This is a genomic window from Streptomyces sp. NPDC024017 (assembly GCF_040638895.1).
GTDB lineage: Bacteria > Actinomycetota > Actinomycetes > Streptomycetales > Streptomycetaceae > Streptomyces.
In genome coordinates, this window is record NZ_JBEZYZ010000010.1 from 172,552 (window position 1) to 228,028 (window position 55,477).

Annotated in this window: 52 protein-coding genes and 6 tRNA genes (1 of these 58 cut by a window edge); 20 read left to right on the forward strand and 38 right to left on the reverse strand. The window is 71.5% G+C overall.

Annotation, left to right across the window (positions count from 1 at the left end):
• The first annotated feature begins 106 nt into the window (after positions 1-106).
• Together AB0G20_RS26855 and AB0G20_RS26860 are read left to right on the forward strand one after the other, a co-directional pair.
• Positions 107-1,462, forward strand: a complete 1,356-nt coding sequence (locus AB0G20_RS26855; protein ID WP_361306705.1) for a diaminopimelate decarboxylase — start codon at positions 107-109, stop codon at positions 1,460-1,462.
• An 11-nt stretch (positions 1,463-1,473) separates the two neighbouring features.
• On the forward strand, positions 1,474-1,680 hold the full coding sequence (locus AB0G20_RS26860) for a hypothetical protein (RefSeq protein WP_031139070.1): 207 nt from the start codon (positions 1,474-1,476) through the stop codon (positions 1,678-1,680).
• A 75-nt stretch (positions 1,681-1,755) separates the two neighbouring features.
• Here AB0G20_RS26860 and AB0G20_RS26865 read toward each other — a convergent pair whose 3' ends face one another.
• From AB0G20_RS26865 to AB0G20_RS26895, 7 genes are all read right to left on the reverse strand, one after another.
• A complete protein-coding gene (locus AB0G20_RS26865) occupies positions 1,756-4,491 on the reverse strand; it encodes a Tat pathway signal sequence domain protein (RefSeq protein WP_361306706.1) in 2,736 nt (911 codons plus the stop codon).
• Between the two features lie 111 nt (positions 4,492-4,602).
• Positions 4,603-5,193, reverse strand: coding sequence for a hypothetical protein (locus AB0G20_RS26870; protein WP_361306707.1), 591 nt, complete (start codon positions 5,191-5,193; stop codon positions 4,603-4,605).
• 7 nt (positions 5,194-5,200) lie between these two features.
• The gene (locus AB0G20_RS26875) at positions 5,201-6,088 is read right to left on the reverse strand and encodes a carbohydrate ABC transporter permease (RefSeq protein WP_361306708.1); all 888 of its coding nucleotides are present in this window, start codon (positions 6,086-6,088) and stop codon (positions 5,201-5,203) included.
• Complete coding sequence (locus AB0G20_RS26880; RefSeq protein ID WP_361306709.1) at positions 6,085-7,086, reverse strand: sugar ABC transporter permease; 1,002 nt, start codon at positions 7,084-7,086, stop codon at positions 6,085-6,087. Before AB0G20_RS26880 ends, AB0G20_RS26875 begins: the two co-directional genes overlap by 4 nt.
• The gene (locus AB0G20_RS26885; RefSeq protein ID WP_361306710.1) at positions 7,086-8,375 is read right to left on the reverse strand and encodes an extracellular solute-binding protein; all 1,290 of its coding nucleotides are present in this window, start codon (positions 8,373-8,375) and stop codon (positions 7,086-7,088) included. The genes AB0G20_RS26880 and AB0G20_RS26885 overlap by 1 nt, the downstream gene beginning before the upstream one ends.
• Positions 8,376-10,193: 1,818 nt before the next feature.
• Positions 10,194-10,265 (reverse strand) — tRNA-Val (locus AB0G20_RS26890).
• Between the two features lie 76 nt (positions 10,266-10,341).
• The gene (locus AB0G20_RS26895) at positions 10,342-10,800 is read right to left on the reverse strand and encodes a TIGR02611 family protein (protein WP_361306711.1); all 459 of its coding nucleotides are present in this window, start codon (positions 10,798-10,800) and stop codon (positions 10,342-10,344) included.
• Between the two features lie 191 nt (positions 10,801-10,991).
• On the opposite strand from AB0G20_RS26895, the gene AB0G20_RS26900 reads away from it, so the two are divergent.
• Complete coding sequence (locus tag AB0G20_RS26900; protein ID WP_004002642.1) at positions 10,992-11,405, forward strand: SsgA family sporulation/cell division regulator; 414 nt, start codon at positions 10,992-10,994, stop codon at positions 11,403-11,405.
• Between the two features lie 290 nt (positions 11,406-11,695).
• Positions 11,696-12,256 (forward strand): CGNR zinc finger domain-containing protein, encoded by a 561-nt coding sequence (locus tag AB0G20_RS26905; RefSeq protein ID WP_361306712.1) that lies wholly within the window; start codon positions 11,696-11,698, stop codon positions 12,254-12,256.
• Positions 12,257-12,340: 84 nt separating this feature from the next.
• Here the strand turns inward: AB0G20_RS26905 and AB0G20_RS26910 are convergent, their stop codons facing one another.
• Positions 12,341-12,517 (reverse strand): hypothetical protein, encoded by a 177-nt coding sequence (locus tag AB0G20_RS26910; RefSeq protein ID WP_248508179.1) that lies wholly within the window; start codon positions 12,515-12,517, stop codon positions 12,341-12,343.
• Positions 12,518-12,674: 157 nt separating this feature from the next.
• Positions 12,675-13,115, reverse strand: coding sequence for a hypothetical protein (locus AB0G20_RS26915; protein WP_361306713.1), 441 nt, complete (start codon positions 13,113-13,115; stop codon positions 12,675-12,677).
• A 176-nt stretch (positions 13,116-13,291) separates the two neighbouring features.
• Here AB0G20_RS26915 and AB0G20_RS26920 point away from each other — a divergent pair, with 176 nt between their 5' ends.
• Positions 13,292-13,816: a DsbA family protein gene (locus tag AB0G20_RS26920; protein ID WP_361306714.1), complete on the forward strand. Its 525-nt coding sequence runs from the start codon at positions 13,292-13,294 to the stop codon at positions 13,814-13,816.
• A gap of 25 nt (positions 13,817-13,841) precedes the next feature.
• Here the strand turns inward: AB0G20_RS26920 and AB0G20_RS26925 are convergent, their stop codons facing one another.
• The 3 genes from AB0G20_RS26925 to AB0G20_RS26935 are packed head-to-tail and all read right to left on the reverse strand — an operon-like array spanning position 13,842 to position 16,582.
• Positions 13,842-14,666: a GNAT family N-acetyltransferase gene (locus AB0G20_RS26925; RefSeq protein WP_361306715.1), complete on the reverse strand. Its 825-nt coding sequence runs from the start codon at positions 14,664-14,666 to the stop codon at positions 13,842-13,844.
• A gap of 54 nt (positions 14,667-14,720) precedes the next feature.
• A complete protein-coding gene (locus AB0G20_RS26930; RefSeq protein ID WP_361306716.1) occupies positions 14,721-15,542 on the reverse strand; it encodes an aminodeoxychorismate lyase in 822 nt (273 codons plus the stop codon).
• Positions 15,539-16,582, reverse strand: a complete 1,044-nt coding sequence (locus AB0G20_RS26935; RefSeq protein ID WP_361306717.1) for a chorismate-binding protein — start codon at positions 16,580-16,582, stop codon at positions 15,539-15,541. The genes AB0G20_RS26930 and AB0G20_RS26935 overlap by 4 nt, the downstream gene beginning before the upstream one ends.
• 176 nt (positions 16,583-16,758) lie before the next feature.
• Here AB0G20_RS26935 and AB0G20_RS26940 point away from each other — a divergent pair.
• The 5 genes from AB0G20_RS26940 to AB0G20_RS26960 all read left to right on the forward strand — a co-directional run bounded on the left by AB0G20_RS26940 (position 16,759) and on the right by AB0G20_RS26960 (position 17,225).
• A tRNA-Gly gene (locus AB0G20_RS26940) sits at positions 16,759-16,831 on the forward strand.
• A 36-nt stretch (positions 16,832-16,867) separates the two neighbouring features.
• Positions 16,868-16,941: transfer RNA gene (locus AB0G20_RS26945), tRNA-Cys, on the forward strand.
• Position 16,942: 1 nt separating this feature from the next.
• Positions 16,943-17,014: transfer RNA gene (locus AB0G20_RS26950), tRNA-Val, on the forward strand.
• 24 nt (positions 17,015-17,038) lie between these two features.
• A tRNA-Val gene (locus tag AB0G20_RS26955) sits at positions 17,039-17,110 on the forward strand.
• 43 nt (positions 17,111-17,153) lie between these two features.
• A tRNA-Val gene (locus tag AB0G20_RS26960) sits at positions 17,154-17,225 on the forward strand.
• Between the two features lie 50 nt (positions 17,226-17,275).
• Here the strand turns inward: AB0G20_RS26960 and AB0G20_RS26965 are convergent.
• From AB0G20_RS26965 to AB0G20_RS26980, 4 genes are all read right to left on the reverse strand, one after another.
• On the reverse strand, positions 17,276-17,566 hold the full coding sequence (locus tag AB0G20_RS26965; protein ID WP_361306718.1) for a zf-TFIIB domain-containing protein: 291 nt from the start codon (positions 17,564-17,566) through the stop codon (positions 17,276-17,278).
• A 79-nt stretch (positions 17,567-17,645) separates the two neighbouring features.
• Positions 17,646-18,581: an aminoglycoside phosphotransferase family protein gene (locus AB0G20_RS26970; protein ID WP_361306719.1), complete on the reverse strand. Its 936-nt coding sequence runs from the start codon at positions 18,579-18,581 to the stop codon at positions 17,646-17,648.
• A gap of 248 nt (positions 18,582-18,829) precedes the next feature.
• The gene (locus AB0G20_RS26975; RefSeq protein ID WP_361306720.1) at positions 18,830-19,039 is read right to left on the reverse strand and encodes a hypothetical protein; all 210 of its coding nucleotides are present in this window, start codon (positions 19,037-19,039) and stop codon (positions 18,830-18,832) included.
• Between the two features lie 235 nt (positions 19,040-19,274).
• A complete protein-coding gene (locus tag AB0G20_RS26980) occupies positions 19,275-19,514 on the reverse strand; it encodes a hypothetical protein (protein ID WP_031112035.1) in 240 nt (79 codons plus the stop codon).
• 195 nt (positions 19,515-19,709) lie between these two features.
• Between AB0G20_RS26980 and AB0G20_RS26985 the strand changes: the two genes are divergently transcribed.
• On the forward strand, positions 19,710-21,173 hold the full coding sequence (locus tag AB0G20_RS26985) for a serine/threonine-protein kinase (protein WP_361306721.1): 1,464 nt from the start codon (positions 19,710-19,712) through the stop codon (positions 21,171-21,173).
• 135 nt (positions 21,174-21,308) lie between these two features.
• Here AB0G20_RS26985 and AB0G20_RS26990 read toward each other — a convergent pair whose 3' ends face one another.
• From AB0G20_RS26990 to AB0G20_RS27035, 10 genes are all read right to left on the reverse strand, one after another.
• A complete protein-coding gene (locus AB0G20_RS26990) occupies positions 21,309-22,676 on the reverse strand; it encodes a cytochrome P450 (RefSeq protein ID WP_361306722.1) in 1,368 nt (455 codons plus the stop codon).
• Between the two features lie 127 nt (positions 22,677-22,803).
• A complete protein-coding gene (locus tag AB0G20_RS26995) occupies positions 22,804-23,622 on the reverse strand; it encodes an RNA methyltransferase (RefSeq protein ID WP_361306723.1) in 819 nt (272 codons plus the stop codon).
• 64 nt (positions 23,623-23,686) lie between these two features.
• The gene (gene cobA, locus AB0G20_RS27000) at positions 23,687-24,928 is read right to left on the reverse strand and encodes a uroporphyrinogen-III C-methyltransferase (protein ID WP_361306724.1); all 1,242 of its coding nucleotides are present in this window, start codon (positions 24,926-24,928) and stop codon (positions 23,687-23,689) included.
• Positions 24,929-25,109: 181 nt separating this feature from the next.
• Positions 25,110-29,246, reverse strand: a complete 4,137-nt coding sequence (cobT, locus tag AB0G20_RS27005) for a nicotinate-nucleotide--dimethylbenzimidazole phosphoribosyltransferase (RefSeq protein WP_361306725.1) — start codon at positions 29,244-29,246, stop codon at positions 25,110-25,112.
• A gap of 367 nt (positions 29,247-29,613) precedes the next feature.
• On the reverse strand, positions 29,614-30,834 hold the full coding sequence (gene cbiE / locus AB0G20_RS27010; RefSeq protein ID WP_361306726.1) for a precorrin-6y C5,15-methyltransferase (decarboxylating) subunit CbiE: 1,221 nt from the start codon (positions 30,832-30,834) through the stop codon (positions 29,614-29,616).
• 145 nt (positions 30,835-30,979) lie between these two features.
• Positions 30,980-31,612, reverse strand: coding sequence for a GNAT family N-acetyltransferase (locus AB0G20_RS27015; RefSeq protein WP_361306727.1), 633 nt, complete (start codon positions 31,610-31,612; stop codon positions 30,980-30,982).
• A 142-nt stretch (positions 31,613-31,754) separates the two neighbouring features.
• Positions 31,755-32,573 (reverse strand): MetQ/NlpA family ABC transporter substrate-binding protein, encoded by an 819-nt coding sequence (locus AB0G20_RS27020; protein ID WP_361306728.1) that lies wholly within the window; start codon positions 32,571-32,573, stop codon positions 31,755-31,757.
• A 118-nt stretch (positions 32,574-32,691) separates the two neighbouring features.
• Positions 32,692-33,399, reverse strand: a complete 708-nt coding sequence (locus AB0G20_RS27025) for a methionine ABC transporter permease (RefSeq protein ID WP_184597294.1) — start codon at positions 33,397-33,399, stop codon at positions 32,692-32,694.
• On the reverse strand, positions 33,396-34,430 hold the full coding sequence (locus tag AB0G20_RS27030; protein WP_361306729.1) for an ATP-binding cassette domain-containing protein: 1,035 nt from the start codon (positions 34,428-34,430) through the stop codon (positions 33,396-33,398). The genes AB0G20_RS27025 and AB0G20_RS27030 overlap by 4 nt, the downstream gene beginning before the upstream one ends.
• Before the next feature lie 376 nt (positions 34,431-34,806).
• On the reverse strand, positions 34,807-35,457 hold the full coding sequence (locus AB0G20_RS27035) for an HAD-IA family hydrolase (RefSeq protein WP_361306730.1): 651 nt from the start codon (positions 35,455-35,457) through the stop codon (positions 34,807-34,809).
• 69 nt (positions 35,458-35,526) lie between these two features.
• On the opposite strand from AB0G20_RS27035, the gene AB0G20_RS27040 reads away from it, so the two are divergent.
• A complete protein-coding gene (locus tag AB0G20_RS27040; RefSeq protein ID WP_361306731.1) occupies positions 35,527-35,886 on the forward strand; it encodes a hypothetical protein in 360 nt (119 codons plus the stop codon).
• Positions 35,867-36,295 (forward strand): hypothetical protein, encoded by a 429-nt coding sequence (locus AB0G20_RS27045; protein WP_361306732.1) that lies wholly within the window; start codon positions 35,867-35,869, stop codon positions 36,293-36,295. Before AB0G20_RS27040 ends, AB0G20_RS27045 begins: the two co-directional genes overlap by 20 nt.
• A gap of 71 nt (positions 36,296-36,366) precedes the next feature.
• On the opposite strand, the gene AB0G20_RS27050 is transcribed toward AB0G20_RS27045, so the two are convergent.
• From AB0G20_RS27050 to AB0G20_RS27060, 3 genes are all read right to left on the reverse strand, one after another.
• Positions 36,367-36,864 (reverse strand): GNAT family N-acetyltransferase, encoded by a 498-nt coding sequence (locus tag AB0G20_RS27050; protein WP_361306876.1) that lies wholly within the window; start codon positions 36,862-36,864, stop codon positions 36,367-36,369.
• 57 nt (positions 36,865-36,921) lie between these two features.
• Positions 36,922-37,416, reverse strand: a complete 495-nt coding sequence (locus AB0G20_RS27055; protein WP_361306733.1) for a sigma-70 family RNA polymerase sigma factor — start codon at positions 37,414-37,416, stop codon at positions 36,922-36,924.
• Positions 37,417-37,506: 90 nt separating this feature from the next.
• Positions 37,507-38,667 carry a glycerophosphodiester phosphodiesterase gene (locus tag AB0G20_RS27060; protein ID WP_361306734.1) on the reverse strand — a complete coding sequence of 387 codons (1,161 nt, stop codon included), beginning with the start codon at positions 38,665-38,667 and terminating at the stop codon, positions 37,507-37,509.
• 385 nt (positions 38,668-39,052) lie between these two features.
• On the opposite strand from AB0G20_RS27060, the gene AB0G20_RS27065 reads away from it, so the two are divergent.
• On the forward strand, positions 39,053-39,727 hold the full coding sequence (locus AB0G20_RS27065) for a lysophospholipid acyltransferase family protein (RefSeq protein WP_361306735.1): 675 nt from the start codon (positions 39,053-39,055) through the stop codon (positions 39,725-39,727).
• A 295-nt stretch (positions 39,728-40,022) separates the two neighbouring features.
• Here AB0G20_RS27065 and AB0G20_RS27070 read toward each other — a convergent pair whose 3' ends face one another.
• The 4 genes from AB0G20_RS27070 to argH all read right to left on the reverse strand — a co-directional run bounded on the left by AB0G20_RS27070 (position 40,023) and on the right by argH (position 44,763).
• Positions 40,023-41,558 carry an MFS transporter gene (locus tag AB0G20_RS27070; protein WP_361306736.1) on the reverse strand — a complete coding sequence of 512 codons (1,536 nt, stop codon included), beginning with the start codon at positions 41,556-41,558 and terminating at the stop codon, positions 40,023-40,025.
• The gene (locus tag AB0G20_RS27075; RefSeq protein ID WP_361306737.1) at positions 41,555-42,121 is read right to left on the reverse strand and encodes a helix-turn-helix domain-containing protein; all 567 of its coding nucleotides are present in this window, start codon (positions 42,119-42,121) and stop codon (positions 41,555-41,557) included. Before AB0G20_RS27075 ends, AB0G20_RS27070 begins: the two co-directional genes overlap by 4 nt.
• Positions 42,122-42,210: 89 nt before the next feature.
• Positions 42,211-43,182, reverse strand: a complete 972-nt coding sequence (locus AB0G20_RS27080) for an aldo/keto reductase (RefSeq protein WP_361306738.1) — start codon at positions 43,180-43,182, stop codon at positions 42,211-42,213.
• A 144-nt stretch (positions 43,183-43,326) separates the two neighbouring features.
• Complete coding sequence (gene argH / locus AB0G20_RS27085) at positions 43,327-44,763, reverse strand: argininosuccinate lyase (protein ID WP_361306739.1); 1,437 nt, start codon at positions 44,761-44,763, stop codon at positions 43,327-43,329.
• A 221-nt stretch (positions 44,764-44,984) separates the two neighbouring features.
• Here argH and AB0G20_RS27090 point away from each other — a divergent pair, with 221 nt between their 5' ends.
• The 6 genes from AB0G20_RS27090 to AB0G20_RS27115 all read left to right on the forward strand — a co-directional run bounded on the left by AB0G20_RS27090 (position 44,985) and on the right by AB0G20_RS27115 (position 50,731).
• The gene (locus tag AB0G20_RS27090) at positions 44,985-45,872 is read left to right on the forward strand and encodes a hypothetical protein (RefSeq protein ID WP_361306740.1); all 888 of its coding nucleotides are present in this window, start codon (positions 44,985-44,987) and stop codon (positions 45,870-45,872) included.
• Between the two features lie 140 nt (positions 45,873-46,012).
• Positions 46,013-46,600, forward strand: coding sequence for a pyridoxamine 5'-phosphate oxidase family protein (locus AB0G20_RS27095; protein ID WP_361306741.1), 588 nt, complete (start codon positions 46,013-46,015; stop codon positions 46,598-46,600).
• A 3-nt stretch (positions 46,601-46,603) separates the two neighbouring features.
• Positions 46,604-47,302, forward strand: coding sequence for a L,D-transpeptidase family protein (locus AB0G20_RS27100; RefSeq protein ID WP_361306742.1), 699 nt, complete (start codon positions 46,604-46,606; stop codon positions 47,300-47,302).
• Positions 47,303-47,429: 127 nt separating this feature from the next.
• Positions 47,430-48,812, forward strand: coding sequence for a ferredoxin reductase family protein (locus tag AB0G20_RS27105; protein ID WP_361306743.1), 1,383 nt, complete (start codon positions 47,430-47,432; stop codon positions 48,810-48,812).
• A gap of 40 nt (positions 48,813-48,852) precedes the next feature.
• Positions 48,853-49,935: an FMN-binding protein gene (locus tag AB0G20_RS27110; protein ID WP_361306744.1), complete on the forward strand. Its 1,083-nt coding sequence runs from the start codon at positions 48,853-48,855 to the stop codon at positions 49,933-49,935.
• Positions 49,928-50,731, forward strand: a complete 804-nt coding sequence (locus AB0G20_RS27115) for an FAD:protein FMN transferase (RefSeq protein WP_361306745.1) — start codon at positions 49,928-49,930, stop codon at positions 50,729-50,731. The genes AB0G20_RS27110 and AB0G20_RS27115 overlap by 8 nt, the downstream gene beginning before the upstream one ends.
• 240 nt (positions 50,732-50,971) lie before the next feature.
• On the opposite strand, the gene AB0G20_RS27120 is transcribed toward AB0G20_RS27115, so the two are convergent.
• From AB0G20_RS27120 to argC, 5 genes are all read right to left on the reverse strand, one after another.
• On the reverse strand, positions 50,972-51,517 hold the full coding sequence (locus AB0G20_RS27120) for an arginine repressor (protein ID WP_104778708.1): 546 nt from the start codon (positions 51,515-51,517) through the stop codon (positions 50,972-50,974).
• Positions 51,518-51,524: 7 nt separating this feature from the next.
• Positions 51,525-52,724, reverse strand: a complete 1,200-nt coding sequence (locus AB0G20_RS27125) for an acetylornithine transaminase (RefSeq protein ID WP_361306746.1) — start codon at positions 52,722-52,724, stop codon at positions 51,525-51,527.
• On the reverse strand, positions 52,721-53,656 hold the full coding sequence (gene argB / locus AB0G20_RS27130) for an acetylglutamate kinase (protein WP_361306747.1): 936 nt from the start codon (positions 53,654-53,656) through the stop codon (positions 52,721-52,723). Before argB ends, AB0G20_RS27125 begins: the two co-directional genes overlap by 4 nt.
• 162 nt (positions 53,657-53,818) lie before the next feature.
• Positions 53,819-54,970, reverse strand: a complete 1,152-nt coding sequence (gene argJ / locus AB0G20_RS27135) for a bifunctional glutamate N-acetyltransferase/amino-acid acetyltransferase ArgJ (RefSeq protein WP_361306748.1) — start codon at positions 54,968-54,970, stop codon at positions 53,819-53,821.
• Positions 54,967-55,477: the end of an N-acetyl-gamma-glutamyl-phosphate reductase gene (gene argC / locus AB0G20_RS27140; protein ID WP_361306749.1), read on the reverse strand. 518 nt of this gene lie beyond the right edge of the window; 511 of the gene's 1,029 nt are visible here — the last part of the coding sequence; its start codon lies beyond the right edge, outside the window — the gene reads right to left on this strand; its stop codon occupies positions 54,967-54,969. Before argC ends, argJ begins: the two co-directional genes overlap by 4 nt.

Here is a 55,477-nt window from a genome sequence, read left to right on the forward strand (position 1 = left end):
GCCTCTTTGACGACTCGACGAAGACGCCCTCCCGGTGCGGACAGCAGCCTGGTACTCCACCCGGGGCGGTCCCGGGCGCTGCGCGTACGACACCGGAAGGCTCACCATGACCGGACTGACCACCGCCGCCGAGCGGCGCGAACGGATCCTCCAGGAAGCGGTGCGGCAGGGACTGCTGGACGCCGGGCGGTCCCAGCTGGCCGCCTTCGTCGACCTCGACGGCGTCGCCGAGACCGTCGCGTCCCTGCACCGCGCCTTCCCCTCTGCGCCGCGTGTGCTGCACGCGTTCGCCGCCAAGGCCAACTGCCTGGTGCCGGTGCTGGCGGAGCTGCGGCGGCTCGGCATGGGCTGTGAGGTGGCCACCGCGGGTGAGCTGGCCCGCGCGCTGGCCGCCGGATTCGCACCGGATCGGATCGTCTTCGACTCCCCGGCCAAGACGGAGGCCGAACTGCGGCACGCCCTCGGCCTGGGGGTGACCGTCAACGCGGACAACTACCAGGAACTGGCCAGGATCGACCGGGTGCTGGGCGGCCGCGTGCCGGTGTCGCGGATCGGGGTGCGCGTCAACTCCCAGCTCGGCGGCGGCAGCATCGCCGCGATGAGCACGGCGACGAGCACCTCGAAGTTCGGCGTCCCCCTGGCGGACCCGGGCAGCCGACGGCGTTTGCTGCGCGCCTACCACGACCACCCGTGGCTGACCTGGGTACACACCCACGCCGGCTCGCAGGGCTGCCCGCTCGACCTCATGGCCGGCGGGGTGGCGCAGGCCGTGGCGTTCGCCGAGGAGGTCAACGCCTCCCTCGGACGGCGCCAGGTCGTCGGCATCGACATCGGCGGCGGACTGCCCGTCAACTTCGCCGACGACGAGACCACGCCGACCTTCGACACGTACGTCCGGCAGCTGCGCGCCCAGGCTCCCGCGCTGTTCTCCGGCGGCTACGAGATCGTCACCGAGTTCGGGCGTTCCGTCCTCGCCAAGAACGGGTTCACCGCCGCGTACGTCGAGTACACCAAGAGCATGGGCGGCCGGCCGATCGCGGTCACCCACGCCGGTGTGCAGGTGGCCACCAGGACCGTGTTCAACCCCGACGCCTGGCCCCTGCGGATCGAGGCGCACGACGGAAGCGGCAGGGCCAAGCGGGGCGGATCGGTCCGCCAGGACATCGCGGGACCCGCCTGCTTCGCCGGGGACCTGCTGGCGCGTGACCGCGCGTTGCCGCTCCTGGAACCCGGCGACATCATCGCCGTCCCGGACACGGGCGCCTACTACTTCTCGACGCCCTTCCACTACAACAGCCTGCCCGAACCCGCCGTGCACGGGGTCCGCACGAGCGACGACGGCGGCGCTGTCCGCTTCGAACTCCTGCGTCCCGCGCAGGATCCGTGGGACGTGCCGGGCCCGGGCGGCCACGGCACTCCCCCGCGGCAACGAGCGCACGAGACCGTCCACGGCGTCGGGTAAGGAGCACCGAGGTGGCACAGGCCGACCGTCGGGGGCCGGGCCGGGACGGACCGCTCCTCAGTCAGCGCGCCGCGATCGTCTTCCTGCTGGCAGCCCTGGTCGGCATCGGTGCCACCGTCCTGGCGGCGCTGGCCGGCAACGTGTGGCCGGTCGCGGTGAGCGTCGGAGGCGGGGTGGTGGCCCCGGCCGTCCTGTTCTTCAACCAGATCATCGACTAGGGCGTACCGCGGCAGGCGGCCCCGGCCGAGCGGATCCCGATGCCTCGCCGCGGGATCCGCTCGGCCGGTCCCCCGTTACGGCATCTTGTCCCCGAGCAGTGCCAGGTTCTCGATGGCGGCGAGGCCGTACAGCGCGGTGTCGTTGGTGGAGACCCAGGTGGCCTCGCTGCCCGGCACCAGCGCGACCGGGCCGCTCAGCTTCTCCGTCCGCCAGGGTGCCGACTCCTTGTAGCCGTCGGAGTTGTAGAACTTCTCCCACGCCCGCTTGGCGAGCTTCTCGTCGCCGGTCTTGACGGCCGCGTAGGCGTCGAGGCGCGAGTGGCCCTGGAAGAGCAGCAGGTTGCCGAAGTTGGAGCCGTAGCGGGCCGCCTGTTCGGCCTTGGTGGCGTTGAAGTAGCGGCAGTAGTCGAAGTACGCCTCGTTGAATTTCGGCATGTCGACGAGGTCGATGAGCTCGGCGCACAGCTCGTTCAGGCCGAAGACGGCCGACAGGTGCGAGACCTCCACCTTGGGGGCCCCGGCGACGGCGAACTTGCCGGTGTCCAGGTCGTACAGGCCGCTGCCCTGGACGAAGCCGTTGGGCTGGGCGGCGATGGTCTCCATCGTGGACAGCACGCGGGCCTTGGCCTTCTCCCACTTCGGGCCCTTGCGCTCCCATTCCGTCAGCCACGCCGACACCAGGCCGCTCCAGTCCGTGCCGAAGCCGATCGACAGGGCGTGCCGGTCGGGGGTGTACGGCTCGGTGCGGATCTTGCGGAGCGGGTCGAGGGCGAGGAACGTCTCGTCGGAGTCGACGTTGGCGTGCATGAGGTCGCCGACGCGTTCGTCCGCCGTGAGGAAGTAGTAGTAGCGCCGGTAGGTGGTGTTGGCGATGCGCTGCTGCTTGGCGCTGTCGGCGAAGTGCTGCACACCGTGCCGGGTGCCGAGGCCCGCCCACTTGCCCAGGTGGTAGACGTCGACCTCGCCGGTGTGCCGGGTCATCGCCTCGGCGAACCGGAAGACGTCGGCGCGACCGGAGCGCAGGTAGGCGAACCAGAGCCACAGGTCCGGCGACAGCTCGGAGTTGTCCCAGGCGTAGCCGCCGATGTCGTACCGCCATTGGTGCCGGAACGTGTCGTAGGTGTGCATGATGTCGCCGTAGTCCCAGAAGCCGTACCAGCGGCGCTGCTCCACCTGGTCCTTGTAGTAGGTGAAGAGGAAGTCGAGGTGGTCCTCGATCTTCGCCTTGGCCGGGGTGGAGCGGTCGGGCTCGGAGTACAGGCCCGGTCCGAAGACCTTGGCCGTGATGAGCTGCTTGGGCGGGGCGGCCAGCTGCGGCAGCACGCGGACGGCCTCGACCTGCTCGGCGAGCCGGTCGGCGCCCGGGGTCGAGTCGTTGGCCCAGAAGAGGAGTTCGGAGGTGCGGGCGATGCCGTACGGGGTGCCGAACTCCGGCTCGTAGTCCTCGTAGGTGATGTTGAGGCCTTCGATCTGCTCCGGGAAGGTGTCCTGGCCCATGCCGTCGTGGTAGAAGCGCATGTCCATGGGCTGCGCCTCGGGCGACCAGAGCCAGAGGGTGACCTCGGCCTCGTCGGTGTGGGCGTCCCGGATGTCCAGCTGGGCGGGGAACTTCTCCCAGAAGTCGCGCAGCCCGAAGGAGAACCCGCCGCTCGCCCCGCCGACGTAGCCGAGACCGGACGCACGCCGGCCACCGCCCGCGGCGACCCAGCCGTGGCCCTTCTTGGTGCGCTTGCGCAGCGTGAAGCCGTCGGCGGAGAGCTGGGAGAGGGTGTAGTCGCCCCACTCGGGGATGTACTGCAGCCGGGTCGTCACCCGCTGGTCCCAGGTGGCCGGGTCGGGCAGCTTCTTGCCCTCGAACTGGGCCGCCTGGACTGCCGCGCCCGGGTCCCGGCGCAGTCCGGTGATGCCCTTGACGGCCTCGCGCAGCAGTCCCGTGCCGTCGCCGCCGATGCGGATGTGGCGGTCGTACGACTCGTCCCGCAGGGGCACGGTGAAGCGGACACCGAGGCCACGGACGAAGTCGCCACTGGCCTTGCCCGGCTCCTGCTTGCCGTCGTAGGTGATGGTGTGCACCATGCGGAAGGAGTCGGCGCCCGCGTAGAAGTAGAGCCGGATCGAGAAAGGCAGCCAGCTGCGGCCGCCCTTGCGGTGCTTGCCGTCGATGCGGACAACCGCGCGGACCGGGCCCGCCTGCTCGACCTCGACCTTGGAGATCGCGCCGTCGAACCGCTCGGTCTTGACCGCGCCCTGGTCCTCGTCCTCGATCTCGGGCTGGCGGATCAGCACGAGCCGACCGTTCTTCGCGATCTCCGTGGAGCCACGGGTGACGGACTTGACGAGCGTGGAGCCGGACGTGCCGATCTTGGCGGTGATGACACCGGTCGAGATGTCGATGGTGCCGCCGCGCTTGACGACGGTGACCTTCTTCTCGGGTGCGGCGGGCGTCCCGGCGGCGAGGGTGAGCTTGCCGTCGCCCGAGGCGACGGCGTGCGCGGTCCACTTGAGGGAGCCGTCGGGCCAGTAGGCGATGGGCCAGGACTGCACGGGCACGGTCTTGCCGCCGGCGTCCGTCAGCGTGAAGGTCTGGTCCTTCTGGTAGGCGCCCTTGGGCCAGGGCACACCGACGGTGGAGCCGGGTGCGGCGCCGAGGCCGCCGTCCTCCAGCCAGTCCAGGGTCACCGGGTCCGCATCGGCGGGTTCGACTCCGGGCGCGGCCTGGGCGTCCTGGGCTCCCAGCGCCCAGCTGAACTGGGCGGCGGCTCCGGCGACGGCGGCTGCCTTCAGGAGGGACCTGCGGGGGATGGGAGACATGGCGATGCTGCCTTTCCTCGTCCGTGCGGGAAGCGATTCCGTGCGCTGGTCAGGGGCATGACAGTGAGAGGTGCGGCGCCGGGGCGCCGACCTGGAAGGGGGCACCGCAGTTCAGCGGTGCCGGTACCGCTCCTCCACCGCGACGGCCGCCGCCGCCACGGCCCCGAGGACGGCGATCGCCAGCGGCGCGGCGAACCAGGCGGACAGGGCCACCACGGCGAGCCCGCCGACGATCAGGAAGGACCCGGCCGGATCGAGCACCGTCCGCCGCCCGGCCTCGGCCAGCAGCGTCCGCCAGCGTGCGCCCGGCACCCAGACCGCCGCCGCCCGCAGCCCGGCGACGACGAGCCCGATGAGCGCGACGACACCGAGGGCCCCCACGAGCGGCCCGCCGGGGATCCCCGCCCGGGCCGCCTGCACGTCCACCCAGACCGCGGCGAGTGCCGCCCACCCGGCGAGCCCGGCGAGCCATCCGCCGCGCACGGCCGTGCGGAAGTCGGCGACGAACTCCCGCCAACCACCGCCCTCATGAGCGGTACGACGCCGCAGATGCCGCGCCCCCGCGGCGAACGCGGCGGGGTAGGTGACGACTCCCAGGGAGGCCACCGCGATCCACACACCAGTCAGCAGACACTCGGCGAACACCGCGAACCGCTCGGCGAGCGCTGACTCGCCCCGTGCCTTCACCCGTGTCCCGGCCATGCCCGCCTCAGCCCTTCAGACCCGACGTGGCCATGCCGTCGATCAGATAGCGCTGGAAGGCGAGGAAGAAGGCGAGCACCGGCAGCAGCGCGACCAGCGACATGGCGATCATGCCGCCGTAGTTGGCCAGCCCTTCCTGGTCGACGAACATCTTCAGGCCGAGCGAGACCGTGTACTTGTCGGGCTCGTTGAGGTAGATCAGCGGGCCCATGAAGTCGTTCCAGGAGTTGATGAACGTGAAGATCGCACTGGTGATCAGGGCCGGCCGGCTCAGCGGCAGCACGATCGACCAGTAGATCCGCAGGTGTCCGCAGCCGTCGAGGCGGGCCGCCTCGTCCAGTTCCTTGGGCATGTTGCGCATGAACTGCACCATCAGGAAGACGAAGAACGCCTCGGTGGCCAGGTACTTCCCGAGCAGCAGCGGCGTGTAGGTGTTGATCAGCTCCATGTTGCGGAACAGCACGTACTGCGGGATCAGCAGCACGTGGTACGGCAGCAGGAGCGTGCCGATCATCAGCGTGAACAGCAGATTGCGGCCTGCGAACCGGATCCTGGAGAAGGCGTACGCCGTCAGCGAGCAGGACACCAGGATGCCGATGACGGAACCGACCGCGAGAAAGAGCGAGTTGTAGAAGAACGTGGAGACGGAGATGTCGGCGATGCCGTCGGCGAGGCTCTTGTAGTTGGCGACGACGGGGTCGCTCGGCAGAAGGTCCAGGCTGCCGACGATGTCCTCGCTCTTCTTGAAGGACCCGCCGACGACCCAGACCACCGGATAGAGGATCACCGCGAGGACCAGCAGGGACCCGAGGTGCCAGGCGAGGGAGCCGGGCAGCTTGTGCCGCAACGCCCCGGAGCCGGACGGCTTGACGTCGGTGGTGGCCTGCGCGCTCATCGGGCGCCCTCCTCGTAGTGCACCCAGCGCTTCTGGGACCAGAACAGCACGGCCGTCACCAGGGCGACCGCGATCAGCAGGAGCCAGGCCATCGCGGAGGCCAGACCCATGCGGCTGTTCTCGAAGCCCTGGACGTAGAGGTAGCAGGTGTAGACCATCGAGCCGTCGGCGGGACCGCAGGCGTTGCCGCCCGCACCGCCGCCGACGATGTACGCCGAGCTGAAGATCTGGAAGGAGTGGATGGTCTCCAGCAGGACATTGAAGAAGAGGACCGGGGAGATCATCGGCAGCGTGATGTTCCAGAACCGCCGCAGCCTGCCCGCCCCGTCGACCTCGGCCGCCTCGTAGAGCTCGCGCGGGACCTGCTTGAGGCCGGCCAGGAAGATGACCATGGGGGCGCCGAACTGCCAGACGGTGAGCGCCACCAGGCTGTAGATGATCATGTCCGGGTCGCCGGTCCAGCCGCCGACGTCGATACCGAAGATCTTCTGCGTACGGTCGACGATCGCGTCGTCCGAGAAGATCGCCTTCCACACGATCGCGACGGAGACGCTCGCGCCGATGAGCGACGGCGCGTAGAAGGCGGCCCGGTAGAAGGCCTGCCCGCGCCGGCTCTGGGCGAGCAGCAGCGCCACACCGAGGGCCGCGAGCAGCTTCAGCGGCGTACCCACGGCGACGTACCAGAGCGTCACCTGCACCGAGTGGCGCCAGCGTGGATCGCCGAACATCTCGGAGAAGTTGTCGAGGCCGATCCACTTGGGCGCGTCGAACAGGTTGTAGTCGGTGAAGGCGAAGTAGAGCGAGGCGATCATCGGACCCGCTGTGAGCAGCAGGAACCCGGCGATCCACGGGGACATGAAGAGATAGCCGGCCAGGTTCTCCCGGCGCCGCCGCCGCTTGAGGGCGGCGGGGCGCGCGGGCTTCACCGGACCGTGCCGCGGCTCGGAGTCCTGGGACAGGTCCTCCATCGCAGGGGCGTGTGTCACGGTGGTTCCCATCAGGTGCCGAGAGCCGTCTTCGACTCGGTGAAGAACTGCTTGACGGCTTCCGCCACCGACCTCTTGCCCAGGCCCATCTCCTCGGCGATGCGCAGGAACGCCGACTCGCAGATGTCCGCGCCGTTCGGGTGCGGGGTGATGGGCTCGAGAACACCGGCCTTGACGAGGGACTGCTCGTAGGCGGCTATCGCCTGGTTGACCGGGTCGGTCGGCTTGTACGCGTCGAACTGGGCCTGCGTGGCGGGCACGCCCCGGTCGTAGCCCATGATCTCGGCGACCTCGGGTTCGTGCACCATGAAGTCGATGAACTGGGCGACTTCCTTGGGGTGCTGGGTGCGCTTGGAGGCGCTCAGCATCAGGGAACCGAGGTACTGGCCGGTCTTCTTGCCGTCCGTCGTCGGGATGGGAGCCAGGCCGTACTCGCTCTTGCCCTCGGAGGTGTAGCGGACGGTGAAGTTGTCCCAGGTGTACTCGCCACCGGAGAGCTCCGCGGCGAGCGCCGACTTGGGCTTGATCTGGGCGACCTTCTTGGGGTCGGAGAAGAGACCCTCCTCGACGCCCTTCCTGGCCTTCGTCCACCAGTCCGTCAGGTCCGCCTCGGTGAAGCCGAGTCCGTCCTCGGTGAAGAACGCCTTGCCGTTCTGGCGCAGGTAGAGGTCGTAGAGGTACATGGTGCCGTACATGCCGCTGTCGCCGGCGCGGCCCGTCTTGTCGCGGATCTTCTTCATCGCCGCGTCGAAGTCGTCCCAGGTCCAGCCCTGCTCCGGCTTGACGCCGGCGCGGGTGTAGACGGGTTTGTCGATGACGAGGGCCATCGAGTTGGACCCGACCGGAACGCCGAGGAGTTTGCCGTCGATCTCGCCGAACTTCTCCAGACCCGCGCGGAATCCCTCCATCCGGAGGTTGCCGGCCTTGGCCTGCTCACTGAGATCGAGCAGCACGTTCTTCGCGTCGTATTTGCGGAGGAAGCCGATCGCATTCTGGAACACGTCCGGCGGATTTCCGCCCGAGGCCTGGGTGTTGAACTTCTTCCAGAAGTCGAGATAAGGCTGGAAGTCCGTTTTCACCTTGATCTTCGGGTACTTCTTGTGGAAGAGCTCGATCGTCTTGTTGATTCTCTCGGCGCGGTCCTCCGCACCCCACCACGCGTAACGGATCGTCACCGTCCCGTCCGCGGAGGTCCCTCCGTCACCGCCGCACCCGGTCGTCGCGGCCAACCCCAGCGTGGCTGCCGTGGCTCCGGCCGCCTTCAGGATCGTACGTCTCTCAACATTCCTGCCGTTCACCACGGTTGGACCTCCCCGCACGTCGTCCCGCTCGCATGAATCGTTTCAAGTAAGCGCTTGCTGGCACAAGGTACGGAGGGGCTGAGAGTGCGTCAATGATTCGGACAAGATTTTCTTACCGAGGGGGCGGGCGACGGGGCGGGGTGCGGAGGTGGGGCTGAGGGCGGGGCCGGACGACGTCGCTGGTGACGACCGCACGACCGAAACGCCGAACGGGAAGGGGCGAGTCGGGCTGCTCTCGGGTGCGTCCGAAAGTCGACGCTGGGGTGGGAGGAGGGGGTTGTGGGGGCGGGGGTTGGTTTTGGCCATGAGGCGGTGGGGTGAGGGGCGTTGGGGGGGCGGGGGTTGGCGGGGTGGTGGCAACTGGGGGCGACGGGGGGGCTGGATGAGGGCGGGCGGGGCGGGGGGCTCGTGAGCTCGCGGGTGGTGGACGGGCCCGGCGGGAGGGGCTCGGGTCGGCGGGTGGGGGCGGGGCGGATGGGCGCGGACGGCCCACCGGCAGGGGTTTCCTGGCACGCCCGGCCCGAGCCATATTGCGGCGCAAGCTGGACCGGCGGCGGGGGCTTGGCAGTAGCCGACTGGACGAGGGCGGCGGCGCGGGTGGCTCACCGGTCAGGGTTTTCCCGGCACGCCCGGCCCGGGCTGATCCTGGCCCTGGCGGGACCGATGGGCGGATCTCAGCGCCAGCCGGCTCGACGGGGAGCAGTGGCACGGGCGACCACCGGGCAGGGAAATCCCGGCCCGCCCCGACCTGGGGCGATTCGCGGCGTTAGCTGGTCCGACGAGGGGCTTTCGGCGCCTGCGGCCTGGAGGGGGCGGCGGCGCGAGCGGCTCACCGACAGCCCTCGCACACCCGGCCCGGGCTGATCCTGGCCACAGCCGGCCCGGTGGCCGGATCGCAGCGTCCGCCGGCTCGACGGGGAGCCGCGGCGCGAGCAGCTCACGGCAGAGGGTTCCCGGCGCACCCGGCCCCCGACCAGGGACGGAGCTCGGCCCTGGCTGGCGCGACGAGGGAGGATCTCGGCGACGCAGGCGGCCCTGCCCGCGGGTTGCTCGCCCGCCCGGCCCGAGGCGGGTCTAGGCGCGAACTGGCCGACGAGGCGATCTCGGCCGGCGCTGGCGCCCCCTCCACCCAGCAGCCCCTGGCCCTCCCCGCGGAGCACCGCACCAGTTCGTTCGACGGCGGACTCGGCCGCACGCACGGCCCACCAGTCAAAGAACCCTGGCAGGCCCGGGGGCCCTCCCGACGGACCACGGCCCGACCCGATCCGACGACGGCCACGGCAGCCCGAGCGCCCCACCAGCCAGAACCCCCTCACACGCCCGGCCCTCCCCACGGACCACAGCCCCACCCGATCCGACGACGACCTCGGCAGCCCGAACGCCCCACCAGCCAGAACTCCCCCACACGCCCGGCACCCCCGACGGACCACAGCCCCAGCCAGCCCGACCGCGGTCCGGCAGCACGAGCGCCCTCTCCAGCCAGAGCCCCCTGAGCCTCTCGGCGGGTCACGGCGTCAGCCCGTCAGCCAACAGGCCCGGCCGCACGCGCGGCCCACTACGCAGAGCTCCCGACCCGCCCCTGACCGGCAGAGGGAGCCAGCAGCCCCCGCAGGCGAAATTCAGCCTCACCAGCGGCCCGGGCTGCAACGCGCTCGGCACCGGGTGTGAGCGGCCCGGCAGGGGAGAGTTCCGGCCACGCCGCAGTCAGGCGCCCGGCGCCCTCAGCCCGGCCGCTCGCCGAGGCCCAGCCCGACGCCCCCAAGCGGATTCAACGACGGCGGCCCACCTGCGTAATCGCAGGTGGGCCGCCGGTCCGGGTGGGCGATACTGGGTTCGAACCAGTGACCTCTTCGGTGTGAACGAAGCGCTCTCCCACTGAGCTAATCGCCCGGACGCAGGAAGAACATTACCCCATGTCAGCGGGTGCCTGTGACCAGCCGACCGGCACCCGCACCCCGGTCGTCGCTCACTGGTCCTTGATCTTCCACGGCATGACGATGCCGAATTTCCACAGATAGATACCGACCAGTACGCCCACGATGACCAGGCCGATCGACGTCAGGATGATGTTGCGGCGCCGCACCCTCGGATCGAGGGCGCGCTGGGCCGCCTCGGTGACCTTCCGCTTGGTCCAGCGGAGCACCAGCTGGGCCCAGACGAACTCGGTCGCCCAGATCGCCATGCCGCCGAAGATCACGACCCAGCCCGGCCCGGGCAGGGGCAGCATGATGATGCCGGCCACGACGACCGCGAGACCGATGATGAAAACGCCGACCTGCCAGCTCACATGCAGCGCGCGACGGGCCTTGATGAATTCCGGCGCCCGTGAACCGAGCGCACGGTCCTGCATGCCGTGCGCCTCGTCCGTCCCCGTCTCGTCCGACGCCACGGCCACCTCGCCCGGCTCGTTACTCCCCGTATTCATACGGCCAAACACTACCCGAGCGAAACCAGTCACCGGAATGGACGCACGACGCGAACGATCTCTCGGCCGGAAGAGTTACGTAAAGGCACGCAAAACACTCAGAGGGGTTTACAACGGCACCGTAGGTGGCATGTCGATTTCGCCGACGTGCGAATCCCCGAGCGCACACTGAGCGAAAGGCCCTGGCGCTTATGAACACCACGGTCAGCTGCGAGCTGCACCTGCGCCTCGTTGTGTCGAGCGAGTCCTCCCTGCCTGTCCCCGCAGGCCTGCGGTACGACACGGCCGACCCCTACGCCGTGCACGCCACCTTCCACACCGGAGCCGAGGAAACCGTCGAGTGGGTGTTCGCCCGCGACCTCCTCGCCGAGGGGCTTCACCGCCCTACGGGCACCGGCGACGTCCGCGTCTGGCCGTCGCGCAGTCACGGTCAGGGCGTCGTGTGCATCGCCCTGAGCTCGCCGGAGGGCGAGGCCCTTCTCGAGGCCCCGGCACGGGCCCTGGAGTCCTTCCTGAAGCGGACCGACGCCGCCGTGCCGCCCGGCACGGAACACCGGCACTTCGACCTCGATCAGGAGCTCTCGCACATCCTGGCGGAAAGCTAGGGCGAGGCCCCCACAAAGCCGCCCGGCGCCGTCGACTCGGGGAGACGGCTCGGGCCTGGACAACCGCATACGGGATGACACCGGCGCCGGTACCGCGGCTCACGCGGCACGGCGCCGGTTCGCGTGCGAGCGCCCCTCCCCCGCTGTCGTCGCGCGGGAACCCTGGCGGGCCCGGCGGCGTTGTATTCGAAGCCATGTGCGGGCATGAGGGCGGTCCGGCGGCGGTGGAGCCGTTACCATCGGCCAGCATCGGCGGGCGCCCGCCCGACCCTCAGGCCAGGGAGCGAATCGTGCTGATCACCCACGACACCCGGTGCGCCCTCGACACCGTGGTGGATCTGGTGAACACCGCACCGGAGGACGACACGGCGTCGGACGGGCTGCCGGACGTGGCGGCCCTCGCGGACTTCGTGCGGAACCACGAGATCAGCGATGTCGGGGTGCTCTCGGAGTTCGACCTCTCCGCGGTGCGCAAGATCCGCGGGCGCTTCGCCGCCGTCTTCGCCGCCCCCGACCCCCGGGCCGCCGCCGGGCACATCAACGAGCTGGTCGCGGCCGCCGGGACCACGCCCCGGCTCACGGACCACGACGGCTACGACTGGCATGTGCACTACTTCGCGCCCGGTGCCTCCGTCGCCGATCATCTGGCCGCCGACTGCGGGATGGCGCTGGCGTTCTTCGTGGTCGCCGGTGAGCAGGAGCGGCTGCGGCGGTGCGAGGCGCCCGACTGCCGGCGCGCCTTCGTCGACCTGTCCCGCAACCGCTCGCGACGGTACTGCGACAGCCGCACCTGCGGAAACCGCCTGCACGTGGCCGCGTACCGGGCGCGCCGCAAGGAGGCGGCGGGCTGACAGCCGTCGCCGGGCCGCGGAGCTACGGAGGACATCGGTGCCGACGCGGCCCCGGCGGGTGACGCCGGGTACCGCGGGTCAGGCTCACAGCAACAGCAGATCGTGCAACGAGGCCATGAGCAGCAGACTCCCGATCACCGCCAGGAAGATCATCAGCGGTGGCTGGGATAGGGCGAAGAGGCAACCACGTGGCTCGTCCTGCCGGGGACGTGGCTCGTCCTGCGGCGGTGCGGGGTCGCTCTGTTTCGTCGTGTCCAGCATCTCGCGGCGATGATGACGCAGTCGCCCCACCGGACGCGATCAGCGCCCTCGTTGCGTGCGGGAGTGCGCCGATTCCGTGAGGTCCGGGTCGGGTTGTGATCACTTCCGCGCGCGGGCGGACCCACTGTGACGATTCAGCCCCGGGCGGGCTGCTCCGTCATATGCCGTGCTTCTTGAGGATGGCCTCGATGTCGCTGAAGTCCTCGTCGCCGCGGGACGCGGGCGCGGGCCGGGACGCCGGGCGGGAGCCCTGCCCCAGGGAGGGAGCCGTGGCAGCCGGGGCCACCGCATCGGGCCGGTCGGCCGCGCGGGCCGCCGCCCTGCGCTCCTTGCGGGTGCCGCCGCGGCGGCGCTCCACGGCTCGTGTGGTCATGAAAAGCACCCACGCGACGCCGAGGACCCCGAACCCGGCCCAGGCCGTCGGGCTGAACGCGGTGTCGGCCAGCCACTCGACGACCCCCGTCATCACCAGGCCGATCGGGACGAGGGAGTAGGCCGCGATGCGGACCGCGGTGAGGTAGCGCTTGCGGTACGCCGCGACGACCGCAATGCCCAGGCCCGCCGCGGACACGGCGGAGCAGACGGTCTCGGCAATCATCCGGTCCTCCAGGCGTGGCGCGGTCGGGTCGGGGCACTTCGTCCCTTCCATCCTGCACCCGCCGTACCCCGGCGGGCCATGCTCCGGCCCGACATCAGGGACATCTCCGGGTCACCTCCTCCGCAGGTGCCGGTGCGGGCTGCGCCGCCGGTCACGACTGCTGGGAGACTGTCGGCATGAGCGACTCATCCCCCGACCGTTCCGCCGCCCCCGTCCTCGAGGTGTGGTGCGACCTCCAGTGCCCGGACTGCCGCACCGCGCTGGACGACCTCCGTGCCCTGCGCGCCCGCTACGGCGACCGTCTGGACGTGCGGCTGCGGCACTTCCCGCTGGAGAAGAACAAGCACGCCTTCGCCGCCGCCCAGGCCGCGGAGGAGGCGTGGGAGCAGGGCCGGGGATGGCCGTACGCCGAGGCCCTGCTGGGGCGGGTCGAGGAGCTGGCCCGTGAGGGAGAACCCTTCCTGGTCGAGGTGGCCCGCGAACTGGACCTGGACGCCGAGGAGTTCGACACCGCGCTGGTCGACGGCCGGCACATCCTGGTCGTGGACGCCGACCAGGCCGAGGGCAAGGCGATCGGCGTGACCGGCACCCCGACGTACGTCATCGGCGGTGAGCGGCTCGACGGGGGCAAGAGCCAGGAAGGGCTGCGCGAGCGGATCGAGGAGATCGCGGACCGGCTGCTGGCCGGGCAGGTGGGCTGACCTCCCGCCCCAGGCTGCCGGGCCGCTACAACAGCGGTTTGTACATGGCGTACTGCTCGGTCTCGTAGCCGAGTGAGGCGTAGAGCCGTTCGGCCGGGGCGTTGCCGGCGAAGACGTTGAGGCCGAGGGTCCGCCGGCCCTCGGCGATCGTCTGGGCCTCGGCCAGGAGCATCAGGGTGCGGCCGTGGCCCTTCCCCCGGTGGGCGGCGTCGGTCTCGACGTCGAAGACGAACGCGCTGCTCCGGCGCATCGCCAGCCACAGGGTGCCCACCGGTGTCCCCAGGTGCTCGACGACGCTGATGAGCATGCCGGCGGTGGCCAGGCCGTCGGGCAGCAGGGTGGCGTGATCGCGCTCGGACTTGGCCCGGGCCTCGGCCTCCGGGACGCCCCGCTCCATCCAGCTGTGCGCGTAGTCCTCCTTGCCCTTCTCCAGCCAGGGGCCGAACTCCGCCTCGGTCATGGGCCGGGCGCGGCTGCCCTCCGGCAGGTCGGGCGGGGTGTCGCCGAGCTGCTTCTCCATGCCGCGGTTGCGGACGACGTAGCCGAGCGCCGTGGCGAGCCGGAGCCCCGCCTCGGATGCGGCGGGGACCGACGCCTCGATGCGGCGGCACCCCCAGCCGCGCGCCACCTCCTCCGCGGCGAGGGCGGCGACCGTGCCCCGGCCTCGCCTGCGGTCCGGTTCGTCGATGTGCAGCTTCATGATCCGGGCCACCGCGGTGCCGAACACAGGGTGCGTGCCGAGGTGTATCGCCCCCACGGGACGGCTGTTCACGCACACCTGGTAGCGGCGTGAGCGCGTCCCGTCGGCATTCTGCTGAAGCGGCTCGATCGGCCGCAGGGTCGTGGTCATCAGGGGTGTTCTACCCGCAACCACGGCCTTGGTCAGCCGAATTTCCGGGGGCTGTCAGGGGTCGAGGTCGTTCCCGGCCCGCTCCTCGAAGATCCGCATCGCCTTGGCGGTCACCGGGCCCGGCGCGCCGGGCAGCTCACGGCCGTCGACCCGGTGCACGGCCTGCACGTCCCGCAGGGTGGAGGTCAGGAAGATCTCGTCGGCCCGCTCCAGGACGTCCAGCGGCAGGTCGGTCTCCTTGGCGCCGGTCCATTCGACGGTCAGCGCCCGCGTGATGCCCGCGAGGCAGCCCGAGGCGAGCGGCGGCGTGTGGATCTCGCCGTCGAGGACGACGAAGACGTTCGACCCGGTGCCCTCGCACAGCTGCCCCACCGTGTTGCCGAACAGGGCCTCGGACGCGCCCTGTTCACGGGCGCGGGCGAGAGCGACGACGTTCTCGGCGTACGAGGTGGTCTTGAGGCCGGTGAGCGCGCCGCGCTCGTTGCGGGTCCAGGGGACCGTGATCACGGCGGTGGAGTCGGGCCGGCGGGTAGTCTCGCCGAGGGCGACGACGAGGGTCGGGCCGTGCTCGCCGCGGTCGGAGCCGAGGGGGCCGTGGCCGCCGGTGTAGGTGATGCGGAGGCGGCCGAGCGGCACGGGGACGGCGTCGAGGACGGCGGCGCAGGCGCGGCGTACCTCGTCGTGGTCCGGGTCCGGCAGGCCGAGGCCGCGCGCGGAGCGGGTCAGCCGGTCGAGGTGCCGGGTGAGCGCGAACACCCGGCCGTTCACGGCCTTCACGGTCTCGAAGATGCCGTCGCCCACGGTCAGCCCGTGATCGAAGACGGAGACGCGGGCGGACTCGCTGTCCTGCAGCCCGCCGTCGAGCCAGATCTTCACGTCAGGTCCTCTCCACTCACCTCATACGCTCCCGACGCTATCGCGAGCAGCCGGGACGCCTTCAGCTCGGTCTCCCGCCACTCCCCCTCGGGGTCGGAGCCCCAGGTGATGCCCGCGCCGGTGCCGAAACGCAGCACGCCGTCGGCCCGGTCGATCCAGAAGGTACGGATGCCGACGGCCAGCTCCGAGACCCCCCGGTCGGCGTCGACCCAGCCGATCCCCCCGCAGTACGGCCCCCTGGGCGCCGTCTCCAGCGCGTCGATGATCCTCAGCGCGCTGGACTTGGGCGCACCCGTGACCGAGCCGGGCGGGAAGGCGGCGCCGAGCAGCTCGGCCCAGCCGGCCCCCTCTCCCAGCTCGCCGCGGACCGTCGAGACGAGATGGACCAGCCCGGGGTGCTTCTCGACGGCGCACAGATCAGGCACCGTCACACTGCCCGTGGCGCACACCCGCCCGATGTCGTTGCGGACGAGGTCCACGATCATCACGTTCTCGGCGTAGTCCTTCTCCAGCAGGTCCGCCTCCGTACGGCCGGTGCCCTTGATCGGCCCGGACTCGACGACCCGGCCTTCGCGCCGCAGGAACAGTTCGGGAGAGGCGGTGGCGATCTCCACGCCGTGCCCGGGCAGGCGGATCGTTCCTGCGTACGGTGCCGGGTTGCCGCGGGCGAGCAGCGCGGTGAGGGCGTCCACGTCGGCGCCGGGCGGCACGGGCGCGGACAGCACCCGGCACAGGTTCGCCTGGTACACCTCGCCGGCCGCGATGTGCTCGCGGATCCGCCGTACGGCGGCCGTGTACGCGGCGCGGTCGAGCGAGGACGTCCAGTCACCGGCAGCCGGGCCGCGCCAAGCGCCGGGCACGGGAGCGGGCACGTCCGCCGTCCGGACCTCCGCGAAACGGGCGCAGGTCAGACGGCCCTCGAAGTCGGCGCAGACGGCCCAGAAGCCGCTGGATTCCAGGGCTTCGGGATCGTCGGTGACGTCGAGGAGCCCGGTGGCGACGCGGTCGCCGAAGCGGGCGAGAGGAGGGAGGTCGAGCACGCTGTCGAGTCTATGGCGGGTTCCCGCGGGCGACCGGAGGATGTCCCGTCAGGCGGCCCGTGACCTCCCTGAGCAGGGGAAGCGCAGCACGCTGCACAAACGCGTTTTTGTACTGGCCCGGGAATCCGCTAGAGTTCAACACGTCGCCGGGCCGCGAGGGCGGACCGAAACGACAGGCGGACGTAGCTCAGTTGGTAGAGCGCAACCTTGCCAAGGTTGAGGTCGCGAGTTCGAACCTCGTCGTCCGCTCGAGGAAGAGGGGGCTTCCCGGCCCCCTACACTCCTGGTGGAGTGGCCGAGAGGCGAGGCAACGGCCTGCAAAGCCGTCTACACGGGTTCAAATCCCGTCTCCACCTCCAAGGACGATTAGCTCAGCGGGAGAGCGCTTCCCTGACACGGAAGAGGTCACTGGTTCAATCCCAGTATCGTCCACTGGATCTCTCAAGATCCCAACCCGCGCGATTAGCTCAGCGGGAGAGCGCTTCCCTGACACGGAAGAGGTCACTGGTTCAATCCCAGTATCGCGCACGCAGTGCCCATGATCCGCTGCTCTGAGTGGTCATGGTCCCGAGGACGATTAGCTCAGCGGGAGAGCGCTTCCCTGACACGGAAGAGGTCACTGGTTCAATCCCAGTATCGTCCACACCACACAGAAGCCCCCCGGCCGTTCGCGGCTGGGGGGCTTCTGGCATGTCAGGACGAGAAGAGCATGCGGCCGAAGCTCTTGTTGCGGTGGTGACCGTGATGGCCGTGGTGGCCGTGGCCGCCGTGCGGGGCGCCCCAGGCGGGGGCCGGAGGGGCCGGGTAGGCCTGCGGGGCGGGCGGGGGCGGCGGGGCGCCCTGGGACCACTGGGCCTCAAGGCGGGTCAGCGACTCCAGCTCGCCGTAGTCGAGGAAGATCCCGCGGCAGCCGCTGCACTGCTCTATCTGGACACCGTTGCGGTTGTACGTGTGCATCGGCGCACGGCACTTCGGACACTGCATGGTCGTTCAACTCCTCGCCGGTCGGTCCTGCTTCACATCTCGCCAGGACAGACTCTGTCCCGCTGTAGTCGGTTGCACCCTACTTCGCGTGTTCCTGCGCCAACTGTGCCGGGACGGTAGCCATTCGGTCACAGGCGTCCACGACCGCCTGCTCCACCTCGTCCAGGGGACGGCCGGCCGCGACCGCCTTGGCGACGGCCCGGGCCGCGGTCTGCGCGGTGAGAGCGCGGGCGGGGACGTCGAGGGCGGGCCAGGGGTCGCCCTGGGCGGGGACGGCGGGGCCGCGGGCCTCCCGGTAGGCGGTGAGGAACCGGGTCCATGCGTCGGACGGGAGCAGGCCGCAGGCGTACCAGGCGGCGGGGCGGGAGAGGTCCCAGGCGGGGACGCCGACGCCGAGGTCGTCCACGTCGATCAGCAGCCAGGGGCCGTCCGGAGCGGGGTGGCGGATGAGCTGGCCGAGATGGAGGTCGCCGTGGCAGAGGGTGCCGGTGTCCGGCATCGGGGTCTCGGCGCGGGCCCAGGGCGGGAGGGCGGCCCAGGCGCGCAGGACGGGGGCGACTGCGGGGTGCGGGCCGGCCTCGCGGAGCCGGGCGATGGCCCGGGCCGCCTTGGCGGGACCGCGCATGACGGGCAGACCCTCCGGGGCCGGGGTGCGGTGGAGGCGGGCGAGGAGCGTGGCGGCGGCTTCCCAGGGGGCGGCGTCCGGATCGTCGGGATCCACGGGGGTGCCGTACGGCCAGAACGTCACCAGGCGGCCGTGCAGGTCGACCGGGGTCGGGTCGAGTGGGGGCAGCAGGAGGCCGGGGTGGCGGGTGGCGACGGCCAGGCGGCTCGTGAGCTCGGCGTAGGTGGTGCCCGGCGGGTGGGCCTTCGCGACGGTGGTCGCGTGACGGACGACGAGGCCGTCGGGACGGTCCGCCAGAGTGGCCGCTCCGCAGGGGCAGGCCGCTGCGCGGGCGTGGGCGGCGGCTCGGGCCTTGGCCGTGAGGGCCTGCAGGAGTGGGGCGGGAGTCACGGGGTGAGGGTACGCGGGGGGTGAGGTGCGCGGTGAGGGGCTGTCGGCATCAGGTGCTCGGCGTCGGCGCCGGGTGGGTGCTCGATCCGGCGGAGCCATGGCGGTGCAACCGCCCGAGGCAACAGCAATGCCGGCGCAGCTCCCCAGCTGCGCCGGCATTTGTGCCGTCCGCCGCACCCCCGTCCCCACGGGGTTTCATGGTCGGGATGTCCCCGCCCGGACCGCTCTTCCGGGCCTGGGGTCGCCGCTCAGCGCCCCAGCATCTCGCCCACGGACGACGCCTGTATGGCCACTGTCTCCCACCCGTCGAAGACGAGGAGGAGCAGGACCGCCAGAGGAAGGGCCATCAGCGTCGCCACCACCGGGTGGCGACGGCCCTGGCGGCGGGAGCGGAACGCGGCGGCGTACGCCTTGCGTCCCTCCTCGCGGAGCAGCGTCCGCGGAGCCGTCTGGGCCATGGTCCCTCTCCTGACCGTTCTCAGTTGTCGTTGGCAGCGGCGGGCGTCTGACCTCGGGGGACGAGTGCTGCCACCCGCCGCTTGACCTCAAATCTAGGCGTCCGGCCCTCCCCCGGCGTCATGCCCTCGTACCGATTGCCGGGCCTCCCGGAGGATGAGCCGCCACCTGCGATGTACTCCCCTGGGTGGAGACGGGGGTGCGGGTCTCAGGGTCTTCCCCGACGGGGCGCCCGGATCACCCCTCTTTGTCCGAGCTCTCCTCCCTCGGAATCGGCTGCTCCACCAGGGCCAGCACCCGATTCGCCATGAAGCGGGCGGTACGTACGACCGTCCCGCTTCGGGTGACTTCGCTCACTTCCACGACACCTCGGCGCACCGCCGTCTCCACCCTGCGGCCCGCCCTGCTCGCCACCACCTCATACGTGCGCGTCGTGTCCCCCGCGTCCACGACTATCTCCACACGATCACCCTTCACAGGACCAATCCCCCTTCTGCGACGGGTGGTTGGGATCACTCACCACGCGAAGTCCGCCTCTTCGCGCCCTCCCTGACCACCTTTCAAGTCTCCCACCCACCACTGACAATCCATCACTGTGAGAGGGCGCGGCCTCTGCGCGCGGGCGGCCGGGGAAACGTAAGCTGTGGCTCGTCACAGGACCGGGCAGCGGGGATGAACATGGCGATGATGCGCCTGAGGCGCGAGGACCCGCGCGTCGTCGGCTCGTTCAGGCTTCACAGACGGCTCGGCGCGGGCGGGATGGGCGTGGTCTACCTCGGCTCCGACAAGAAGGGGCAGCGGGTCGCGCTCAAGGTCATCCGGCCCGACCTGGCGGAGGATCAGGAGTTCCGCTCCCGGTTCGCCCGTGAGGTCTCGGCGGCCCGGCGGATCCGCGGTGGCTGCACGGCCCGGCTGGTGGCCGCCGACCTCGACGCGGACCGCCCCTGGTTCGCCACGCAGTACGTGCCGGGCCCCTCCCTGCACGACAAGGTCGCAGCCGAGGGACCGCTCGGCGCTGCCGATGTCGCGGCCGTCGGTGCCGCCCTGTCGGAGGGCCTGGTCGCGGTGCACGAGGCCGGGGTGGTGCACCGGGACCTGAAGCCGTCCAACATCCTGCTGTCCCCGAAGGGGCCGCGGATCATCGACTTCGGAATCGCCTGGGCCACCGGCGCCTCGACGCTCACCCATGTCGGCACGGCCGTCGGCTCGCCGGGGTTCCTCGCGCCGGAACAGGTGCGCGGGGCCGCCGTCACCCCGGCCACGGACGTGTTCTCGCTCGGTGCCACGCTCGCGTACTCCTCGATGGGCGACTCGCCCTTCGGGCACGGCAGTTCCGAGGTGATGCTGTACCGCGTGGTGCACGAGGAGCCGCAGCTGCACGGCGTGCCCGATGCGCTGGCTCCGCTCGTCCGAGCGTGCCTGGCGAAGGACCCCGAGCAGCGGCCCAGCACGCTCCAACTGTCGCTGCGGCTCAAGGAGATCGCGGCCCGGGAGTCGCAGGACCTCGCCGGCGTCCGGCCGCCCGCGCCACGCGGTGCCGAGACCGAGCGGCCCGCCGACACCTACCCCGAGCGCACCCGGCGTCCGCAGGGACAGCAGGGTGCCGGGGCGGCCGGGGCGCAGCGGGGCCGGGGCACTCCCCCGCCGCGGGGTTCCTCCCCGTCCCGGGACGGCCATCCGTCGCCGGACGGTCCGGCTTCCCAGAGCGGGACCGATGGGCGCGGCGGAGCCCGGGCGACCGGGGGCGGCAACCGGTCCACGGGGGGCGGGTCCCGCGGCAGGACTCCGGTGCGCGGGGCGGGCGCCTCGCGTGGCGGCAACCCGTCGCGGTCCGGGTCGCGGCCGACGCCCACCGGGCGGGGCGGCACGCGGTCGGGCAGTGGCAGCCGCCCCGCCCCGCACAGCGGCACCGGGCGCCCGGCGTCCAGGAACACGGGGACCGGGCTGCGGCCCGCCAATCCGCGGTTGCTGCGGCAGCGGCTGTTCGTGTTCGTCGTGGTGACGCTGCTGGTGGCGGTCGGTATCGCTCTGGTGCAGGGCTGTCAGGGCCCGGCGCGGGGACTCGGCGGCGACGGGGGCGGGGTACGGCAGGAGCACGTCCAGCAGGACGGCGCCCCGCGGGGCTTCAAGCCGTAGCGGCCGTTGGGCGACGATGGCCGTCTCGAAGTTGGGTGCATCACCCGCCTGGCCTGCGAGGATCATCTTCCGGATGCCGTCGCCGGCCCATCTGATCAGCCGCTGTGAGCGGTCTGGAATGAGCGGAGACACGCGCTAGAGGCCGGCCCCGGCTCGGGGACGGTTCCGGGGGCGGACGGTCATCCGCAGGCTGCGCGGCCGTACGGTGAGCCGGGCGACCTGGCGGATGGCCTGGCCCTCGGCGAGTTCCAGCCGTACCGAACGCAGCATCGTCGCGAGCGCCGTGACCATCTCGGTGAGGGCGAGACGGTCCCCCATGCACTTGTGCTTGCCGTCCCCGAAGGGCAGGAACGCGCCCGGCGGAGGCTCCTGCGCGGGGTCGGTCCACCGGTCCGGGTCGAAGGTGTGCGGGTCGGGGAAGCGCTCGGGGTCGCGGTGCAGGGCGTGCTGGCAGTAGGCCAGTTCGGTGCCGGGGGGCAGCGTCCACTCGCCGAGCCGGGTCTCCTCGGTGGTGCGGCGGGTGACCAGCCAGCCGGGGTGGTGCAGCCGCAGGGTCTCGGTGATCACCCGGTTCAGGTACGGCAGCCGGGTCACGTGGTCGAAGGTGACCGGCCGTTCGCCGAGGACCTCGTCCAGCTCGGCCAGGACCCGGTCCTCGATGCCGGGGTGGCGGGCGAGTTCGTACAGGGTCCAGGACAGCACCGACGCGGTGGTCTCGGTGCCCGCCACGGCCAGGGTGAGGATCTCGGAGCAGATCTGATGCCCGGTCAGCGGCTCGCCGGTCTCCTCGTCGATGGCGCGCAGCAGCATGGAGAGCATGTCCCCGGTGTCGTGCCCGGAGGCCTGCAGTTCGTCGACGGCGGCGTTGATGGTGGCGCGTACGCCGGCCTGGGCCCGGTCGAAGCGGCGGTTGAAGGGCAGCGGCAGGCGCTCGGCCCAGTCGGGCAGCATGATGCGCACACCGACGTCGTTCAACACCACCGACAGGTCGCTGCGCAGCCGGCGGAAGACGGCGTCGTCGAGGCTGCCGGCGAACACCGTCTTGGCCAGCATGTCGAGGCTGAGCCCGACCATCGCCTCGCGTACGTCGAGGCTCCGCCCGGGCTCCCAGTCGGCGACCGTGGCCGTCACCTCGGCGCGCATGATGTCGACGTACCGGCTGATCTCGGTGTGGGCGAACGCCGGTTGCAGCTGGCGGCGTTTGCGTACGTGGTTCCGGCCGATGGCGGTGACGACACTGTCGCCCAGCAGCTGGCCCAGCTTGTCGTAGAGCCGGCCCTTGTCGAGGGTGGGCCCCAGGGCCTTGAGCATCTGGTGGATCAGGGCCGGGTCCTGGACCACGATGGTGCGCGTCCCGGGTTGCAGGACGATCTCGACGAGTGGTTCCCGTGTCTCGCGCAGCGAGTCGATGAAGCCGAGGTTGTCGCGCATCTTCAGAGCGTGGCCGATGAGCGGAAACGATCCTGCGGCTCGGGGTATCGGGGGAGGCGCAGTGGACGTCACGGGTCATCCCTTCACGGCAATCATGGGCGCCCCTATGACTTCCCTGACCTTTCCCCAGCGCAATCCTGTCGATGAACGTGTCCTGCGCCACGTGGGACGAGTTGGTTGGGAGGGGAGGAGACAGGCCCTAGCCCAGGGGCCGGCCGGTGGCCACGGCGTAGAAGGCCACGGCCGCCGCCGCGCCCACGTTGAGGGAGTCGACACCGTGGGACATGGGGATGCGGACCCACTCGTCGGCGGCGACCAGGGCCTGGGTGGACAGGCCGTCTCCCTCGGCGCCGAGCATGAGGGCCACACGGTCCATGGTGTGCGGGGCGGCCTCGTCGAGGGGCCGGGCCTTCTCGTCGGGGGTGAGGGCGAGGAGGGTGAAGCCCGCCTCGCGGACCGACTCCAGACCCTTGGGCCAGGTGTCCAGGCGGGCGTACGGGACGGAGAAGACCGCGCCCATGGAGACCTTCACGCTGCGGCGGTAGAGGGGGTCCGCGCAGTCCGGCGAGAGCAGGACCGCGTCCATGCCGAGGGCGGCGGCCGAGCGGAAGATCGCGCCGATGTTGGTGTGGTCGTTGACCGACTCCATGATGACGACGCGGCGGGCCGTCTGCAGGAGGTCGGCGGCCGTGGGCAGGGGTTTGCGCTGCATGGAGGCGAGCGCGCCGCGGTGCACGTGGTAGCCGGTGACCTGTTCGGCCAGCTCCGGGCTGACGGCGTAGACCGGGGCGGGGAGTTCGTCGATGACGTCGCGCATGACGTCGACCCACTTGGCCGAGAGCAGCATGGACCGCATCTCGTACCCCGCTTCCTTGGCCCTTCTGATGACCTTCTCGCCCTCGGCGATGAACAGGCCCTCGGCGGGTTCGCGCTTGCGGCGCAGTTCCACGTCGGTCAGGCCGGTGTAGTCGCGCAGACGCGGGTCGTCGGGATCCTCGACGGTGATGAGATCGGCCACAGGGTGATACTGCCTTGTCCTGGGTGCGGTGCCAACGGCTCGGTACGGGTTGTGTTACCCGGGGTTACTTTCGGGGCGCGGGGGCCGCGGGGCCGACCTTCACGACCTCGCCGATGACGATGACCGCCGGGGGCTTCACGTCCTCGCTCTGCACGGTCTCCGCGACCGTCGCGAGAGTGGCGTCGACGCGGCGCTGACCGGCTGTCGTGCCTTCCTGGACCAGGGCGACGGGTGCGTCCGGCGACTTGCCGTGGGCGATGAGCGTCTCGGCGACCTTGCCGATCGTGCTGACCCCCATGAGGATCACCAGCGTGCCGGTCAGCTTGGCCAGGGACGGCCAGTCGACCAGGGAGCGCTCGTCGTCGGGGGCGATGTGGCCGCTGACCACGGTGAACTCGTGGGCGACGCCCCGGTGGGTCACCGGGATGCCGGCGGCACCCGGGACCGAGATCGAGCTGGAGATGCCGGGCACGACCGTGCACGGGATGCCGGCCTCGGCCAGGGCCTGGACCTCCTCCATGCCGCGCCCATAGACGAAGGGGTCGCCGCCCTTGAGCCGCACGACCGACTTGCCCTGCTTCGCGTACTCGATCAGGGCAGTGTTGATGGCCTCCTGGGCCATGAACCTGCCGTAGGGCAGCTTCGCCGCGTCGATCACCTCGACGCTCGGGGACAGCTCGGCGAGCAGGTCGCGCGGGCCGAGGTGGTCCGTGATGACCACGTCGGCCTCGGCCAGCAGGCGGCGGCCGCGCACGGTGATCAGGTCCGGGTCGCCGGGGCCGCCGCCGACCAGGGCGACTCCGGGGGTGCGGGTGCGGTGGTGCGGGGCGACGAGCGTGCCGTCACGCAGGCCCTCCACGACCGCGTCGCGGATGGCGGCGGTGTGGCGGGGGTCGCGCCCCTTGGCGTCGGTGGTGAGGACGGCGACCGTGACGCCCTCGCTGTGGCCGGTGGCGGGGGTCCAGGCCGTCGCCAGGTCGGCGTCGTCGGAGCGGACGCACCAGACGCGGTGGCGTTCCGCCTCGGCCGAAGCCCTGCTGTTGGCTTCCGTGTCGCTGGTGGCGATCAGCGCGTACCAGGCGTCCGCGAGGTCGCCCTCCTGGTACGGGCGCTGGTGCCAGGTGATCTCGCCGGCGTCCGCCATCGCCTCGACCGAGGGGGTCGCCTCAGGGGACACGAGGAGGATGTCCGCGCCTGCCGCGAACAGGGCCGGGAGGCGGCGCTGGGCGACCTGGCCGCCACCGAGGACGACCACGCGGCGGCCGGTGAGGCGGAGGCCTACGGGGTAGGCGGGGTGTTCGGCCATGAGGTGCGGCTCCTGTTGCGGCGGTGTTCAGTGCCCTGACGTGCGGATTTTAATGGGCAGGAGTGAGAGCGGCGCGGGTGGTCCAGTGACTGGGCACCCCGGCCGTCTGCCGGTGGGTGCGTGGGCGGGCGTTCCGTCCTGCGGAACGCCCGCCCACGGACCTGCGAGGACGACGGGAGTCCTACTTCTCCGTCACTCCTGCCGAATCGAACGTCGCCACCTCGTGCATCGCCCGGGCCGTGCTCTGGACCAGCGGGAGGGCGAGGAGGGCGCCGGTGCCCTCGCCGAGGCGGAGGTCGAGGTCGACCAGAGGGCGCAGGCCCAGCTTGTTGAGGGCGGCGACGTGGCCCGGTTCGGCGCTGCGGTGGCCCGCGATGCACGCCGCCAGCACCTCCGGGGCGATCGCGCGGGCGACCAGGGCGGCGGCCCCGGCGCTGACGCCGTCCAGGATCACCGGCGTACGCAGGGAGGCGCCGCCGAGGAGCAGGCCGACGATGGCCGCGTGCTCGAAGCCGCCGATCGCGGCGAGCACACCGATCGGGTCGGCCGGGTCCGGCTGGTGGAGTTCCAGGGCGCGGCGGACGACCTCGGTCTTGCGGGCGAGGGTCTCGTCGTTGATGCCGGTGCCCCGGCCCGTGACCTCGGCCGGGTCCGCGCCCGTGAAGACGGAGATCAGGGCGGCGGACGCGGTGGTGTTCGCGATGCCCATCTCACCGGTCAGCAGGGCCTTGTTGCCGGCGGCGACCAGGTCGCGGGCGGTCTCGATGCCGACCTCGACGGCCTGCCTGGCCTCCTCGCGGGTCATAGCCGGGCCGGTCGTCATGTCGGACGTACCAGGACGGATCTTGCGGGGCAGCAGGCCCGGGGTGGCCGGGAGGTCGGCGGCGACACCCACGTCCACGATGCAGACCTCGGCACCGACCTGGGTGGCGAAGGCGTTGCAGACGGCACCGCCGCCGAGGAAGTTGGCCACCATCTGGGCCGTGACCTCCTGCGGCCAGGGGGTGACGCCCTGGGCGTGCACTCCGTGGTCGCCGGCGAAGATCGCGACGGCAGCGGGCTCCGGGATGGGCGGCGGGCACTGGCGGGACAGGCCGGACAGCTGCGCGGAGATGATCTCCAGCATGCCCAGCGCACCGGCCGGCTTGGTCATACGCTTCTGGCGCTCCCACGCCTCGCCGAGCGCCTTGGCGTCCAGCGGGCGGATCTGCGCGACGGTCTCGGCGAGCAGGTCGTGGGGTTCCTCTCCGGGCAGGGCACGGCGGCCGTATGTCTCTTCGTGCACGACCCAGGACAGCGGGCGGCGCTTGGACCAGCCGGCCTGCAACAGCTCGGGCTCGTCCGGGAACTCGTCGACGTAGCCGACGCACAGGTAGGCGATGATCTCCAGGTGCTCGGGCAGGCCGAGGGCGCGGACCATCTCGCGCTCGTCGAAGAAGCTGACCCAGCCGACGCCGAGGCCTTCGGCGCGGGCGGCCAGCCAGAGGTTCTCCACGGCCAGGGCGGCCGAGTACGGGGCCATCTGGGGCTGGGTGTGGCGGCCGAGGGTGTGACGGCCGCCGCGGGTCGGGTCGGCGGTGACCACGATGTTCACCGGCGTGTCGAGGATGGCCTCGATCTTCAGTTCCTTGAACTGCTTCGCCCGGCCCTTGGGCAGGGACTTCGCGTAGGCGTCGCGCTGGCGCATGGCCAGTTCGTGCATCGCGCGCCGGGTGTCGGCGGAGCGGATGACGACGAAGTCCCACGGCTGCGAGTGGCCGACGGAGGGCGCGTGGTGGGCGGCCTCCAGGACGCGGAGCAGCACCTCGTGCGGGATCGGGTCGCTGCGGAAGCCGTTGCGGATGTCGCGGCGTTCACGCATGACCTTCAGGACGGCCTCGCGCTCGGCGGGGTCGTAGCCGGGGGCGGCGGGACCGGTGGACTGTCGGGCTTCTGCCACTGCGGCCGCGCTCTCTTCTCGACGTTCCTGGTCGGCCAGGTCTTCCTGTTCGGCGGCCCGGGTGTCCAGGTCGTCGGCGTTCTGTACGAGTTCGGCCTCGCCGTCACGGGGAGCCGGGACCGTGGCCGCGGGTGCGGGGGGTTCCAGGGTCTCGGGCGCCGACGGCTGGGACTGCTGCGGACCCTGCAGGGGCTGCTCGGGCTGCCCGGCCTGCTCGTCCACGGCCGGGGCGGGGAGTACGACGGTGACGTCCTCGGTGGGGGCCGGGGCGGGCTCGACGGCTTCGGCAGCGGGGGGCGCTGTGACCGCCTCGGGGGTCTCAGCCGCGACTGCTGCGTCGGCGGCGGGGTCGGGCACGGGTGCCTCGGGTGTCTCAACGGGGGCGGGGGCGGGGGCCTCGGTGGGCGCCGACGCCGCGGTGGGTGCCGTTGCCGGGGTGGGTGCCGTTGCCGGGGTGGGCTGAGTCGGGGCGGGCGCCTCCGGGGCCGTCTCCGGCGAGGCGGGCGTGGCCGGGTCGACGGGGTCGGGCGCGTCGGCCTGGGCCACCGATTCCGGGGCCGGCGTGGGGAGGGCCTCGGCGGCCGGGGCCGGAACAGCGACGGTCTCGGCGGCCGGGGCGGACGCAGGGGCGTCGACGGTCTCGGCGGCCGGAACGGTCGCTTCCTGGCCGATCGGCTCGGTGGCCGGGGCAGCGGTGGCCTCGCCGGGCGCTTCAGGGCCAGGGGTGCCGGGCTGTGGAGCCGTCGCCTCGGGCTCCTGCACGACTGGTGCGGCGTCAGTTGCCGCCGGAGGCTGGGGCACAGCCTCTTCGGCGGTGACGTCCGGCTCCGGCGCGACGGCCTCGGAGACGGTCGCGTCCGGACCCGGCGCGGCGGCCTCGGGAGCAACGCCCGCCGCCGGCACCTGCGCCACGGCCTCCGGGGCTGCCACCTCGGGCGCGGCAGCGTCCGGGGCCGCCTCGTCCGCTGCCTGGGCGGGAGCCTCTTCAACGGCGGGCTCGGGCGGAGTCACGACGGCGTGCTCCGGGGCAGCGGCAGCCTCGGGGAGCGGGGCCGCTGCGGGGACCTGACCGGCCTCCGGGGCCGGGGCCGGCGCCACGGCCTGCTCGGCAGCGACCGCCGGGCCCTGTTCCGCGGAGGCGTCCGGCCAGGAAGTCTCAGGGGAATGACCGGCAGGCTCACCGCCCTGCGCAGGGCCGTCCACGACCGGCCCCGGCTCGGAAGCCGACGGCGCAACCGCTTCCGGAGCGGCTACGGCCGCGGCGGCAGCCACCTGGCCCGCGTCCGGGCCGACGCCGGCTCCGGCGGGGTCGCCCGCAACGGCCGCGCCCTGCTCGGGAACCGCGTGCCCGGCCTCGGCCACCTGGGCCTCGACCGCACCGGCGGGGGCACTGGCAGCGGCCAGGCCGGCCTGGGCGGCGGCCACCCGGCCCGCTGCCGCGTCCACGCCCGGGTCCGCGGGGTCTGCCCCCTGCGCGGGCAAGGCCTGCTCTGCGGCGGCCACTTGGGTTCCGTCCGGGCCGACGCCCGCACCAGCGGGGTCACCCGCGGGGATCTGACCGGCCTCGGCCGCAGCCGCGTGTCCATCGGCCGCAGCCACGTGTCCTTCTGCCGGGCCCGCGCCCGGCCTCACGGGGTCACCCGCAGGAGCCGCGGCGGCCTCGGGGGCACCCTGCCCGGCCTCGGCGGTGGCAACCGGCTCGCCCACGGGCTGCTCGGCGTGGACGGCCTGCCCGGCCTCGGCCGGTGCCGGCGGTGCCGTGTGGTTCGTCTCCGTCGCCACGCTGGTCGCGGCCGCCTGGGCCGGGCCCGACGGTTCCGTTGCCGGAACAACCGTTTCCGCAGGCGCCGCCCCGGCGCTCACCTGCGCCGGGGGCGCGGCCGGTGCGCCCCAGGGCGCGGCGGCCTGCGCCGGCATCTCGGGGGCGCGGGGGCCGTCGAGGTACTCGGGGCCCGCCGAGGACGGGGCCGGCTGACGTACGGGGGCGTCCGCGGGGCCGCGGTCGGCGAGGGAGCGGACCGGGCTGGCGGAGCTGTTGGGCAGCGGCGGGCCGAGGTGCAGAGGCCGGCGCGGGGTGATGGGCGGGATCGGCGGCGGGTCGGGCAGACGGACGCCGCCGAGGTCGACCGAGCCGCTGTCGCGGCCGGAGATCTCGTGCGGGCCCGGCTGGTGCACGGTCTCGAGGACCGGCTCGGGCGCGGGCGGAGGGACCTCGTTGCCCCAGGCGCCCTGGGCGCCCGGCAACAGCAGCAGGTCTTCGTCCTCGGCGGTGTTCTCGGAGAGGTAGGTGTACGCACCGGGCGCGGGGGCGCCCGGCTGCTCCACCATGCCTGCGCTCTCCGGCAGTCCCTCGCCCGGGACCTGGCCGGTGTCGGTCATGCGTACCCCTCGCCCATCGGTTAGTGCTCCTACGACCAGCTCGCCCGGAACGGCGCACCGACCGCCCCGCAGTGAAGAACGAGCGTGCGTCCCCAGCGGCACGAACGGTCCGCCCCAAAAAGGCGACAAAGCCATTCACTGGCATTGTTGCGGCCGCACCACCCTCACGGCAGCTTGATCCGCGACGGTTCCGCTGTGGACTGCGCCACGTTGCGCGTCCTCCGGTTCTGCCGTACCACACACCCCCCAAAACGGGCGGGTTTTCCGGACATTGACCGACGAAGCGCCGGGCGTCCTTGTGCGGTGCAGCGATCGGCCAGCCTACCGCGCGCGGTACGACAACCCGATCACGGGGACGTCGGCGGGGTCAGGCACCGCGCCGCGGGAGCACGCCGCTGAGCAGGAACGCGACGCTCCGTTCCTTCTCCGTCCAGGCCCGGGTGTCGAGTTCGACGGACTGCAGCAGGGCGCACTCGACGCCGTAGCCGTGCTCGGTCAGGTCGCGGCCGATGAGTTCGGCGGCGTCGCGGGTGGCGGCGTGCGTGACGATGCGCTGCGGGCGGCGGTCGGCGACCGCCGAGACGACGGCCGCTCCCCCGCCACCGACGCGGACGACGTCCGGTTCGGGGAGGTTCTCCAGGATGTGCGGGGCGGTGCCGTGCACGATCTGGAGCTGCACGCCGAGACGGCGGGCCGCCGCGTCGGTGCGGGCGCAGGCGGCCCGGTCGCTGTCGACGGCGAGGACTGCGGCGCCGGCGCGAGCCGCCTCGATGGCGAAGGCGCCGCTGCCGCAGCCGATGTCCCACACCAGGTCGCCGACGCGGGGCCCGAGGTGGGCGAGTTGGGAGGCGCGCAGCAGCTGGGTCTCGCCCTCGCCGAGGTCCGCGCCGTAGGCGTCGGCGGGCAGGGTCCAGCCGCGCGGTCCGGCGGACGGGTCGCGGCCGGAGATCCAGCCGCCGGCCTCCCCCGCGGTGCCGGGCCGGGCCGGGCCGCCGAGGACGATGACGACGTTGGGGTCGCGCCAGGTGTGGTCGGCGGCCTTGTCGGAGGTGACGACGGAGACGCGTTCGCGCGCGGTGCCGAGTTCCTCGCAGACGACGAAGGAGCGGTGGACTCCTTCGAGGAGCAGGCCGAGTTCGGCCGGGCCGGCGCCGGGTGAGGTGAGGACCGCCACCTTGGTGTGGGCGCGGCATACGTTCACCGCGCGGCGCAGGGTGCGGGGGTGTGCGACGACCACCTGTGCGTCGTCCCATGGCATGCCGGCACGGGCGAAGGCGGCGGCGACGGAGGAGACGGCGGGGACCACCTCCACCTCGAGACCGAACTCGGGGGCGCGCAGGGTGCGGACGACACCGAAGAAGCCGGGGTCGCCGTCGGCGAGCACGACGGCCGTGCCACGGTGGGCGGCGATGCGGCGGGCGGCGAGGGCGACACTGCCGAGGCGGATGCGCTCGGCGCCGGCGGGTACCTCGGGGAGCGCCAGGTGGTGGGCGGCACCCGCCACGAGCGTGGCGGCGCCCAGGGCGGCTCTCGCCGCGGCGGTCAGCGGCGAACCGTCCCAGCCGATCACCGTGACCCGGTCGGCCATCGTCGTCAGTCTCCAGGGGTTTTCGCAGGTCGTCTGCGTGGCGTGGTGGGAAGCAGCCCGGGGGCGGGCTCCGTGAGGGTACCCGGTGGAGGTGTCGGAGGGAGCGCCGGTGTGGTCGTCGCCGTCGTCCTCCGGGTGGTTCCGGTCAGTTCCAGTCGCCGAAGGACGTGAAGCCGTCGCGAAGCTGGTCGCCCACGCCTTCCAGGTCCTCGGGGAGCAGGCTCCAGACGATGAAGTCGGTGCGTACCTCGGTCCATGTGCCGTCCTCGGCACGGACCCGGGCTATACAGGCGTTGCGCAGCACGCCCTCGCTGATACAGCCGATCTTCTGGGCGACTTGCTGGGAGGCGGTGTTGTCGGCCGCCGTGCGCAGCTCGATGCGCTCGAACTTCTGGTCCGTGAAGAGCCACTGCGCGGTGACCAGGGCGGCCTCGGAGGCGTAGCCCTCGCCGCGGGCCCAGGGGGCGATGATGTACGACAGTTCGGTGGAGCGGACGTGCCAGTTGGTCTTGCCGAGCTGGATGACGCCGACCAGGCGCTGGGTGAGGAACTCGGTGACCGCGAAGTCGAGTCCGCGTCCCTCGGTGCGCTCGGCGGGGGCGTACTCGGTGATCCAGGTGCGGGCGGCGTCCTGCGTGAAGGGCTGGGGGAATGAGGTCAGGGCCGCGACCTGCTCGTCGTTCATCATCGCGGTCAGGGCGGCGACGTCGTCTTCGTCGAGGGGACGCAGCACCAACCGCTCCGTGCTGATGGAGATGTTGGGGAAGGTGCTCGTCATGCGCCGCTCCGTAACCGTCGGTGAACCTTCAGGGCATGCTGAACTGCCCAGCATGCAGCATGAAAGCACTGATCCGCACACGGGGCCCTCCCCACCGGGTGGGGGGGGGAGGACCCCGGGTACGGGGGTGCCGCGCGGGCGCTCAGAAGGAGGCGAGCACGGAGCCGGCGTACTTGTCCTGGATGAACTTCTTGACCTCGGGCGAGGTGAGGAGCTTCGCGAGCTTCTTGACGCGCGGGTCGTCCTCGTTGCCCTTCTTCACGGCGAGGAAGTTGCCGTAGGGGTTGTTCTTCGGGGACTCCAGGACAAGCGCGTCCTTGGAGGGCTTGAGGTCGGACTCGATGGCGTAGTTGCCGTTGACCACGGCGGCGTCCACGTCGTCGAGGGAGCGCGGCGTCTGGGCCGCCTCCAGCTCCTTGAACTTGAGGTTCTTGGGGTTCTTGGTGATGTCGGAGGGGGTCGCCTCGTTGCCGACGCCCGCCTTGAGGGTGATGAGCCCGTCGGCGGCGAGGAGCTTGAGGGCGCGGGCCTCGTTGACCGTGTCGTTGGGGATGGCGACGGTCGCACCGCTCTTCAGGTCGTCGGCCTTCTTGACCTTGTGGGAGTAGAGGCCGAGCGGCTCCAGGTGGACCGTGACGACGGGCACGATGTCGGTGCCGTTCTTCTTGTTGAAGTCGTCGAGGTACGGCTTGTTCTGGAAGTAGTTGGCGCCCACGGAGCCGTCCTGCGTCGCCGTGTTCGGCGTGACGTAGTCGGTGAACTCCTTGACCTGCAGGTCGAGGCCTTCCTTCTTCGCCAGGTTGTCCTTGACGTAGGTGAGGATCTCGGCGTGCGGGACGGGGCTGGCGGCGACGATCAGGGGTCCGTCGGTGTCGGAGCTGTCCGCGCCGCAGGCGCTGAGCCCGAGGGTGAGGGCTCCGGCGGCGAGTACGGCGGTGGTGATCTTGGCGGTGTTACGCACGAAAAGTGCCTTTCCTTATGACCTTGCGGGTGGTGCGACCCCTGGAATCAGGGGGTGGCGGCGCGAAGCGCCGTCGTTGAGGGGTGGTGGTCGGGCGACGGGTGGGCGTACGGGGGGTTCAGGAGGCGGCTTTGAGGAGCCGCAGTTTGGGGGCGGGTCCCGAGTGGGCGCCGCGGCGGTGCAGGGAGCGGGCCGCGTAGTCGCCGGCGAACTGGATGACCGAGATGACGACGGCGAGGATCGCGACGGTGATCCACATCAGCTGGGTCTCGAAGCGCTGGTAGCCGTAGCGGATGGCGATGTCGCCGAGGCCTCCCGCGCCGACGGTGCCCGCCATGGCGGAGTAGCCGATGAGGGCGACGATCGTGGTGGTGGTGCTGGAGATCAGCGACGGCAGCGACTCGGGGACGAGGACCTTGCGGACGATGGTCCAGGTGTTGCCGCCCATGGACTGCACGGCCTCGACGAGCCCGTGGTCCACTTCGCGGACGGCCGTCTCGACCAGGCGCGCGAAGAACGGGATGGCGCCCACGGCGAGCGGCACGATGGCGGCCTCGACGCCGATGGTCGTCCCGGTGATCGAGCGGGTGAAGCCCATCAGCGCGACCATCAGGATGATGAACGGCAGGGAGCGGGCGATGTTCACGATCTGCCCGATGACCTTGTTGGCGGCGAGGTTCTGCAGGAGACCGCCGCGGTCGGTGAGCACCAGCAGGATGCCGAGCGGCAGTCCGCCGACGACGGCGATGAGCGTGGACCAGCCGACCATGTAGAGGGTGTCCCAACACGCCTGCTCCAGCAGGGGCTGCATTTCGGACCAGGTCACTTGGCACCTTCCTTCACCAGTTCGGACTCGCGGCCCGGGACGTCGATCTGGAGGCCCTTCTCCCGCAGGAAGCCGATCGGCACGACGTTGTCCTCGTAGCGGCCGGGCAGTTCGATGCGCATCCGGCCGACCTGGAGGCCGCCGACGGTGTCGATGGCCGCACCGAGGATCGATATGTCGATGTTGTAGGTGCGGGCGAGCTGCGAGATGACGGGCTGGGTGGCGCTCTCGCCCTGGAAGGTGACGTCGACGACGGTGCGGTCCTCGCCGGAGGCCTCGCCGTCGAGCGGGAACAGCGCGGCCGCCAGTTCCGAGCCGGGGGTGGCGAGCAGTTCGCTGACGGTGCCCGACTCGACGATGCGCCCGGCCTCCATGAGCGCGGCCGAGTCGCAGACCGACTTCACGACGTCCATCTCGTGGGTGATGAGCAGGACGGTCAGGCCGAGCTGCCGGTTCAGGTCGCGCAGCAGCGCCAGGATCGACCGGGTGGTCTCCGGGTCGAGGGCGCTGGTGGCCTCGTCGGACAGCAGCACCTTCGGGTCGCCGGCGAGGGCGCGGGCGATGCCGACGCGCTGCTTCTGGCCGCCGGAGAGCTGCGCGGGGTAGGCCTTCGCCTTGTCGGCGAGGCCGACCAGGTCGAGCAGTTCCAGCGCCTTGCGGGAGCGTTCCTGCCCGGACTTCCCGAGGATCTCCAGCGGCAGCTCGACGTTGTCCTGGACGGTCCGGGAGGACAGCAGGTTGAAGTGCTGGAAGACCATGCCGATACGGCTGCGCGCCTGCCGCAGTTCCCTGCCGGCGCGCGGGCCGCGGCCGGCCAGGGCGGTGAGGTCCTGCCCGGCGACGGTCACGGTGCCGGAGGTGGGGCGTTCCAGCAGGTTGACGCAGCGGATGAGCGAGGACTTGCCGGCGCCGGACTGGCCGATGACGCCGTACACCTCGCCTTCGCGGACGTGCAGGTCGACGCCGTCCAGGGCGGTGACCTCGCGGCCGCGTGAACGGTAGACCTTGGTCAGGCCCGAGGTGGTGATCACTGGGATTCCGTCACTGTCGAGTGCCCGGGCGTGGGTGTGCCCGGGCACAGGTGCATTCGGTCAGGGACGCGACACGGTTCTCGCTGGAGAGTGGAACCGGGGAGAACATGTGCGCGGGGCGGCTTCGCGTCACGCGGCGCTCAGGGCGCGCGGACAGGCCGGGTCTCGCTTCGGGGCGCGAGCTCAGGGGGTGGTGCAGGGGCCCTCTAGAAGGCGCACATTCGACACATACAACGAGCACCGGGCGTCATGGTCGCCTCGGTCGCGGGGATGCGGTCGCTCGTCGTGGTCATGCCGTCAGTAAAACATGCGTACGGTCCTGACCGACCCCCCGCTGTCCGGATGCTGGACAGCGGTGGACGGAAACCGCGGCCTTTCAGCCGCGCGGGGAGATCTCCACGCCCCGGTCGGTGACCAGGGCGGACAGTGCCGAGAGGTTCTCGACGACCAGATCGGCGTGCAGTTCGTGGGCCTGGTGGGTTGTGGTCAACGCCACGGTGGTCATGCCGGCGGCGCGTCCGGCCGCGAGGCCCGCGGGGGCGTCCTCGAAGACGACGCAGTGTGCGGGGTCGACGCCGAGCACGCGGGCGGCGAGCAGGTAGGGCTCGGGGTCGGGCTTGCCGCGCGTGATGTCGTCGGCGGCGACGAGCGTCTTGGGCAGGATGCCGACGGCGTCGAGCCGGGCCTCGGCCAGCCGCCGGGTGGCGGAGGTGACCACGGCCCAGCGCTCGGCGGGCAGCACGTCGAGGAAGGCCCGGGTGCCCGGCAGCAGATGCACTCCGTCGTTCGGTACGTCGTCCACCTCCAGGTCCTCGATCCGCGCGACGGCCTGCGGCACGAGCTCGGCGGGCAGCAGGTCGGCGGCTATCTCGGCGGCCGGCCGTCCGTGCAGTTCGACCCGTGCGAACTCCTCGGCCGTGATCCCGTACTCCGCGGCCCACCGCGTCCAGCAGCGGTCCACCGAGGCGAGGGAGGAGACGAGGGTTCCGTCGTTGTCGAAGAGCAGGGCCTGGGCGTGGATCGTCATGCCCTCGACCCTACGGTGCAGGCCAGGGCCGGAAGCATCGGGCCTTTTCGGCCGTAATAAGGTCGCAGCATGCTTGATGCCCTGACGCTGGTGACCGGCGTCGCCGCGCTGCTGCTCGCCGCCTGGTGCGGCTGGGCGGCCTACCGTGACCAGCCGACGAAGGACTGGCACTTCATCGGGATGGCCGTGGTCACGCTGCTGTCGCTGGTGCAACTGGTCGTGGGGATCGTGCTGCTGGCGCAGGGCGAGAAGCCGGAGCAGGGCACGACGATCTTCGTGGCGTATCTGCTGGGGGCGTTCGCGTGCGTCCCGGCGGCCGGGTTCATGTCGCTGGCCGAGCGGACCCGCTGGGGTTCGGTGACGGTCGCCGCCGGCGGAGTCGTGCTGGCGGTGCTGGAGGTGCGCCTCTATGACATCTGGGGAGGCTGAGGTGAGCCGGCGCCGGCTGATCAGCGGTCCGGGCACGCTGCTGGTGTGGCTGTACGGCGTGATGGTCGTGGGGGCGGTGTCGCGGTCCGCGTATCAGATCGCGACGGAGTTCGACCGGGCGCCGCTCGCCTATTCGCTGTCGGCGGTGGCCGGTGTCGTGTACGGGTTCATCACGTACACGTTGGTGCGGGGTGGGGAGACGGCTCGGAAGGTCGCCCTGGCGTGCTGTGTCGCCGAGTTGGTGGGGGTGTTGACGGTGGGCACCTGGACCCTGGTCGAGCCGTCCGCCTTCCCGGACGCGACCGTGTGGTCGGACTTCGGGATTGGGTACCTCTTCATTCCCGTGCTCTTGCCGCTGTCCGCCATTTACTGGTTGCGGAAGGGCGCGCCTCGGGAGGGTGCCGCCTGAGGTTCGTCAGGCGGCCGCGGGCCTGTGTGGCTCGTCGCGCAGTTCCCCGCGCCCCTGAAGAAGGCCGATCATCACGCTGTCGCCGCGTAAGTGCTCGCAGGCTTCTCCAGGACGATCATCAGTACGCCGTCCGCGCCCTGGGACGTGCCCACCGTCTCGTAGCCGACCTTGCGGTAGAGGCGGAGGTTGCCCTCGCTGCGGTGGCCGGTGTGGAGGCGGAAGCGGGTGGCGCCGTGCCGGTCGGCAAGGGCCGATTCGGCCGCCCGGAGGAGGCGGGCGCCGATGCCGTGGCCCTGGAGGCGGGGGTGGACGCAGAGCTTGCCGATCGCGGCCGCGCCGTCCTCGGTGACCGAGCCGCGGACCGAGCCGACGACCTCCTCGCCGAGCCGGGCCACGAAGACACAGTCGCGGGTGACCTCCTCGCGGACCGAGTCGAGGGTTTGGACGAGCGGGTCGATGCGGTAGTTCCCGTACAGCGCCGCCTCCGACTGGAAGCACAGGTACTGCAGTCTGAAGATCTGCTCCGCGTCCTGCTCGGTCGCCGCAGAGATGGTCACGCTCATGCCCATGTGCGCACGCCTCCCGCTCATCTGATCACCTGTCGTCCCCCACTCCTATCCCCGTCCTCAGCGGGCCGCAACCTCCGGCGTGAGCAATCTCCGGAGACATCCCAGGCATCTGGAACGTTCCGGGCCAAGACTCCCCTGTGACATACCCAACTCCCCTGCGATTTCCCGGTATGTCAGGTCCTGCGGCGAGAGCAGGGCCTCCATCAGCCGGGGGCAGCGGCCCGGGAGCCGGCGCACGGCCTCGCGCAGGGCCCGGCCGCGGGCCGCGGCGAGGGCGAACTGCTCGGGGTCGCGGTCCCCGTCGTCGACCGGTTCACCGGCGTACGGCCGTTCGAGACGGCTCGTACGGCGGGTGCGGCGCGCCTCCGAGCGGACGGCGCGGCGCAGCCACTGCTCGGGGTCGAGCGGCGGATCCTCGGCGTCGAGGCGCTCCAGCAGGCGGAGCCAGACCGCCTGCTCCAGGTCGCCCGGCTCGGTTCCGGTGGAATATGCCTCCGCGGAGGCCTCGGCGGTGAGCAACGGGCGCAGGGCGGTGACCAGGTCGTGCGTCATATGCGGAGCGACGCGGCCGCCCGGGCGGCGGGTTGCCCGGACGGCCGAAGCTCACTCGACCGGGGGGTGTGGGCTCACATGTTGACGGGTTCAGCCCTTGAAGGCCTCACGGGCCAGCAGACCCGTGTCGGGCTGGTCGGTGAAGACGCCGTCGATGCCGGTCGCGAAGTACGTCTTGTACGCGCCGAAGACGTCACCGTAGGCGTCCGCGTCCGTGCCCTTGCGGAAGTTCGCGGGCAGGAAGGGGTTTTCGTTGCGCATGGTGTACGGGTGCAGGATCAGGCCCACCCGGTGCGCGTCGGAGACGAGTGTCGTCGGCTTGGTGAGGTTGCCCTGGGCGTCGCGCGGGATGACCAGGTCCAGGGTCGGGCCGATGCCCTGCGCGTAGGAGGCGATCTCCCGCAGTCCGGCCGGCTTGACCAGGTCGGCGACCGTGCGCGGGTCGCCGGACTCGACGAAGTCCCAGGGGCGGGAGCCCGCCGAGGACAGCAGGACGACCAGCGGGTTGTCGACGATCTTGTGCAGGCGCTGGATGCTGGTCGGCTCGAAGGACTGGAGGATGACCGGGGAGGTGCGCCGGTCCTTGCGGTACTTGCGCAGCAGCTTGGCGACGCGCTCCTCCAGCGGCAGGCCCTGCCGGCGGAAGTACGTGGGGTGCTTGAGCTCGGGGTAGATCCACACCTGCTTGCCGCGCTTGCGGGTCTGCTCGTCCTGCCAGCGCAGGACCTCTTCGAAGGTGGGGATCTCCCAGCGCCCGTTGTAGAGCGTGTTGTGCGGGCGGTTGGCCGGGATGCGCTCGACCGCGCGCAGCGTCTTCAGCTCGGCGAGCGTGAAGTCCTCGGTGAACCAGCCGGTGGTGGAGACGCCGTCGAGCAGCTTGGTCTTCTTGCGGTCGGCGAACTCGGGGTGGTCGGCGACGTCCGTGGTGCCGCCGATCTCCGGCTCGTGACGGCACACCAGGTGCCCGTCCTTCGTGGGTACCAGGTCGCCGGCCTCGACGATGTCGGCGCCCATGTCCAGGGCCAGCTGGTACGAACCGAAGGTGTGCTCCGGGCGGTAGCCGCTTGCGCCGCGGTGGCCGATGATCGTCGGCTTGGGCAGGCTCCCCGGTCCGCCACCGTGCCGGGTGCCGTCGGCACGCGCCGTGCCGGCCATGCCGAGGACCGCTCCGCCGGCGCCGAGCACCGCCGCACCGAGCAGCGCCCGCCGTCCGGTACCGCTCGTTTCTTCGTTCGACTCCTGCGTTCCCATGAGCGCCCTCCCTGCCGTTCGGCTCGTCAGTGCGGGCCGATCGTAGGGGCGCGTACATGACTGGTGGGAGACCCCGGGCCGAACACGCGGGTGACGTCGGATGTCGTAGTGGCTGGTGGGGAGGATGAGTTGACGGTCCGTCGCGTCCGGCTCGATTCGGCCCGGCCGTTCTGGGAACGCGTGCGGTGGGCCCGGGGCGATGTGTGTCACATCGTGTCGGCCGCGTTACGCACCCCCGGCGGCACGCCACCGCAGGTAAACACGCGTCAACACTGCGTAAGGCCTCGGTGAAGTCGCCGTGCCCGATGTGCGCGATGCCCTGGGCCACGAGTATCGTCCTCACCTGCACAGACTCATACAGAACCCCTTGACACCGGAGGGCCCGTTGTCCCGCTTCGCGCTCATCAAGGCAGTGCTCGGCCCGATCATGCGCCTGATGTTCCGCCCACAGGTGGAGGGCGCGGAGCACATTCCCGGCGATGGCCCGGTCATCCTGGCCGGCAACCACCTGACGTTCATCGACTCGATGGTCCTGCCGCTGGTCTGCGACCGTCAGGTCGTCTTCATCGGCAAGGACGAGTACGTGACCGGGAAGGGCCTCAAGGGCCGGCTGATGGCCTGGTTCTTCACCGGCGTCGGCATGATCCCGGTGGATCGTGACGGTGGCCGGGGCGGTGTCGCCGCGCTGATGACCGGGCGGCGGGTGCTGGAGGAAGGCCGCATGTTCGGCATCTACCCGGAGGGGACGCGGTCGCCTGACGGGCGGCTGTACCGGGGGCGGACGGGGATCGCCCGGCTGACCCTGATGACGGGTGCGCCCGTGGTGCCCTTCGCCATGATCGGAACGGACAAGCTCCAGCCGGGCGGGGCGGGGCTGCCGCGTCCCGGCAAGGTCACCGTGCGGTTCGGTGAGGCGATGGAGTTCTCCCGGTACGAGGGGATGGACCGGGACCGGTATGTGCTGCGGGCCGTGACCGACTCGGTGATGACCGAGGTCATGCGGCTGTCCGGGCAGGAGTACGTGGACATGTACGCGAGCAAGGCGAAGGAAGCGGCGTAGGTTTTCCGGGGCGCCGGCGGGCTCGGGTTGCCGCGGACCGTGGGCGGCTGCGGGTGAGTGGGGGCCGGTCGCGCAGTTCCCCGCGCCCCTGAGGGCACGACCCCAGGGGCGTTCGCTGCATGGGCCCCGCGCCCCTGAGGGCACACGACCCCAGGGGCGTCCGTCGCGTAGCTCCCGCGCCCCTGAGGGCAAGGGCACGACCCCAAGGGCGTTCGCCGCGTAGCCCCCGCGCCCCTGAGAGCACGACCCCAAGAGCGTGCGCCGCGTAGACCCCGCGCCCCTGAGGGCGTGGACCTCACGGGTGTTTCGTGCCGCCGCCTTCCAGCTTCTGGCCCCGGAGCAGGAACCACGCCGCCACCGCCGCCGCCAGCAGGACCACCGCTCCCACGCCCGCGGCGAGTGCCAGTCCGTCGACGAAGGACGTGCGGGCCGCGTCCAGCATCGCGGCGGCGCTGTCGGCGGGCATGCCCGCTGCCGCCTCGACGGCGCCGCCCAGTGACTCGTGGGCCGCGGCCGGTGTGCCCGCGGGACCGGTGAAGTCGCGGTAGACGCCGGTCACGATCGAGCCGAGCGCGGCGATGCCGAGTGCGGCACCGAGTTCGTACGCCGTTTCGGACACCGCGGACGCGGAGCCCGCCTGCTCCTTGGGCACGCTGGAGAGGATCACGTCGGCGGTCACGGTGAACGAGAAGCCGGCGCCGACGCCGACCACCAGCAGCGCGGTCCCGAGCAGCGGGTAGCCGGTGGACTGGTCGAGCACCGTGAGCGCCGCCAGAGCCAGGCCTATGGCCGCGAGGCCTCCGGAGACGACGGTCCGCACCGACAGGCGCCGGGCCGCACGCCCCGCGATCAGTCCGGCCACCACCGCGCCGATCGCCGCGGGCAGTTCGGCCAGCCCGGCCTCGAACGGGCGCCTGCCCTGGACGAGTTGCAGATACTGGGACAGGAAGAACACCAGCCCGGACAGGCCGAGGATGGTCAGCAGGTCGGCCAGCACCGCCCCGCTGAAGCCGCGGTTGCGGAACAGCCGCATGTCCAGCAGCGGCGTCGGCAGCCTGAGCTGACGGCGGACGAACCCGTACAGGGCGGCCGCGCCCAGCAGGCCGGCGGCCAGGGTGCTCCACGCGAAGCCGTGGGTGGCGGCCTCCTTGATCGCGTACACGACGCCGATCATGCCGACCAGCGACAGCACGACGCTGGCCAGGTCCCACGGGCCGGGGTTCGCGGTGCGCGACTCGGGCAGCAGCTTGATCCCGACGAGGACCAGCACGACCATCACGGGCAGGTTGATCAGAAAGACCGAGCCCCACCAGAAGTGCTCCAGCAGGAACCCGCCGACGATCGGGCCGAGCGCCGTACCGGCGGAGGCGGTGGCGCCCCAGATGCCGACGGCGAGGCTGCGCTCGCGCGGGTCGTGGAAGAGGTTGCGGATCAGGGCGAGCGTGGCGGGCATCAGGGTCGCACCGGCGACGCCGAGCAGCGCCCGCGCGACGATCATCATCTCGGGGGTGGTGGCGTAGGCGTTGAAGACGGATATCGCGCCGAACGCCGTGGCACCGACCAGCAGGATCCGCTTGCGGCCGATCCGGTCGCCGAGGCTGCCCATGGAGACGAGCAGACCGGCGATGACGAAGGAGTAGACGTCGCCGATCCAGAGCAACTGGGTGCCGGAGGGCTTCAGGTCCTCGCTGATGTAGGGGGTCGCGAGACCGAGGACGGTCGCGTCGACGGCCACCAGCAGAACGGCGAGCACGAGCACGCCGAGCGCGAGCCAGCGGCCCGGGCGCTGCACCGCCTCGGTCGTCTTCGCCGCCTGCAGGGTGCTGGTCATGATTCCTCTCTCTGTGGTTCGTCTCGCCGCAGCGCGCCGCCGAGCAGCAGCTCGACGATCATGTGCTGGAAGTCCTTGGGGGCGCCCTTGCCGCTCTGCACTATCCAGGCGCCGGAGGCCAGCAGGCCGTACAGCGCCTCGGTGAGCCAGGCGGGCGTGAGGTCGATGCGGAACTCGCCGCTGAGCTGGCCGCGCCGGAACAGGGCGGAGATCCGGTCGTCTATCAGGGTCCAGCCCGCGTTCAGCTCCTCACCCTCGAACAGCTGGTTCTCGGAGTAGAGGAACGCGAGCAGCCCGGCGGCGGGCTCGATGGCTCCGACCAGCCGGCGTACGGCCTCACTCGCCGCGCCCTCGTCGAGCCGGGCGGCGTCCAGCGCGGCCTCGCACTCCGCGATGCCCAGCGACTCCAGCGCGCGGACGAGGGCGTCCCGTCCGGCGAAGTGGCGGTGCAGCGTGGCCCGGCTGATGCCGGCGGCCTTCGCGACCTCGTCCATGGTCGCGGTGGATTTGCGGGTCAGCAGGGCCGCGGCGGCGCGCAGCACATGCTCAGGATCGACAGCCATGAGACAAGCATAGGCCATATGAGACATGAATGTCTCACCCGGGGCATGTGTGACTCACGGCTGGCGTGCTGGTGTGCGTGACGGGGCGATCAGTGCCAGGGCAGCTGCGCGCGCCGCTCCCAGTACGCGTGCGGCTCCTCCACCAGCGTGGCGAGGCGGGTCAGCTGGTCGTCGTCGAGGTCGACGACCGCCGCGTGCAGGTTGGAGGCGAGCTGGTTGGTGGTGGCCGCTCCGGACAGGACGACACCGGCCCAGGGCTGACGCAGGATCACGGCCAGGGCGACGGCGTCGCAGCCCAGCCCGGTCCGCTCGGCGATCTCCTTGACCAGGTCCGGGGCGTGCGGCCCGGCGAGCCGGCCGTTGGCCATGCCCTCCTTGACGATCACGGTGAGTCCGGCGTCGTGCGCCTCGGCGAGGGCGGGGGCGGCGGAGGTCTCCAGCGCGTTGTACGTCGACTGCACGGTACGGAAGAGGGGTTCGCCGTCGACCGTCACGGCGAGGGCGGCGCGGATCGCGTCGGCCTGGGCGGGGCCGCTGGTGGAGAAGCCGACGGTGAGGCCCTGCGCGGCGGCTTCCGCGAGCTTCGCGTGCAGTTCCTTGTCGGTGAGGGCCGGGCTGTCCGGGGTCACCGAGTGGATCTGGTAGAGGTCGAGCAGGTCGCCGAGCAGCGTCTCGCTCTCCGCGCGCTGCCGTTCGTAGGTGGCGAGGGTGTGGTCCTTGACCTCGTGCTTCTCGGCGTCCGTCGACCAGTCGGCGGTGTAGGTGTAACCCCACTTGCTGCCCACGACGATGTCGCGGAAGGCCGGCCTCGCCTTGAGCCAGTCGGCGAGGAACTCCTCGGAGCGGCCGTAGGAACGGGCGACGTCGAAGTAACGGACGCCCTGGGCGTAGGCGGCGTCGAGGAGTTCATGGGTGCGGGTGCGCAGCGTCTCGACGCTGCGGTCCTCTCCGAGATCTTGGTCCCGTCCGAGGTTGATATAGCCGGGGCGCCCCACGGCGGCGAGGCCCAGTCCGATGTGGCAGGTGGGGGTCGTTGCGGTTGCCAGTCGAGCGAAGGGCATCGCGGGCTCCGTTGGGTCGGGTCCGGTACGGCTTCCGACCAACGTACCCGCGATGACCTTCGACTCTCGCTCTCAGAGCTCGGTTCGAGCGGTGCTTCGGCGAGTGCGGGTGCGTCGTGGCTTGTCGCGCAGTTCCCCGCGCCCCTAAAGGGCGCTTCCCTTGGCCACCGCCCACTCGTGCTGGTCCGCCACGTCGGCCTTCACCTCGGCCAGCTGGACGGCGACCGCGCTCGGGGCCGTGCCGCCCCTGCCGTTGCGGGAGGCCAGGGCGCCGTGGACGTTGAGGACCGTGCGGACCTCGGGGGTCAGATGGGCGGAGATCTTGGCGAACTGGTCGTCCGTCAGCTCGTCCAGCTCCTTGCCCTCGCCCTCTGCGACCTTCACGCACTCGCCGGCGACCTCGTGGGCCACGCGGAACGGGACGCCCTGCTTGACCAGCCACTCGGCGATGTCCGTGGCGAGGGAGAAGCCGGCCGGGGCCAGTTCCTCCATGCGCTCGCGGTGGACGGTGAGGGTGGCCATCATGCCGGTGAAGGCCGGGAGGAGGACCTCCAACTGGTCGATGGAGTCGAAGACCGGCTCCTTGTCCTCCTGGAGGTCGCGGTTGTACGCGAGCGGGAGGGCCTTGAGCGTGGCCATCAGGCCCGTCAGGTTGCCGATCAGGCGGCCCGACTTGCCGCGGGCCAGCTCCGCGATGTCCGGGTTCTTCTTCTGCGGCATGATCGACGAGCCCGTCGAGAACGCGTCGTGCAGGGTCACGAAGGAGAACTCCTTCGTGTTCCAGAGGATGACCTCCTCGGCGATCCGGGAGAGGTTGACCCCGATCATCGCCGTGATGAACGCGAACTCGGCGACGAAGTCGCGGGAGGCCGTGCCGTCGATGGAGTTGCCGGCCGAGCCGTGCTCGAAGCCGAGGTCCTTCGCCACCGCCTCCGGGTCCAGCCCGAGGGAGGAACCCGCCAGGGCGCCCGAGCCGTAGGGCGAGACCGCCGTACGCGCATCCCACTGCCGCAGCCGCTCCGCGTCCCGGGAGAGGGACTGGACGTGGGCCAGGACGTGGTGCGCGAAGAGGACGGGCTGGGCGTGCTGGAGGTGCGTACGGCCGGGCATCGCCACGTCGGGGTGGGCCTCGGCCAGGCCGATCAGCGCGTCCTGGAGCTCGGCGATCAGGCCGCCGACGATCCGGGCGTGGTCGCGCAGGTACATGCGGAAGAGGGTCGCGACCTGGTCGTTGCGGGAACGGCCCGCGCGCAGCTTGCCGCCGAGGTCGGGGCCGAGACGCTCCAGGAGGCCGCGCTCCAGGGCGGTGTGGACGTCCTCGTCGGCGATCGTGCCCACGAAGGAACCGTCGGCGACGTCCGCCTCCAGCTGGTCCAGCCCGGCGATCATGCGGGTCAGCTCGTCGTCCGTGAGCAGGCCCGCCTTGTGCAGCACGCGCGCGTGGGCACGCGAACCGGCGATGTCGTACGGCGCGAGCCGCCAGTCGAAGTGGACGGACGCGGACAGCTTCGCCAGGGCCTCGGCGGGACCGTCGGCGAAACGACCGCCCCAGAGCCGGACGTCACCGCTGTTGCTGCTCACCTGCGTGCTCCTCAAGGGGTGTGGATGCGCCTCCGTCATGCATGAGTATGCAGAACTCTGCATGATTCGTCAATTCAGTGGGGCCGTGGGGCGGTTTCCGGTCAGGAGAGAGGAATTTGAAGATCCTTTGAACGCGGGAAACCGCTTACCCGTACCTCTCGCCGAACGCAGGCGCCGCGTTACGACACCGACGACACCCCGACCCCTAGTGAGGCATCCGCATGTCCAGGGCTCTTCCGAAGTACAACAAGCGTCGCGTCACGTTCATCGGCGGCGCCGCCGCGGTGGCACTGTCCGGCACGGTGATCGCCGGCTTCGCCCTCGCCGGGGAGGGCTCCAAGAGCAACGGGACCAGCGCCCGGACACTCGCGAGCCCCGGCACGATCACCTGCCCGGACGTCAGGTCGAAGCTCCCTGCGGTCCCCGCCTCCGCCAAGGCCGAGGTCGACCGCAACCTGACCCTGCTCAACACGCAGATCCAGGAAGCCAACAAGCGCCTGGTCGACACCGTGGGCCAGGGCGGCCCGAACTTCGTCCAGAACGCCATCCTCGGCCCGCTCAAGGACAAGCGCGTCGCCACCGTCAACCGCATCGCCACCGCCATCGGCCGCACCGCCGCCAAGCCGCAGGGCCTGGACTCCCTGGCCGCCTGCGCACTCAACGGCGCGGGCACCAACGCGGGCGGCGGCGCGGCCGGCAAGCCGCAGGCGGGCGGAAACACCGGGAACGCTGGGAACGCTGGGAACGCTGGGAACGCCGGCAATACGGGGAACACCGGCAATGCCGGGAATGCGGGCAACGGCGGCGGGGCCGCCGCAGGCACGATCACCTGCCCGGACGTCAGGTCGAAGCTCCCTGCGGTCCCCGCCTCCGCCAAGGCCGAGGTCGACCGCAACCTGACCCTGCTCAACACGCAGATCCAGGAAGCCAACAAGCGCCTGGTCGACACCGTGGGCCAGGGCGGCCCGAACTTCGTCCAGAACGCCATCCTCGGCCCGCTCAAGGACAAGCGCGTCGCCACCGTCAACCGCATCGCCACCGCCATCGGCCGCACCGCCGCCAAGCCGCAGGGCCTGGACTCCCTGGCCGCCTGCACGCTCAACAAGTGAGGTGACAGGCGCTGTGGCCGCCCCGTGGGAGCGCCGGCCGGGGCGGCCACGGACGACGCCTGCTCGCGGGATCCGGCAGAGGTGACCGGATCCCGCAATTCCTTAGACCGTCGAAAGGTCTGCGACCATAATCGCTCGACATGGGAAAGACTTATGAGCGCATAGACGGCCGGCTCCGCACGTTCATCGAGGCGCAGCCGGTCTTCTTCACCGCCACCGCGCCCCTGGCCGCCGATGGCACGGTCAACCTCTCCCCCAAAGGCCTCTCGGGCTCCTTCGCGGTGCTCGACGAGCTCACGGTGGCCTACCTCGACTTCGCCGGTTCCAACGCCGAGACGATCGCCCATCTGCGGGAGAACGGGCGGATCACCCTGATGTGGTGCGCCTTCCAGGGCCCGCCGAACATCGTCCGCGTGCACGGCAGGGGTGAACCGGTCTTCCGCGACGACCCCCGTTTCGGGGAACTGCTCGCGCACTTCCCGGACATCGACCCGGCGCGGCACGGTCTGCGCGCGATCATCGTCGTCACCGCCGAACTCGTGCGCGACACCTGTGGCTACGGAGTGCCCTTCATGGCGTACGAGTCGGACCGCGATCTGCACGGCAAGCGTTTCGCCCGCGAGGACGACGCGTCGCTCAGTGCCTACTTCACCAAGAAGGAGCACATCGCCACCAGCCTGGACGGACTACCCGGGCTGCCGTTGCCGCTGCCGCCCTCTACCGTCTGAGGCATGCGCCCCGGTGCCGTCGCCCTCGCCGTCTCCTCCCTGATCGCGCTCGGCGCCGGGCCGCCCACCCCCTCGCCGCCGCTGCCGGCCCGGATGGCGGACACCGGCGGCGGCACCCAGCTGATCACCGCGGTGGCCCCGAAGCGGGCCTCGACGACGGGCACGGTCACCTGGTGGGACCGCACGGACGGACGCTGGGTGAAGAGGGGTTCCGCGCCCGCCCGCTTCGGAGCGAACGGACTCGTCGAGGGCGCCCGTCGCACGCAGGGCACCAACACCACGCCCACCGGCCTCTACGGCCTGCCGTACGCCTTCGGCATCAAGGCGGCGCCGCGCGGCACGGCGTACACCTACCGCCGGGTGCACCAGGACTCCTGGTGGTGCCAGGACAACGGCTCCCGCTCCTACAACCGCTGGAGCGAGCCGCGTGCGGCCGACTGCCGGGCCGCCGAGTCCGAGCACCTGATCACGTATCGCGCGCAGTACGCGCACGCGCTCGTCATCGGCTTCAACTACGAGCGTCCCGTGCGGGGGCGCGGCGCGGGCATCTTCCTCCATGTCAACGGGCGGGGTGCGACGGCCGGTTGTGTCTCCGTCTCCGAGGAGGCCATGCGGCGGATCCTCGTCTGGGCCGACCCCGCGCGGCGGCCGCACATCGCCGTGGGGACGCAGAGCGGGAGCACGGCGCTCACTCGCCTGTGACGGGACGCCGGCCTGGTGAGTGTTACCAACGGTCACTCCTGTCCGCACACGACTCGGCACGCGGCTGAACACTCCCGTGTCGCGGCACGTATCTGTGGGCCAAGGGTCAAGTCCCCACGGAGGAACCGTGACCACCACGCTCGCAGGCGGCCGTGCCGCCCGCCGCCAGACGATGCGCCGCATCCGCCCGCGCCGCTCCCCGGCCGTCCCGCTGCTGATCGCCCTGTGGGCCGGTGCGGCGGCCGTGCTGTGGCTGTGGTGGGACAACACACCGTCCCTCGCGGACAACACGAGCAAGATCCTGGCCGCGGGCCGGATCACCGGCCTGCTCGCCGGCTACCTCATGGCGCTCGTGGTGCTCCAGATGGCCAGGGTGCCCGCGCTGGAACGCCGGGTGGGCACCGACCGGGTCGCGCGCTGGCACGCCATGACCGGCCGCTACACGCTCTGTCTGGTCCTCGCCCACGTCTTCCTCACCATGTGGGGCTACGCCCTGCAGGCGGGCAAGACGCTCGGCGACATCGTCCAGCAGACGACCGACTCCATCAACCAGTTGCCGGACATGGGCAAGGCCGCCATCGGCACCGGTCTGCTGTTCCTCATCGGGATCCTCTCGATCGGCGGAGTCCGCCGCCTGATCGGGTACGACACCTGGTACCACGTGCACCTGCTCACGTACGCGTCGGTGTACATGACGTTCTGGCACCAGATCACGACCGGCAACGAGTTCGCCGTCGAGCCGACCGCGAAGACCTTCTGGTACGGGCTGTACGGCGTGGTGACCGCGCTGGTGCTCTGGTACCGGATCCTCACCCCGATCCGGCTGAACCTGAGGCACCGCATGCGGGTCGAGGCGGTCATCGAGGAGACCCCGGGGATCGTGTCCGTGCTGATCAGCGGGCGCAAGCTGCACCGGATGGGCGCGGAGGCCGGGCACTTCTTCCGGTGGCGGTTCCTGGCGCCGGGCATGCGCTTCAGCTCGCACCCCTACTCCCTGTCGGCGGCGCCCCGCCCGGACATGCTGCGGATCACCGTCAAGGCGATCGGCGACCACACCTCCCGGCTGCGTGATCTCGAACCCGGCACCAAGGTGTGGGCCGAGGGCCCGTACGGCGCGATGACCGCACAGCGCCGCAGCCGCGGCAAGGTGCTGCTGGTGGCGGGCGGTGTGGGCATCACCCCGATGCGGGCGCTGTTCGAGACGCTGCCGGGCGCGTCCGGTGACATCACCCTGCTCTACCGGGCCAACACCACGCAGGACCTGGCGCTGTGGGGCGAACTCGCCAAGATCGCCGACGAGCGCGGCGCCCGGCTGATGTACGCGGTCAACAGCCCGGAGGGGGAACGCCCCGACATCTCGGCGGAGTCCCTCCAGCGGAAGATCCCGGACATCGACAACCACGACGTCTTCATGTGCGGGCCGCCCGGCTTCGCGCAGTCGGTCTACGAGGCACTGCGCGGAGCGGGAGTACCCGCCCGCCGTATCCATCACGAGTCGTTCGAGATGTGAGCGACGGGACACCAACGGCCCTTCAGGAGCTTGAGAAACGATGAGGAAGAGTCATCCCGTCCGGCGTGCCGTGCTCGCCGGCGCAGCCACCGTCTCCGGGATCGTGCTGCTGCTGTCCCTGAAGCCGGCCTCCGACCCGGGTTCGGCCCAGGCGGCGGGCCAGGCGCCCCCCGCGGCGGCCGGGCAGGCCCCGCAGGGCGGCGTGAACGGCGCGGTCACCGGTGACGCGGCGCAGACGCAGTACGGCGCGGTGCAGGTCCGTCTGACGATGAGCAACGGCAAGATCACCCAGGCCGAGGCGGTCCAGGCGCCCAAGGGCGGCCGCAGCGACCAGATCACCGCCAGCTCGGTGCCGCGTCTGAACCAGGCGGCGGTGGCGGCGCAGAGCGCGGAGATCGACGCGGTCTCGGGCGCCACCTACACCAGCGCCGGCTACAAGAAGTCCCTGCAGTCGGCCCTGGACAAGGCGAAGGCGTCGGCCGGGGCACAGCAGGGCTCGGGCGGCGCGCAGACGCTGACCGGCGATGTCGCGCAGACGCAGTACGGCCCGGTGCAGGTGCGGGTGACGGTCGCGGGCGGCAAGATCACCAAGGCCGAGGCCGTCCAGGCTCCCAAGGGCGGCCGCAGCGACCAGATCACCTCCTCCTCCGTCCCCCGCCTCAACCAGGCGGCCGTCGCGGCCGGAAACGCGGACATCGACGCGGTGTCGGGCGCCACGTACACGAGCGCCGGCTACAAGAAGTCGCTCCAGTCGGCACTGGACAAGGCTCCGGCCGGGGGCGGCTCCTCGCAGGCCGCGGGTTCGGGGGGCGGTGGCCAGGCGGCGGGCTCGGGAGGTGGTCAGGCGGCGACGCAGACCCTCACCGGCAGCGTGGCGCAGACGCAGTACGGGCCGGTCCAGGTGCGGGTGACCGTCGCCGGCGGGAAGATCACCAAGGCCGAGGCGGTGCAGGCCCCCAAGGGCGGCCGCAGCGACCAGATCACCTCCTCCTCCGTTCCCCGCCTCAACCAGGCGGCCGTCGCGGCCGGAAACGCGCAGATCGACGCGGTGTCCGGGGCGACGTACACGAGCGCCGGATACAAGCAGTCCCTCCAGTCGGCGCTGGACCAGGCCGGTGGCTGACACGGTGGCCGACCCCGCACAGGCTCCCGCCGCGGTGCGTCATGCCGAGGAGACGATGGGGACCGTCTTCTCCTTCGACGTCCGCGGCGGGGAACCGGCCGCCGTGCGCGCGGCCCTGGACGAGGCCGTCGCCGGGCTGCACCGGGTCGACGAGGTGTTCAGCACGTACCGCGAGGACAGCCAGATCTCACGGCTGCAGCGCGGGGAGGTGACCGTCGCGGAGTGCGATCCCGAGGTCGCCGAGGTGCTGGAACTGGCCGCCGAGGCCGAGCGGCTGAGCGACGGCTGGTTCAGCACGTCGTATCAGGGCCGCCTCGATCCGACCGGCATCGTCAAGGGCTGGGCGGTCGAGCGGGCGGCGCGGCGGCTGGCGGACGTGCCCGGGGTGATCGGAGTGAGCCTCAACGGCGGCGGGGACGTGCAGCTGCTGGGGTCGCCGGGGCCGCAGCGGCCGTGGCGGGTGGGAGTGTCGGATCCGTTGCGGCCGGGAGGTCTCGCGGCGGTCGTCTCCGCGGCCGGGACGGCGGAACTGTCCGTGGCCACGTCCGGTACGGCGGAGCGGGGAGACCACATCGTCGATCCCCGTACGGGGCGTTCCGCGGTGACCGACCTGGTCGCCGTGACGGTGGTGGGCCCCCGGCTGACGTGGGTGGACTGCTGGGCGACGGCGGCGTTCGCGATGGGCTCGCGGGAAGGGCTGGCGTGGCTGGAGTCGCTGCCGGATGTGGAGGCGCTGTTGATCACGGCCGGGGACGAGGTGCGGTGCACCGGGGGCTTGGCTGCGAGGCTGGGGTGAGTTGAGGCGGGGGGCGGGGCGATCGCTCATCCCGCGCCGACGGGTGCCGCCGCGCCCACCCGTGCCGCCCCCGGCGGCACGCATGCCCGCAGCCGGGGCATACGCCCTCAGGGGCGCGGGGAACTGCGCGAACGGCCACAGCGCACCCGCACACAGACACCCGCCCGCACCGCTACGGCCCTCAGGGGCGCGGGGAACTGCGCGATCAGCCACTGCTCACCCGCACCCGAACGACGAGCCTCAGTGCCCGTTCTGCGCCAGCCTCAGCAGATGATCCGCCAGCGCCTGCCCCCCATCGGGGTTCCTGCTGATCAGCATCAGCGTGTCGTCACCCGCGATCGTCCCCAGGATGTCGTGCAGCTCGGCCTGGTCGATCGCCGAGGCCAGGAACTGCGCCGCCCCCGGAGGGGTACGCAGCACCACGAGGTTCGCCGAGGCCTCCGCGGAGATCAGCAGCTCCTGCGAGAGCCGCCGCATCCGCTCCTCCTTCGCCGACCCGCCCAGCGGCGCCCGGGGCGTACGGAACCCGCCCTCGCTGGGCACCGCGTAGATCAGGTCGCCATCGGCGTTGCGGATCTTCACCGCGTTCAGTTCGTCCAGGTCCCGGCTGAGCGTCGCCTGCGTGACGCTCAGCCCGTCGTCGGCGAGCAGCTTCGCCAGCTGGCTCTGCGAGCGGACCGGCTGCCGGTTGAGGATGTCCACGATCCGGCGGTGGCGGGCGGTGCGGGTCTGCGGCACGGCGGGCCCGTTCGCCCCCGGCTGCTCGTGGTCCTGCGCCTGACTCATCGTCGTCTCATTCCCCGGATCGTCCGTCCCCGCTCACTGCCTGGAGGATGCCGGGCAGCGCCCCGAGGAACGCGTCCACCTCGTCGTCGCCGAGGTTCAGCGGCGGCATCAGCCGGACGACGTCGGGGGCGGGCACGTTCACCAGGAATCCGGCCTCCTGAGCCGCCTGGCGCAGCTGGGGCGCGAGCGGCTCGGTGAGCACGATACCCAGGAGGAGTCCCGTGCCCCGGACGAAATCGATCAACTGATGGCCGAGGCCCTCGATTCCGTCCAGCAACCTCTCGCTCTGCCGCTTGACGTTCTCCAGCAACCCCTCGTTCTCGATGGTGTCGAGGACGGCGAGCCCGGCGGCGCACGCGACGGGGTTGCCGCCGAAGGTCGTGCCGTGCTGGCCGGGCTGGAGCAGGTCGGCCGCACGGCCGAAGGCGACGGTGGCGCCGAGCGGCAGCCCGCCGCCGAGCTGCTTGGCGAGGGTGACGATGTCGGGCAGGACGCCCTCGTGGGCCTGGTACTCGAACCAGTGCCCGGTCCGGCCGATGCCGGTCTGCACCTCGTCGAGGACCAGGAGCGCCCCCGTCGCGGCGGTGATGGCCCGGGCGGCCTTGAGGTAGCCGGCCGGCGGGACGACGACGCCGAGCTCGCCCTGGATCGGCTCCAGGATGACGAGCGCCGTCTCCTCGGTGACGGCGGCGGCCAGGGCCTGCGCGTCGCCGAAGGGCACGTGGGTGACGTCGCCGGGCAGCGGCAGGAACGGCTCGCGCTTGCCGGCCTGGCCGGTCATCGCCAAGGCGCCCATGGTCCGCCCGTGGAAGGCGCCCTCGGTGGCGACGATGTGGGCCCGGCCGGTCAGCCGGCCGATCTTGAAGGCGGCCTCGTTGGCCTCGGCGCCGGAGTTGCAGAAGAAGACCTTGCCGTCCCGGCCGAAGAGGCGGAGCAGCCGCTCGGCGAGGGCGACGGTCGGCTCGGCCATGAAGAAGTTGGAGATGTGGCCGAGGGAGCCGATCTGGCGGCTCACGGCCTCGACGACCGCCGGGTGGGCGTGGCCGAGGGCGTTGGTGGCGATGCCGCCGACGAAGTCGAGGTAGGAGGTGCCGTCGGCGTCCCAGACGCGGGTGCCCTCGCCGCGTACCAGGGGCAGCAGCGGAGTGCCGTAGTTGTTCATGAGCGCGCCTTGCCACCGCTCGGCGTACTCCTGATGGGCGGTCATACGGCTTCCCCCTCTTGCTCGTCGGGCACGACCATCGTGCCGATGCCCTCGTCGGTGAAGATCTCCAGCAGGATCGAGTGCTGGACCCGGCCGTCGATGACGCGGGCGGTGGTCACGCCGTTGCGCACGGCGTGCAGGCAGCCCTCCATCTTCGGCACCATGCCGGACGACAGGTCCGGCAGCAGCCGCTCCAGCTCTGCGGCCGTGAGGCGGCTGATCACCTCGTCACTGTGCGGCCAGTCCTCGTAGAGGCCCTCGACGTCCGTGAGGACCATGAGGGTTTCGGCGTCCAGTGCAGCAGCGAGTGCCGCAGCCGCCGTATCAGCATTGACGTTGTAGACATGTCCGTCGTCCTGGGAGCGGGCGATCGAGGAGACGACCGGGATGCGGCCGTCGGCGAGCAGGGCCTCGATCGCGCCGGTGTCGATGGCGGTGATCTCGCCGACCCGGCCGATGTCGACCAGTTCGCCGTCGATCTCGGGCTGGTGCTTGGTGGCGGTGATGGTGTGCGCGTCCTCGCCGGTGAGGCCGACGGCGAGCGGCCCGTGCTGGTTGAGCAGCCCGACCAGTTCGCGCTGGACCTGTCCGGCGAGCACCATCCGTACGACGTCCATGGCGTCCTCGGTGGTCACCCTGAGGCCCGCCTTGAACTCGCTGACGATGCCGTGCTGGTCGAGGGCGGCGCTGATCTGCGGACCGCCACCGTGCACCACGACGGGCTTGAGACCGGCGTGGTGCAGGAACACGACGTCCTGGGCGAAGGCGGCCTTCAGGTCCTCGTCGATCATGGCGTTGCCGCCGAACTTGATGACGACCGTCTTGCCGTTGTGCCGGACCAGCCAGGGCAGCGCCTCGATGAGGATCTGCGCCTTGGGCAATGCCGTGTGTTTACGGGTCGTGGAATGTCGCTCGTCTGAGTGATTGACCGTCATAGCCGACTTTCGGAAAGATCTCGGATCAGCCGCCGGGCGGGCGGTGCTGGCCTGCGGAGGCGACGTAAGACTCATCGCGGACTAGTCCGGGGCGAGCTGGCGCCAGTGAAACAGGAACCCTCGTCGGCGACGACGAGGACCCGCGACAACCAAGCGGGCACGTCAAGACGAGTACGCGCTGTTCTCGTGGACATAGTCGGCCGTCAGGTCGTTGGTCCAGATCACCGCTGACTCACTGCCTGCCGCGAGGTCCGCTGTGATGCGGACCTCGCGGTAGCGCATGTCGACCTTGTCGCGGTCCTCGCCGACTCCGCCGTTCTTGCAGACCCAGACGCCGTTGATGGCGACGTTGAGCCGGTCGGGCTCGAAGGCGGCCTGCGTGGTGCCGATCGCGGAGAGCACCCGGCCCCAGTTGGGGTCCTCGCCGTGGATGGCGCACTTGAGGAGGTTGTTGCGGGCGATGGAGCGGCCAACCTCGACGGCGTCGTCCTCGGACGCGGCGTTGATCACCTCGACCTTGATGTCCTTGCTGGCGCCCTCGGCGTCCCGGATGAGCTGCTGGCCGAGGTCGTCGCAGACCTGCCGTACTGCCTCGGCGAACTCCTCGTATTCCGGGGTGACTTCGGCGGCGCCGGAGGCGAGCAGCAGCACGGTGTCGTTGGTGGACATGCAGCCGTCGGAGTCGACCCGGTCGAAGGTCGTGCGGGTGGCGTCGCGCAGGGCCTTGTCGAGCAGCTCGTCGTCGAGGGCGGCGTCGGTGGTGAGGACGACGAGCATGGTGGCGAGGCCGGGGGCGAGCATGCCCGCGCCCTTGGCCATGCCGCCGACGGTCCAGCCGTCCTTGGTGACGACGGACGTCTTGTGGACGGTGTCGGTGGTCTTGATGGCGATCGCGGCCTTCTCACCGCCGTGCTCGGAGAGCTGGGCCGCGGCCGTCTCCACGCCGGGGAGCAGTTTGTCCATGGGGAGCAGGACGCCGATGAGGCCGGTCGAGCAGACGGCCACCTCGATGGCGCCCCGCCCGAGGACCTCGGCGGCCTTCTCGGCGGTCGCGTGGGTGTCCTGGAAGCCCTTGGGGCCCGTACAGGCGTTGGCACCACCGGAGTTGAGGACGACGGCGGACACCTGGCCGCTCTTCAGCACCTGCTCGGACCACAGGACCGGCGCGGCCTTCACACGGTTGGAGGTGAACACGCCGGCGGCGGCGCGGCGGGGGCCGGTGTTGACCACGAGGGCCAGGTCGGGGTTGCCGTTCTCCTTGATCCCGGCGGCGATGCCCGCCGCCGTGAATCCCTTTGCTGCCGTCACACTCACGGCGCAACTCCGATCGTCGTCAGTCCGGTGGTCTCGTCGAGACCCAGGGCGATGTTCATGCTCTGGACGGCACCGCCCGCGGTGCCCTTGGTGAGGTTGTCGATGGCGCTGATCACGATGATCCGTCCGGCGGCCGCGTCGTGCGCGACCTGCACCTGAACGGCGTTCGAACCGTAGACGGACGCCGTGGCGGGCCACTGCCCCTCGGGAAGCAGGTGCACGAACGGCTCGTCGGCGAAGGCCTTCTCGTAGGCGGCGCGCAGGGACTCGCCCGTGACGCCCTCGGCGGCCTTGGCACTGCAGGTGGCGAGGATCCCGCGCGGCATCGGCGCGAGGGTCGGGGTGAAGGACACCGTGACCGGTGTACCGGCGGCCGCGCTGAGGTTCTGGGTGATCTCGGGGGTGTGCCGGTGCCCGCCGCCGACGCCGTAGGGGGACATCGACCCCATGACCTCGCTGCCCAGCAGGTGTGGCTTGGGCGCCTTGCCCGCGCCGGAGGTGCCGGAC

Excerpts from the sequence above, each read along its gene's own strand:
- AB0G20_RS27090 (WP_361306740.1), top strand. The coding sequence starts at position 44,985 with ATGTCCAGGGCTCTTCCGAAGTACAACAAGCGTCGCGTCACGTTCATC.
- AB0G20_RS27050 (WP_361306876.1), bottom strand. The coding sequence starts at position 36,864 with ATGGGCATGAGCGTGACCATCTCTGCGGCGACCGAGCAGGACGCGGAG.
- AB0G20_RS26855 (WP_361306705.1), top strand. The coding sequence starts at position 107 with ATGACCGGACTGACCACCGCCGCCGAGCGGCGCGAACGGATCCTCCAG.
- AB0G20_RS27045 (WP_361306732.1), top strand. The coding sequence starts at position 35,867 with ATGACATCTGGGGAGGCTGAGGTGAGCCGGCGCCGGCTGATCAGCGGT.
- AB0G20_RS27120 (WP_104778708.1), bottom strand. The coding sequence starts at position 51,517 with ATGAGTCAGGCGCAGGACCACGAGCAGCCGGGGGCGAACGGGCCCGCC.
- AB0G20_RS26895 (WP_361306711.1), bottom strand. The coding sequence starts at position 10,800 with ATGAATACGGGGAGTAACGAGCCGGGCGAGGTGGCCGTGGCGTCGGAC.
- AB0G20_RS26920 (WP_361306714.1), top strand. The coding sequence starts at position 13,292 with ATGAGCGACTCATCCCCCGACCGTTCCGCCGCCCCCGTCCTCGAGGTG.
- AB0G20_RS26910 (WP_248508179.1), bottom strand. The coding sequence starts at position 12,517 with ATGCTGGACACGACGAAACAGAGCGACCCCGCACCGCCGCAGGACGAG.
- AB0G20_RS27040 (WP_361306731.1), top strand. The coding sequence starts at position 35,527 with ATGCTTGATGCCCTGACGCTGGTGACCGGCGTCGCCGCGCTGCTGCTC.
- AB0G20_RS26870 (WP_361306707.1), bottom strand. The coding sequence starts at position 5,193 with ATGGCCGGGACACGGGTGAAGGCACGGGGCGAGTCAGCGCTCGCCGAG.
- AB0G20_RS27015 (WP_361306727.1), bottom strand. The coding sequence starts at position 31,612 with ATGACGAGCACCTTCCCCAACATCTCCATCAGCACGGAGCGGTTGGTG.
- AB0G20_RS27060 (WP_361306734.1), bottom strand. The coding sequence starts at position 38,667 with ATGGGAACGCAGGAGTCGAACGAAGAAACGAGCGGTACCGGACGGCGG.
- AB0G20_RS27075 (WP_361306737.1), bottom strand. The coding sequence starts at position 42,121 with ATGGCTGTCGATCCTGAGCATGTGCTGCGCGCCGCCGCGGCCCTGCTG.
- cobA (WP_361306724.1), bottom strand. The coding sequence starts at position 24,928 with ATGGCCGAACACCCCGCCTACCCCGTAGGCCTCCGCCTCACCGGCCGC.
- AB0G20_RS27080 (WP_361306738.1), bottom strand. The coding sequence starts at position 43,182 with ATGCCCTTCGCTCGACTGGCAACCGCAACGACCCCCACCTGCCACATC.
- AB0G20_RS27070 (WP_361306736.1), bottom strand. The coding sequence starts at position 41,558 with ATGACCAGCACCCTGCAGGCGGCGAAGACGACCGAGGCGGTGCAGCGC.
- AB0G20_RS26865 (WP_361306706.1), bottom strand. The coding sequence starts at position 4,491 with ATGTCTCCCATCCCCCGCAGGTCCCTCCTGAAGGCAGCCGCCGTCGCC.
- AB0G20_RS26965 (WP_361306718.1), bottom strand. The coding sequence starts at position 17,566 with ATGCAGTGTCCGAAGTGCCGTGCGCCGATGCACACGTACAACCGCAAC.
- argB (WP_361306747.1), bottom strand. The coding sequence starts at position 53,656 with ATGACGGTCAATCACTCAGACGAGCGACATTCCACGACCCGTAAACAC.
- AB0G20_RS26915 (WP_361306713.1), bottom strand. The coding sequence starts at position 13,115 with ATGATTGCCGAGACCGTCTGCTCCGCCGTGTCCGCGGCGGGCCTGGGC.
- cobT (WP_361306725.1), bottom strand. The coding sequence starts at position 29,246 with ATGACCGACACCGGCCAGGTCCCGGGCGAGGGACTGCCGGAGAGCGCA.
- AB0G20_RS26900 (WP_004002642.1), top strand. The coding sequence starts at position 10,992 with ATGAACACCACGGTCAGCTGCGAGCTGCACCTGCGCCTCGTTGTGTCG.
- AB0G20_RS26875 (WP_361306708.1), bottom strand. The coding sequence starts at position 6,088 with ATGAGCGCGCAGGCCACCACCGACGTCAAGCCGTCCGGCTCCGGGGCG.
- AB0G20_RS26985 (WP_361306721.1), top strand. The coding sequence starts at position 19,710 with ATGAACATGGCGATGATGCGCCTGAGGCGCGAGGACCCGCGCGTCGTC.
- AB0G20_RS26975 (WP_361306720.1), bottom strand. The coding sequence starts at position 19,039 with ATGGCCCAGACGGCTCCGCGGACGCTGCTCCGCGAGGAGGGACGCAAG.
- AB0G20_RS27055 (WP_361306733.1), bottom strand. The coding sequence starts at position 37,416 with ATGACGCACGACCTGGTCACCGCCCTGCGCCCGTTGCTCACCGCCGAG.
- AB0G20_RS27100 (WP_361306742.1), top strand. The coding sequence starts at position 46,604 with ATGCGCCCCGGTGCCGTCGCCCTCGCCGTCTCCTCCCTGATCGCGCTC.
- AB0G20_RS27110 (WP_361306744.1), top strand. The coding sequence starts at position 48,853 with ATGAGGAAGAGTCATCCCGTCCGGCGTGCCGTGCTCGCCGGCGCAGCC.
- cbiE (WP_361306726.1), bottom strand. The coding sequence starts at position 30,834 with ATGGCCGACCGGGTCACGGTGATCGGCTGGGACGGTTCGCCGCTGACC.
- AB0G20_RS27125 (WP_361306746.1), bottom strand. The coding sequence starts at position 52,724 with ATGACCGCCCATCAGGAGTACGCCGAGCGGTGGCAAGGCGCGCTCATG.
- AB0G20_RS27035 (WP_361306730.1), bottom strand. The coding sequence starts at position 35,457 with ATGACGATCCACGCCCAGGCCCTGCTCTTCGACAACGACGGAACCCTC.
- AB0G20_RS27095 (WP_361306741.1), top strand. The coding sequence starts at position 46,013 with ATGGGAAAGACTTATGAGCGCATAGACGGCCGGCTCCGCACGTTCATC.
- AB0G20_RS26925 (WP_361306715.1), bottom strand. The coding sequence starts at position 14,666 with ATGACCACGACCCTGCGGCCGATCGAGCCGCTTCAGCAGAATGCCGAC.
- AB0G20_RS26880 (WP_361306709.1), bottom strand. The coding sequence starts at position 7,086 with ATGGGAACCACCGTGACACACGCCCCTGCGATGGAGGACCTGTCCCAG.